This is a genomic window from Nocardia sp. NPDC051929, assembly GCF_044548645.1.
GTDB lineage: Bacteria > Actinomycetota > Actinomycetes > Mycobacteriales > Mycobacteriaceae > Nocardia > Nocardia sichangensis.
In genome coordinates this window covers 112,983-160,999 of record NZ_JBIUCG010000022.1, presented here as the reverse complement: position 1 = coordinate 160,999, position 48,017 = coordinate 112,983, and the positions used below count along the sequence as shown (strand labels likewise).

Sequence of the window (48,017 nt, the reverse complement as noted above, 5' to 3'; positions counted from 1 at the left end):
TTTGTGCCCCGGGGCCCCGCCGCGGGCCACCCCGCCGGGCCGGCCCCGCCCCACAAACCGTTGGTCGGCCCACCCCCCAAACCCCCCCCCCGCCCCCCCCCCCCCCCCGCCGCCCCCCCCCCCGCCCCGGCGTCAGGTCAAGAACTAACTAGTCGGCTCGAACGCCTCCGCGATGATCTCCGCCTGCTCCACCGCGTGCACCTTGCTCGACCCCGAGGACGGGGCCGACATCGCGCGGCGGGAGATGCGGCGCAGTCGGGTGTTGGCGAAGCGGGGTGGGAGGGTTTCGGGGAGGTTGAGGCCGAAGAAGGGCCAGGCGCCCTGGTTGGCCGGTTCTTCCTGGACCCAGGCCAGGTCGGTGGCGTTGGGGTAGCCCTCGAGGGCCTCGTTGAGGCGGCGGACGGGCAGCGGGTAGAGCTGCTCGATCCGGACGATGGCGACGTCTTCGCGCTTCTGCTTGGCCTTTTCGGCGGCGAGTTCGTAGTAGAGCTTGCCGCTGGTCATCAGGACCCGCTTGACCTTGCTGCGGTCGCCGATGCCCTGCTCGTAGCCCGGTTCGTCGAAGACCGAGCGGAACTTGCTCTCGGTGAAGTCCTTGAGGTCGGAGACCACGGCCTTGTTGCGCAGCATCGACTTCGGGGTGAAGACGATCAGCGGGCGGCGGATGCCGTCGAGTGCGTGGCGGCGCAGCAGGTGGAAGTAGTTGGCCGGGGTGGACGGCACCGCGACGGTCATCGAGCCTTCCGCGCACAGTTGCAGGAAGCGTTCGATGCGGCCGGAGGTGTGGTCCGGGCCCTGGCCCTCGTGGCCGTGCGGCAGCAGCAGCACGACGTCGGAGAGCTGGCCCCACTTGGCCTCACCGGAGGAGATGAACTCGTCGATGATCGACTGCGCGCCGTTGACGAAGTCACCGAACTGCGCTTCCCACAACACCAGCGCGTTGGGGTTGCCCAGCGAGTAGCCGTATTCGAAACCGACGGCGGCGTATTCGCTCAGCGCCGAGTCGTGCACGGCGAACCAGCCCGGGTTCTCGCTGCCGATGTTGTGCAGCGGGGTGTACTCCTCGGCGGTCTTGCGGTCGATGATCACCGCGTGGCGCTGGGTGAACGTGCCGCGGCGGGAGTCCTGACCGGTCAGGCGCACCGCGCGACCCTCGTCGATCAGCGTGCCGAAGGCGAGCAGCTCGGCGAAGGCCCAGTCGACCTTGCCCTCGTAGGCCATCTCGCGGCGCTTCTCCAGCACCGGCTTGACGCGCGGGTGCACGTTGAAGCCGTCGGGCACGTTGAGGAACGCGTCGCCGATGCGCTGCAGGATCGACTTGTCCACGGCCGTCACGACGGACGCGGGCACCGGCTGGTCGCCCTCGACCGACTCGCTCGGCTCCGGCGAGTACTTCTCCAGCTCGCGGACCTCGTTGAACACCCGCTCCAGCTGGCCCTGGTAGTCGCGCAGGGCGTCCTCGGCCTCTTTCAGCGAGATGTCGCCGCGGCCGATCAGGCTCTCGGTGTACGCCTTGCGGACCGAGCGCTTGGTGTCGATGACGTCGTACATGTACGGCTGGGTCATCGACGGGTCGTCGCCCTCGTTGTGGCCGCGACGGCGGTAGCAGATCATGTCGATGACGACGTCCTTGCGGAACTTCTGCCGGAAGTCGACCGCAAGGCGGGCCACCCAGTCGCACGCCTCCGGGTCGTCGCCGTTGACGTGGAAGATCGGCGCGCCGATGAACTTCGCGATGTCGGTGGAGTACTCGGTGGAGCGGCTGTTCTCCGGAGCGGTGGTGAAGCCGATCTGGTTGTTCACCACGATGTGGATGGTGCCGCCGACCCGGTAGCCGCGCAGACCCGACAGGTTCAGCGTCTCGGCGACCACGCCCTGACCGGCGAACGCGGCGTCACCGTGCAGCATCAGCGGCACGACCGAGAAGCCCTCCGGGCCGTCGCCCTTGTCCAGCAGGTCCTGCTTGGCGCGCGCCAGGCCCTCGAGGACCGGGTCGACCGCCTCCAGGTGCGAGGGGTTCGCGGTGAGCGAGACCTCGATCTCGTTGTCGCCGAACATCTGCAGGTAGGTGCCCTGCGCGCCGAGGTGGTACTTCACGTCGCCGGAGCCGTGGGTGGCGGCCGGGTTCATGTTGCCCTCGAACTCGGTGAAGATCTTCGAGTAGGGCTTGCCCACGATGTTGGCCAGCACGTTGAGCCTGCCGCGGTGCGGCATGCCGATGATGACCTCGTCGAGGCTGTGCTCGGCGCACTGGTCGATCACCGCGTCCATCATCGGGATGACGGCCTCGGCGCCCTCCAGCGAGAAGCGCTTCTGCCCGACGTACTTGGTCTGCAGGAAGGTCTCGAACGCCTCGGCCGCGTTCAGCCGGTTCAGGATGTACTTCTGCTGCGCGACCGTCGGCTTCGCGTGCTTCTGCTCGACCCGATCCTGGATCCACTGCAACTGCTCGGGCTCGAGGATGTGGGTGTACTCCACGCCGACGTGGCGGACGTAGGCGTCGCGCAGGACGGACAGCACGTCGCGCAGCTTCATCTGGTCCTGGCCGTGGAAGCCCGCCACGTTGAACGTGCGATCCAGGTCCCACAGGGTCAGGCCGTGCTGGGTGACGTCCAGGTCCGGGTGGCTGCGGAACTTGTCCTTCACCAGCCGCAGGGGATCGGTGTCGGCCATCAGGTGGCCGCGGTTGCGGTAGGCGGCGATCATCTCCAGCACGCGGGCGCTCTTGTCGACAGCGCGTTCGCGGATGTCCTTGCGCCAGCGGATCGGCTCGTACGGCACGCCGAGACCGTGGAAGATCTCGTCGTAGAACTCGTCGGCGATCAGCAGCTGGTGGATGGTGCGCAGGAAATCACCGGACTCCGCGCCCTGGATGATGCGGTGGTCGTAGGTGGAGGTGAGCGTCATCAGCTTGCCGACGCCCAGATCGGCGATGCGCTCGTCGCTCATGCCCTGGAACTCGGCGGGGTACTCCATCGCGCCCGCGCCGATGATCGCGCCCTGGCCGTTCATCAGGCGGGGCACCGAGTGCACGGTGCCGATGGTGCCCGGGTTGGTCAGCGAGATGGTGACGCCGGAGAAGTCCTCCGCGGTGAGCTTGCCGTCGCGGGCGCGGCGGACGATGTCCTCGTAGGCGGTGTGGAACTGCCCGAAGGTCATCGCCTCGCAGCCCTTGATGGCCGCGACGACCAGCGATCGGCTGCCGTCCTTGCCGGGCAGGTCGATGGCGAGGCCGAGGTTGGTGTGCGCGGGGGTGACCGCGTTCGGCTTGCCGTCGATCTCGGCGTAGTGCCGGTTCATGTTCGGGAACGCTTTGACCGCCTGCACGATGGCGTAACCGAGCAGGTGGGTGAAGGAGATCTTCCCGCCCCTGGTGCGGGCGAGGTGGTTGTTGATGACCAAGCGGTTGTCGATCATCAACTTGGCCGGGATGGCGCGCACGCTCGTCGCGGTGGGGATGCTCAGCGAGGCGGACATGTTCTTCGCCACCGCGGCGGCGGCGCCGCGCAGCACCTTGGACTCGTCGGCGGCGGTGTCGGCCTGCTTCGGGCCAGAGGTCGGCGCGGCGTTCGAAGTCGGCGCCGGGGTGGTCTGCGGTGTGCGTGTTGTCACAGCGGCGGGCTTGGCAGCGGCCGGTGCGGGCTTGGCGGCAGCCGGTGCGGGCTTGGCGGCGGCCGGGGCGGGTGCTTTCGGGGCCGCGGGGGCGGCGGCAGGCTTGGCGTCGTTGCGCGTGGCGGCGGCGGGCTTGGTGGCCGCCGGAGCCGGTGCGGGAGCGGCAGCTTGCGCGGTCGCGGGGGCGGGCTGGCTGTTGCCGGTGTCGCCACTCGCGTCAGGCGTGTAGTCGGCCAGGAACTCGTGCCAGCTCTCGTCGACCGATGATGGATCTTGTTTGAACTTCTGATACATCTCGTCGACTAGCCACTGGTTCTGTCCGAACTGGGATGTTGAGCTGCTCACAGCAGGTGTTCGCCTCATTTCGTTCTTCGCGCTGCGACGTTTGTGACGTGCCCGGCACGGGGATCAGCGGATTGCGCGCCGATGCGCCCTATCTGAGGATAGGCCCAGCAGCAAATCGGCCGATTCACTGACCACCCGACACCCCCGACCCTATTGGTGATGACCCGGCGTCACCCGAGAATATTCCCTCCGACGCCTGTGCCGCTGCCCAGAGCCGGGCATATGGCCCACCTGCGGCGAGCAACTCCGTATGCTCGCCGAATTCCACGATCCGCCCGTGGTCGACGACCGCGATCCGGTCGGCGCGCGCGGCGGTGCCGAGCCGGTGCGCGACGATCACCGTGGTGCGGTCCCGGCTCAGCGATCTGCTCGCTGCCAGCACCGATGCCTCGGCGTCCGGGTCGAGCGTCGCGGTGGCCTCGTCGAGCAGCAGCAAGTCCGGAGCGACCAGTTCGGCACGGGCCAGCGCGATCAGCTGCCGCTGCCCGGCCGACAGGCCCCGGCCGCGCTCGCCGACGGGTTGTTTCATGCCGAGCGGGAGGCCGGCGATCATCTCCGTCGCGCCCACCGCCGCAGCCGCCGCGGCGATCTCGTCGGGGGTCGCGAATGGTTTCCCGAATGCAATGTTGCTCGCCACGTCGCCGGTGAACAGGTGAGCTTCTTGGGGGACGATGCCCAGCCGCGAGCGGTAGTCGGCGAGGCGATAGTCGCGCACGTCGACGCCGTCCACCCTGATCGCGTCGGGAGCGTGTCCTTCGGCTGCTGCGGCGGGCACTCGCGTGCGCTCGCCGGAATCCGGGCGCAGGTCGTACAGCCGCGCGAGCAACTTGACGACGGTCGACTTGCCCGCGCCGGTCGGGCCGACGAGAGCAAGGCTGGAACCCGCCGGAATGCGCAGCGACACACCGTCCAGCGCGGGAACACGACTTCCCGGGTAGTGGAAACGGACGTCGTCGAACGCCACGTCACCCCGCAGCGCGGGTCCGATGGTCACCGGGTCGGCCGGGTCGGCGGCGATCGAGGAGGGGGTGCGCAGCAGGTCACCGATCCGGCGCAGCCCGACCCTGGCCTGCTGGTAGTTGTCGAACACCTGGGACAGCTGCAGGATCGGCACGAACAGCAGCTCCAGATACAGCACGAACGCGACCAGCGTGCCGGCGCTGGTCGCACCGGTGGCGACCTCGCGCGCACCGAAGAACACCACCGCCGCCAGCGCCACGTCCGCCCATCCGACGACGAACGCGAAGTACAGCGCGATCGCCCGCTGCGCCCGCAACCGGCTGTTGCGGTAGCGCTGCGAGTACTCGGCGAAGCGGCGGGCGGCGCGCGGCTCGTGCCGGTTCGCCTGCACCGCGCGCAAGCCCGTGACGTTCTCCTGGAAGTCGGCGTTGACCGCCGACACGTGCTCGCGCGACACGGTGTAGGCGGCGGAGGACACCCGCCGGAACAGCACCGTCGCTATCGCGAGGGCGGGCACCGTCGCCAGCACGACCAGAGCCAGCGATACGTCGATGACCAGCAGCGCGACCGTGATGCCGACCAGCGTCAGCAGCCCGACTAGACTGGTGGCCACGCCGGTCTGCAGGAAGGTCGACAGCGCGTCGACGTCGGTGGTCATCCGCGTCATGATCCGCCCGGACAGTTCGCGCTCGTAGTAGTCCAGGCCGAGTCGTTGCAGGTGTGCGAAGCTGCGCACCCGCAGGGCGAACAGCACGCGTTCCCCGGTGCGCGCGGTGAGCAGCGTGGTGGCCGCGCCGACCGCCAACCCCGCCGCGGCCAGTACCGCGCCGAGCAGTGTCGCTCGGACGAGTGCTCCGGCGTCGTCGCCGAGCACGCCGCCGTCGATCGCGTAGCGCACCAGCGGCGGGAACGCGATGGCGATCGCCGCGTCCACGGCCAGCAGCGCCATCACGGTCAGCACCAGCCCGCGGACGGGACGCAGCAGGCGGGTGAGCCGGAAACCGGGATCCGGCTCGCGAATGCGTTCGCTGTCCGTGTCCGGCTGCTCGGTGGCAGGTGGCAGCCGCTCGATGGTCCGGCGCAGCTCGGGCGTCTCGCTGATGTCGGCCGCCGCCGCACCGAAGCGACGGCCGGCGGATCCGTCGCCGACTCGCCTGCCCGTGGCCGAACTCGCGTCCGGCTCGGGAGCGGGGTGCCCGGCGGGCGCGGGCAGCCGGATCACGCGATCGGCGTGGGCGAGCGTCGACTCCCGGTGCGCGAGGATGAGCGTGGTCCGTCCGCCCTGGTCGGGCAGCGCGTCGAAGATCGCCGCCTCGGTCACCGCGTCCACCGCGGAAGTGGCGTCGTCGAGCACCAGGATGCGTGGACGGGCCAGCAGCGTCCTGGCCAGCGCGATCCGCTGACGCTGGCCGCCGGAGAGGGTGAGGCCGCGCTCGCCGACCACCGTGTCGTAGCCGTCGGGTAGCTCGGCGATGAATTCGTCCGCCGCGGCCTGGACGGCCGCCTGCCTGATCTCCTCGTCGGTGGCGTCCGGTCGCCCGAGCGCGATATTGGCCGCGATGGTGTCGGAGAACAGGAACGGATCGTCGAAGACGACGCCGATGGCGGCGCGCAGGTCGGCGGCGCGCACGTCGGCGATGTCGACGGCCTCGCCGATTCGGGTCCCGGCTCGCGAAGTCGGGGCTTTGATCGCGTCGACCGCGCCCGCGTGCGGCGCGGTGGGGTCGGTGAACAGCCGGATACGGCCCGCGTCCGGCGCGTAGAAGCGCGGAAGCAGCAGAGCGAGTGTCGACTTGCCCGAGCCCGCCGGACCGATGACCGCCACCGTCTCGCCGGGCCGCACGCGCAGATCCAGTTCGCGCAGCACCGGCCGCTCGGGATCGAAGCCGAAACTCAGCGCATCGAGCTCGATGCCGAGTGGGCCGTCCGGCAGCTCGACCGGGCGTTCGGGATCGGCGATGACCGGGGCGGTGTCGATCACTTGGAAGACCCGCTCGGCCGCCGCCCTGGTGAGCTGCGCCATGACGATCACCGAGGAGAGAATGCGCGCGGTGCCGGTCATGACGGCGACGTAGGCGGCGAACGCGACGAAGGTGCCGATGCCGATGCTGCCGTGCAGCGCGAGCAGTCCGCCGAGCGCGATGACCGCGACCATCCCGAGCTGCGGGATCGCCGCGACGGTCGGCGCGAAGCGCGCGTCGATCCGTGCGGCGCGCATCCGCTCCGCGAACAGCTTGCGGCCGTGCCGCTCCAGCAGGTCGACCATCCGCGCTTCCTGGCCGAAGCCTTTGACCACCCGTACCCCGGTGACCGTCTCCTCGACGTGCTGGGCCAGATCGGCGGCACGCTGCTGCGCGGACCAGGTCGCCGCGTGCAGGCGCGGCCGCATGCGGTAGACCACCAGGCCGACCGCGGGCACCACGAGCAACGCGACGGCGGCCAGCGGCGGGGAGAGCCAGAGCATGACCGCGGCGGCGAGCCCGAATTCCAGCAGGGCCATGCCCGACAGCGGCACCATGGCCAGCAGTCCTTGGACGAGCTGCAGATCGGTGATCGATCGCGACACCACTTGGCCGGTGCGCAGGGTGTCCTGACCGACGCCGTCGAGCCGCTGCAGTGCGCCGAGCAGCTGCACCCGCAGGGTGTGCTGCACGTCCAGCGACAGCCGCCCGGCCAGCCAGCGCCGTCCGAATCCGGCTCCGGACCGGCTCACGGCCACTACCAGGATCAGCCCGGCGACCACGCTGATCGCCGCCGTGTCACCGATCCCGGCCGCGTCGACGGCCCGCTTGGTCAGCAGCGGACCCGCTGTCTCGATGATCGCCCCGCCGAGTACCGCGGCGGCGAGGCCGCCCAGCACCGCGCGGTGCGGTAGGCATTCGGCCCACAGCCTCCGTATCCAGCCCGGACTGCATCCCCCGTCCACGTCGTTCGCCCGTCCCCTTCGTCGTACCGCGTTCGTCATCGACGGTACCGACACCGGCCGACATGTCGTTGTTCCCGGCGGGTCCTCGGATCACAGATCGCGGGTGCGCAGATTCCACCAGCTCGCGGCGCCCAGGCCGATGGTCCACAGCAGCAGGACCACCACGGCGGCCGGAGTAGGGGCGAGAAAGTCGCTGTCGGGATAGGAACCGACCGCCACGGTGCCGACGGTGGCGGAGACGGGCAGCAGGGTGACCACGCCCGGAATGCCGAGACCGCGCGCGGTCAGCCAGATCAAAGGCTCGGCGACGACACTCCAACCGAGCAGCAGCGCCGCCGCCTTGGTCGAGGACCGCAACAGGATGCCCGCGCTCGCGCCGATCAACGACCAGCAGACCGCGGCGAGCAGCCCGCCGCCGAGCACCGCGAAGAACTCCCCGGTGACCGGGACCTTGCCGCGCCCCACGCCGAACAGCGCGCCGGCCGACACCAGTTCCACCGCCAGCGCCGCGGCCAGCGCGCAGCCTCCGATGACCAGGAACTTCGCGGCGGCGAGCCGGTCGCGGTCAGGGCTGAACAGCGTGGTCACGGCCATGCTGCGGTACTGGTACTCCGCGCCGGTCGCCAGCGCGCCGAAGACCGCCGCCGCCAGCACGACGAAGGCGAGGCCGAAGTAGAGCCCGATCGTCGCGGCGCCGGTGGCTGGCTGGCCGCGCGGATCCGGCGGCCCGGCCAGGCTCGCCGACGCGACGCTCGCCAGCAGCGCCACGACGATCGGCGCTGCGGCGAGCGTCCGGCCGCGCGGCATGGTGACGACCTTGCGCACCTCGGAGTTGACGTTCGGCACCAGGTCCGTGGGCAGGATGGCGATCATCGTGGGATCCCGTAGGGCGTCGGCGAGGGTGGCTGGGCGGGCGCGGAGAGGCCCGGGTAGTGCGGCGCAGGCGTGGCGGTGGGTCTGGTCAGCGACGCGAGCACGCGGTCGGGGTGGATCGGGTCGGGCACGATGCTATCGATCCGCACCTGCGCCGCGGTGGCCGCCGTCCTGATCTGCGCTTCGCTCGCCTCGGCGACGGCGAGGCGGCCGTCCGGCCGGATCACCGCGTCCGTGAATCCTTGTGCCGCAAGCGTGGTGGCCAGCGCGATGGGGGTGGACGCGGCGACGACCAGCCGGTCCGGATGCCCGCGCCGCAAGCGCGCCGGAGTGCCCTGGTACACCACCGCGCCCTCGCTCAGCACGACCAGTTGGTCCGCGGCGGGCAGCACCGCGCCGAGACTCTCGCTGGTCAGCAGGACACTGCCGCCGCGCCGGGCGTGCTTGCGCAGAAAGTCGTGCAGCCAGCCGCGTTCGGCGGGGTCGAGTCCGTCCATCGGTTCGTCCAGCACCAGCAGCGGGGGGTCACCGAGCAGCGCGGTGGCCAGGGCCAGCCTGGTCTGCTGCCCGATCGACAGGGCGCCGATCTTCGTCCTGGCGTGTTCGTCCAGTCCGACCAGCTCGAGCACTTCGGTCACCCGGCTGTCGACGACGTTCGCCGCGGCCGCGTAGACCCACAGGTGTTCGCGCGCGGTGCGGGCCGGATGCAGTCCGCGCGGCGCGAGGACGCCGCCGATCACGTTCGCGGAGCCCGCGGTGTTTCCCCGGGAACCGGGCCCGCCGACGGACGCCGTTCCCGAGGTGGGAGCGAGCAGGCCGAGCAGCACCCGCAAGATAGTGGTCTTGCCCGCGCCGCGCGGGCCCACCAGTGCGGCGATGGTGCCGGAGGGCACGGTGAAGCTGACGTCCGTCACGGCGGTCGCCAGCTCGTACTGCTTGGTCAGTCCCCGGACCGCGAACGCGATCGGCCGCGTCCCGCTCATCGCGGAGTGGCCGGAGGTCGCGGCTTCGCCGGGTCGATCGCGGTGAGCGGATCGGCCTCGATGACCAAATGGCGGTCGACCGGCCAGGTGGTGGGCGGCGGCCCGAATGCCTTGCGCGCGTTGGTGATCGTGGCCTTGCCGAGGGCGCGGTTGCCCGCGCCGCCGATCACCGCGCCGATGCCTGCGGGCAGTACCTTGCCCGCCATCAGCGCCGCGCGCTTGGTGATGAACCGGATGATGAACCGCTTCAGCAGCGAATCGTTCATGCTCGACAATCCGGGGATGCGGTTGGCGAAGGCCGAGCCCCAGTTCTTCGCGGAGGTGCCGACGCTCTTCTGCACGATCTGCATGCCGCTCTCACCCAGCACGACCGCCAGCACGAGCGCCCTGCGTTGCTCCTGGTCTTCCGGCGTGATGCCGTGCACCGAGGCCACCGCGAGGGTGAACACCGCCGACGCCTCCATGAAGAAGGTGGTCTCCGCGCTCACCGCGGCGATGGCCGCGACGGTGCCGACGCCGGGGAAGGCTGCGGTCGCGCCGACCGCGCTGCCGCTGCCGGTCACCGCGAGCAGGTACTGCTTCTCCAGTCGGTCGACGATCTGTGCTGGGCTCTCACCAGGGTGGGAGCGGCGAATGCGGTCCACGTACTTGGCGACCGCGGGGGCCTGCAGGCGGGACCCGGTGTCGAGCAGTTCGACCACCGTCTTCTCGAACGCGCCTTTGAGCATCGGCGGCATCCTCCTCTTCCGGTCTGCTGGGTAGAACTGTATGGCACCGGTTGCCGTCAGCTCGTCATGACAACGAAGTACCCAGCCGCATCGGTTCCACCGGCGGCTGCCTCGCTTTCGACCCGGGCGGGTGCGTCCTTACGCGGAAGTGTGGATCGCGGGCACGCGTTCGCCCGATGCCGGAGGGGGAGGTGGGGTTCCGTCGCCGAACGGCCTGCCGCCGAGAGCCTCTCGGCCGTGCGGGGTCAGCCAGTTCGCCAGGTCGGGGCCCTTGGGGATGATCCCGGTCGGGTTGATGTCCCGGTGCACCACGTAGTAATGCCGCTTGATCTGCCCGAAGTCGATCGTGTCGCCGAAGCCCGGGGTCTGGAACAGGTCGCGCGTGTACGCCCACAGCACCGGCATCTCGGCGAGCTTGGTCCGGTTGCACTTGAAGTGCCCGTGGTAGACCGCGTCGAAGCGGGCCAGCGTGGTGAACAGCCGGACGTCGGCCTCGGTGATCGTGTCGCCGACCAGATACCGTTGTGCGGCAAGGCGTTCGGAGAGCCAGTCCAGCCGCGCGAAGAGCCGGTCGTAGGCGGCGTCGTAGGCGTCCTGCGTACCGGCGAACCCGCAGCGGTAGACGCCGTTGTTGACGTCGCGGAAAACGGCGAGGTTCACCTCGTCGATCTCCGCGCGCAGCGGCTCCGGGTACAGCTGCGGCGCGCCGGGCCGGTGGTGCGCGGTCCACTCGGTGGAGAAGTCGAGGGTGATCTGCGCGTAGTCGTTGGTGACCACCTGGCCGGTCGGCACGTCCACGATGGCGGGCACCGTGATGCCACGCGGGTAGTCCGGGAACCTGGCCAGGTAGGCGTCGCGCAGCCGCGGGATGCCGAGCACCGGATCGACACCACCGGGGTCCAGATCGAAGGTCCAGCTCAGCTTGTCGTGCGTGGGTCCGCACAAGCCGAGCGAGAGCACCGGCTCCAGTCCGAGCAGGCGGCGCACGATCAGCGTTCGATTGGCCCACGGGCAGGCTCGCGCCGCGACGAGCCGGTAGCGCCCCGGCTCGACCGGGTAACCGTCGCGGCCGTCGGCCGTGATCCGGGTGGTGATGTAGTTCGTGTCGCGTTTGAACTCGCCGGGCTCGACGTAGGAACCGGTTTTGCTGGCCGACTTGGTCACATCGACAGTCTTCCAGATCGACCTCGTACGCTGACCGGATGAGTGAAACGAAGGCCACCCGTCTGGAACGAGACGTCACCGACGGCGGAGCGGAGGTGGCGACCCTCACGCTCGCCCATCCGCCGCTCAACCTCTTCGACCGGTCGATGCTGGACGCGCTGGTCGAGGACATCGCCGAGCTGTCGGCGCGGCCGCCGCGCGCGGTGCTGCTGCGCGCCGAGGGCAAAGTGGTCTCCGGCGGCGTCGACGTGCACGTCTTCGACGGCCTGACGCCCGAGCAGGGCGCCGAGTTGTGGCGCACCCTGTTCGCGCAGATCATCCATCCGCTGGAGGCGCTGCCGTGCCCGGTGGTGTTCGCCGCGCACGGGTTGACCCTGACCGCCGCCTTCGAGATCGCCCTCGCCTGCGACATCCTGCTCGCGGCGCCGAAGGCGAAGTTCGGGCTGGTGGAGATCGTGGTCGGGCTGACCCCCTCGATGGGCGGCCCGCAGCGTCTCGCCGAGCGCGCGGGCTCGGGGCGGGCCCGCGAGTTCGTGATGACCGGCGACCTCTACGACGCGGCGACCATGGCCGAGTGGGGCGTGGTCAACGCCGTGCACGAAGACCTCGACACCGCGGCGCGCGCGCTGACCCACCGGCTGGCCGATGGCCCGACGAAGGCCAACGCGGCGACCAAGAAGATCATCGAGGCCTGGCGTTCCGGCGGTGTGGCACATGCGGATTCGGTGACGCCGGAGGTGTCCGGCGAGCTGTTCGGCACCGAGGATCTGCGGGGCGGCGTGCGCAGTTTCCTCGAGCAGGGTCCGGGGAAGGCGCGCTACGCGGGCCGGTGACAGCTAGGACACGTTCATCGCCTATTCCAGCGAAGTTGTGACATGCGTCATATAGTCGCAGTGCCTGATAACTCGAGGCACGCGGAGGACGAATGTCGCAGTTGCTCGTCGAATATCCCCTCACCGGCCCGCACGTCTGGGACAACCCGCTAGCTCGGGGCGCCGACGGGGTGCTGCGCTACGGAAACCTCACGCCCGCGCTCACCGAATTACTCGATCTTCAGGTGCACGCGTTCGGGAGCCGCGAAGCCGTGGTGGAAGTCGGCGGCCCGCGCCTGACCTACCGGGAGCTGTGGCACTCCGCTTCCCGCATCGCGGGCGGCTTGCAGGAGCACGGCATCGGATACGGGGACCGAGTCGCCGTCCACCTGCCCACCGGCGCTCGATGGGTGCAGGCATTCCTCGGCGCACTGCTCAGCGGAGCGGTACCGGTACTGGTGCACGACGGGCTCCCGGAGTCGGTGGCCGAGCGCGTGATCGCCGACAGCCGTGCCGATTTCGTGCTCGGCGGCAAGGGCGCCGAGACCGAGCTGCCCGACGGCGCCGCCTTTATCGATGACGGCGCGGCACTGGGCGACCTGGCGCTGCTGTGCTACACGAGCGGAACGTGCACGCCCAAGGGCGTGGAACTGACCAACGAGAACCTGCTGTCGGCCGTGCGTTCGGTGGTCGCGGCGCTGGACCTGCCGACCGACGGCCTGCGCAACCTGGTGCTGTTGCCGTTGGCGCACGCGGGCGGCTGTGTCGATCAGCTGTTGCCGACCTTCGCCGTCGGCGGCACCGTGGTGCTCACCCGGGACACCCGAGGCATGGCCGAAGCCGTCACCGCCGAGCGCGTCGACATGGTCTCCGCGACGCCGCGGATCTTCGCGGGCCTGCTGCCCCGGCTCGCGGAACTGCGCTCCGACGGGTTGCGCACCGAGGGCATCGCGCGGATCAGTAAAGCCGGTCATCGCGCCGCGTCTCCGGCCGCCCTCGCGGCCGAACTGCGCGGCGTGTTCCCCGCCGCCAGGCAGTGGTCGGTGTGGGGCGCGACCGAGACCAGCGGCATCGGCCTCGCGGTGGACGACGCCGAGCGAGCGGACTCGTCCGAAGCCGCCGCGGTACTCGGTTTCCCGTTCGGCGGAACGGAATTGGCGCTGTGGGGCCCGCGGGCGACGGCGGGGCGCGGCGAACTGCTGTGCCGAGGGCCGAATGTCACCCCGCGCTACTGGGACGACCCGACCACGACCGCGGCGCGGTTCACCGGGACCTGGTTCCACACCGGCGATCAGGTGACGATCGACGAAGACGGCTTGGTGCGCAGGGAACCGGTGCCCGTCGAGTGACCCTGTCTCACTCCAGCATTCGCTCGCGCAGCCGCCCGAGCAGGTCGGGCGTCAGTCCGATCGTCGCGAGATAGCCGTCCAGGCCGCCGTGCAACTCGCGCATCGAGGCGGTGGCGATGTCCAGGTATTCCTCCCGCACGCCGAGCAGGTCGATGGAGAGTTCCTCACCGCCGAGCAGCTTCGCCGTCATGAGCGCGCGCAGCGCCGGGACGGCTCCGTTGCTGAGCAGGTAGTCGGCCTGCACGTCGGTCTCTGTGACGCCGACCGCGCGCAGCAGCGTGGCGACGGCCCACCCGGTGCGATCCTTACCCGCCGCGCAGTGCACCAGCACGGCGCCGTCGCCGCGCAGGACGGACTCGGCGAGGGACGCGATGGCGGCATGCGCCTCGGGAAGTGCCGGGAACATCCGGTAGACCTCGAGCATGTGCGTGTAGGCGGTCTGCGCGGTCGCCTCGTGTGGCGGCGCCTCGGCCATGCGCGAGTCGAACGGGGTGATGCTCAGCCGGACGTCCGCGGGCAGCCGGTCGGCGCCGATGTGGTCGATCTCGCGCTGTCCGCGCAGGTCGTGGACGGCGCTGACGCCCAGGTCGCGCAGCGCGGCGTGGCCCGCGTCGTCGAGTCCGCTCAGTTGCGCCGAGCGCAGCAGGACGCCGGGACGGACCTTGGCGCCGTCGTCGGTGCGCAGCCCGCCGGTGTCTCGGAAATTGAACGTGCCGGAGAGGAAGTACTGGTCGGCGGGGGGCGAGAGAGTCACCGATCCAGGCTATCCGCAGCGCGGAACGAACAGGTGTCGGTAGCGGATCGAACCTCCCACGATAAGCTGACCGTTTTGAGAGGTTCCACTGTGGGATTCGCCACAGGATTTGGGCTGCTCGGCACCAGGACCGTACCGTTGTCAACGGTCTGCCGAGTGGCCGAGCACCGCCGAGATCCACCGTCATAGCGCGATTTCCGGGTGACACGGCCTGATCGCATACCGATCGCGGTTGGGTAACAAAACATTCTTTCAGTCTGGAATTACCCATCGAACCCGTTCTCAAACCCCGGAAACGCTCTACCATTGGTGAATGTTGGACCGGGCAGCTCAGGTGTTTCCCGATGTTGTCCGCCCTGTTCAGCGAGTCGCGCCGACGCAGGTGCGTGAGTTCTTTCGCCGAGAGGGAGTCGTCGTTGAGCGCACGTGGAGAAGTGATAACAGAAATCCGGCTACGACCTGCCGTCATCGAGGCGGTCGAAGCGGCGGCGGCCACGGTCGACTACAAAGGCCTCCGTGCGCTGCGCGTGCTGCTGCACGCGGGAGTCAGCGCCTACTGGCCGCTGGTCAAGGCCACGCCGGAGAGGCAGATCAGGTCGTATGAGATGACCCTGCAGGCGCTGCGCGCCCGCTGGGCGGTCAAGGCCGACTGCTTCCCCGATCCGATCGCCACGGAGTTCTACCAGGAGAAGGACGCGGAAGTCACCGCGTTCCTGGAGATGTGTGCCGAGTTGTCCGGAACCCAGTGGCTGGAGCCGGTGGAGGCGATCGCCTGCAATGTCGTGTCGATCGTGCAGGGCACGGTGCTGCGCTGGCTGGCCGACTGCAACGACGAGACCATGCTGGTGGTGCTCGACGAGATGGTCAGCGGGCTGGCCGCCAAGGCCGCGGAGCTCTGACAAATACTGGACGTTTGACCAACTTGGTGGTTGAGTTGTCCGGGTGACCGAGACGTCGCCGATCGCGGGGCTGCATGCGGCCACCGCCGAACTCGACCCGCCGCTGGCCGCCCTCGACCTGTCCACCCTGCGCGCGAACGCGGCCGATCTGGTGCGGCGAGCCGGTGGCACACCGGTGCGGGTGGCCAGCAAATCCGTGCGCTGCCGTGCCGTGCTCGCCGAAGTCCTCGGCGCCGATCTCACCGCGGCGGGCGGCTTCGCGGGCATCATGTCCTATTCCTTGCGCGAGGCGCTCTGGCTCGTGCGCCACGGGGCGCGCGATGTCCTGCTCGGCTATCCGAGCGTGGACCGCGCCGCGCTGGCCGAACTGGCGGCCGACGACATCGCGCTGCGCTCCATCACCCTGATGATCGACGACGCCGCGCAACTCGACCTGATCCGCGCCGCCGTCGGCTCCGATCGCGTGCGGCCACGTGTCTGCCTCGACGTGGACGCCTCCCTGCGGATCGGCCCGCTGCACCTGGGCGTGCGGCGTTCCCCTGTTCGCACGCCGCAGCAAGCGGCCACGCTAGCGGGCGAGGCCCGGCGGCGAGGCTTCGACGTGGCGGGCGTGATGACGTACGAGGCGCAGATCGCGGGGCTCCCGGACGCCAATCTCGCTGTGCGTCTTGTGAAGCGGGCGTCCGCGGCGGAGATCCGCAAGCGCAGGGCCGAGGTGCTCGCCGCGGTCCGGTCGGTGACCGGCGAACTCGAGATCGTCAACAGCGGCGGCAGCGGATCCATCGAGGTCAGCGTCGCCGATCCGGACGTCACAGAGGTGACCGCCGGGTCCGGGCTGTACGTGCCGACGTTGTTCGACGGCTACCGGTCCTTCACGCCGAGACCGTCGCTGTATTTCGCGATGCCCGTGCTGCGGCGTCCCGCCACCGGCATCGCCACCGTCTTCGCGGGCGGGTACATCGCCTCCGGCCCCGCAGGGCGGTCGCGAGTGCCCAAACCGGTGTGGCCGCGCGGGTTGAAGTTGATCGGCACCGAGGGCGCTGGCGAAGTGCAGACCCCGCTGTCCGGCGCCGCGGAACTGCGGATCGGCGACCGGGTGTGGTTCCGGCACGCGAAGGCCGGTGAACTGTGCGAGCGATTCGGCACCGTGCATCTGGTCGACGAGGACGGCTCCCGCGTCAGCGCGCCGACCTATCGAGGCGAGGGCGCCTGCTTCGGCTGACCCGCGCCGGTCAGCCGCAGGAACGCGCCCAGATCGGCGAGTTCGTCGGGGTTCGCGGGCAGGTATTCGGTGAGCAGCGGTGAGCGGATGACGATCGCCTTCCACATGGCCCGGCACAGCGCGTGGATCAGCCCGCGCGACAGCAGCGACGGCATGCCGTAGGGAGCGTCGGCGGGGGAGGAGGTGGTCATGGACAGCAGCACCACCGCCGCCTCCCGGCCGCGGAAGCGATCCGGCGTGCCCACCAGGACGTCCTCGATCTTCGCGCGGGCCAGCAGCGTCCGGATGCGTCCCACCTGAGCGGCGTACGGAGCGACCACGAAGATGTCGTGGGGGTGCAGCCTGCGCGTGGTCGCGCCGCTGGTCCATGACATGCCGAGCAGCGCGCGGACCCGGCGCACCACTTCGCGCGCTTCCGCGGGCGACTCGGTGGCGTTGCCGTAGTGGTCCACCAGGACGGTGTCCACCCCGGGGTCCTCGCCGTGCAGTTTCCGGGCCAGGGTGACCGTCTCGCTGGCGCGCAGGCGGCCGTCGTAGTACAGGCGGGAGACGGGTTCGCACACCGCCGGGTGCATCCGCCAGGTGCGGTCCAGGAAGTAGCCGCGCTCGGTGGGCAAGGTCTGGCGTCCGTCCGCCAGCCAGCCGAGCACCGATTCGCCGACCGGGGCCGGATGCGCGCCGCGCGCGGTGGACGCCACCGGATCGCCGAGCAGCAACAGATTGCGCGCGCACTCCGCGACGGACACCGTCTCGGCCAGCGGGAAGCGGCCCGCGTCGGCGATCACGAGCAGGTCGAGGCCCGCGCGGGGCACCAGATCCTCGTTCGCGAAATCGGCCGGTTCGCCGCCGAGGACGCAGCCGCTGATCGCGTTGTCCAGGAATCGCGGGTAGCGGACGGCGTCGATCACCACCCACTCCGGTGCGACGGTCGCCGCGTCCTTCTTGGCGACCAGTTCCGGCAGCACACCCGCCCGCACCACCGCGTCGAGCAGGTTCTCCACGGTCGCGGGTGTTTGCGCGAGGATGCCGATCCGCCACTTGTTCCGAGTGATCAGCCGCTCCAGCACCCGGGCCGCGGTCGCGGTCTTCCCGGTGCCCGACGGACCCTGCACCGCGACGTAGGAGTGATCCAGAGCGCACAGCGCGGCGGTGATCGCCGCGGCGTAGTCGCCGTGCACCTCGGGCAACCGGACGTCGCCGTGCAGCCGGGGCGGGCGGCGCGCGAGGATGTCGAACACGGCCGTACGCGGCGTTTCCGGCAAGGTCATCAGCAATTGCTGCGCCGCGAGTTCGATCGCCAGTTCGGCGTTCTCATCCCAGTCCGGCAGGCCCGGCGCGATCGCGGAGGGCAGTTCGTCGTAGGGTTCGCAGCCCTCCGGCAGCGATTCCTCCAGCCGGACGGTGTCGTCGAATTCGGCGTCCACCGAGCAGCCGAGCACCGTCGCGGTAGCGGTCGCCCGCTGCCCCGCATCGGTCACCATGCCGGCCGGCATCGGTTGATCGTAGAAGGTGTAGACGGCGGTACCCGGGGTCAGCGCGCTCGGGCCGGGGGCGCCGCTGGAACCGGTGCCGATCCGTCCGGTCAGGGTGAGATAGCGCCGCATCCCCGGGCGGTCGGGGCGGCGATGCCACTTGGTGTCGACGGTGCCCCAGTCGGCGACCAGCACTCCCGGGGCCTGCGCCCATTCCTCCACCGGATGACTGAGCCGGTCGGCGTGCGCCCACCACAGCGGCTGCCGCTCGCGCCGGTGGTAGCCGAGCGTCGCGGCCATCAACGCGGCCGGATGCAGCGGATCGCCCTGCGCGGCGGCGTATTCCGCGAGCGCGGCCTCCAGCGACGACGGCCGGGACGACGGCGGTGCGGGCTCGCCGGCGACCGCTGAGGTGGACCGCGCGTCCGGAGTCCGGGTCCGGGTGGCGATGCGTTGCTCGGCCGCGCGATCGAGCAACCAGTCGCGCAACCGCAGCACCGTGTGGCAATCGTTTTCCGCGGCAGCCGGATCGGTCACACCGGGAAGCAGCCGGCGCAGGCCGCCGAGCCGGTAGGAGGACTCGCCGACGAGCAGCGCGCCGCGGACGATCGGATACAGATCGACCAGAACGCCCTCGCGCAGCAGTTCGTCTACCAGTTCCTCGTTGACCCCGTGCCGTCCGGTGCAGCGCAGCAGTGCCGTCCGCACCGCCGCGGAGTAGTGGTAGACGTGCAGGTCCGGATCGATCCGGCGGCGCTGGGTCAGGTAATCGAGCACCTGCTCGAGCACGCGGCGTTCGGCGGCCGCGGCGCGGCCGGGCTCGCTCGAACCGCTCGGTCCGCGCAACGAGAGGTGCACCGTGTCCGGGCCGCCGACCTCGACGACGAGCGGAGTCCGTCCGCCGCCCGAGACGGTGAGCGAGAGATCGCCGGGGGAGGACGCGGGCAGAGCCCCGAGCACGGTCGCGTCGAGCACCGCGTAGGTCGGCTCGCCCGAAACTTCGCGGCGCAGCTGGGTTTGCGCCTGGCGGCGCAGCGCGGAAACGGTGCGCGGCGGCACGCCGGGCACCGAGCTCTCGGTAGTGGCCAGCCGATCGATGGTGTTCACCCCCGCTTCGCGCAGCCGGGCGCGAGCGGCGGGCGGCATACCGGCCACGAGCAGCAGATCGCGCGCGGCGGAGAGGGCATCGACACAGGTGCGGCAGCGGCCGCAGGCGAGATAACGAGGATCGCCCCACTGCACGGGCAGCAGTTCGCCGAGCTTCTCGTCCACGATGCGCTCCACCCGGCTCCTGCGCGCCCGATACAGCGGAAGCAGCTCGCTCAGCGCTCCGGCGCTGCTCTCCGTGCCGAGATGCAGCCGGACCAGCGGTGCGGTGAGCGCGCCCGAATGGTCGAGTGCCTCGGCGCAGGCGGCCAGTTCGAGCGCGGCGGCCACCCGATCGGCGGTCGTGGACGCGATGCCGTGCACGGTGTAGCGGACCCGATGTTCGGCTCGCACCAGAAAGTCGGCGGAGCAATGGAATCGGCCGTCGAAGAAGGTCGCGCCGTGCACCACGTGCGCGCCGGAGCGCAGCGCGGCGACCGTGTCGGCGTGCGCGGCGGTCAACGCCGCGACATGGCGGCCGGGTTCGCCCGGTTCGTCCGGGGGGCGGTCGATCTCGACCATTGCGCCGCCGAACCGCGCGCGGTAGTCGTCGAGCAGGCGTCGACGGACGTCATCGGTTCCCGGAGCGGGTTCGTACCCCGATACGGCGCTGCCGGGGTCGGCCGGGATGGTGCCGAGTTCGGCGTCGAGGGCGCGCAGCAGGGCGAACTCGCAGTGCGCCGCGCGGACGAGATCGACGGCGGTGCAGACGACACGATCACCGAACACGAACAAACGCGGCCCTCCTGTGTCTTCGCGGGACACCCGCTGCAGGCGTGCGCCGAATTACACACGGACCGCAACACTGTAGCTAGCGCGTCTGACCTCGACGTACCCTGCCCGGCTCAGGAACGCGGCTTACGGCGCTCCGGCCGCTTGCCGCCCTCGCGCTCCCGGCGCTGGCCGCGGCTGAACGTGCGATGCTGCGGCGCACCCTGATCCAATTGCAGCTGAATGAGCACGCCACTGATCCGTGTGCGCCGCAACGCTTCCAGCGTTTCATCCGGCAGCTGCGCGGGCAGTTCCACCAGGCTGTGGTCGGGGCGGATGCTGATGTGCCCGAAGTCGCTGCGGCGCAGGCCGCCTTCGTTGGCGATGGCGCCGACGATGGCGCCGGGCACCACGCGATGCCGCTTGCCCACACTGATCCGGTAGGTCGCCAGCTCGGTTCCGGTGGCACGGTGGTGCGAGGCGCTCTGCCGGTCCTCGTCGAAGCGGCGAGCGGGACGTTCGCGCGGAGTCCGGTCGCGTTGCGGGCGCTCCACCGGCTCCGGCTCGGGCTCCATGAAGAAGTTGTCGCCGTCGTAGGAGCCCACCGCCAGCGCCGCGGCGATGTCGGCCAGCGGGATGTTGTGCTCGCGCTCGTAATCCTCGATCAGCTTGCGGAACAGCGGGAGATTCGACGAGGTGAGGTTCTCGGTGATGGCGTCGCCGAACTTGGCGACGCGCTGGGCGTTGACGTCCTCCACGCTCGGCAGCTGCATCTCGGTGAGCGGGTGGCGGGTGGCCCGCTCGATCGCCTTGAGCAGATGCCGCTCGCGCGGCGCGACGAACAGCAGCGCCTCGCCGCTGCGCCCGGCCCGTCCGGTGCGGCCGATACGGTGCACGTAGGACTCGGTGTCGTGCGGGATGTCGTAGTTGACCACGTGCGAGATGCGGTCCACGTCCAGCCCGCGCGCGGCCACGTCGGTGGCGACCAGGATGTCCAGCGCGCCGGACTTGAGCTGGCCGATGGTGCGCTCGCGCTGGTTCTGCGCGATGTCGCCGTTGATCGCCGCCGCGGAGAACCCTCTCGCGCGCAGCTTCTCGGCGAGTTCCTCGGTGGCCTGCTTGGTGCGGACGAAGATGATCATCGCCTCGAACGACTCGACCTCGAGCACCCGGGTGAGCGCGTCCAGTTTGCGCTGGTGCGACACCAGCACCCAGCGCTGGGTGATGTTGGTGGCCGTCGAGGTCTTCGCCTTGACCGTGATCTCCACCGGATCGTGCAGGTACTGCTTGGAGATCTTGCGGATCGCGGCGGGCATGGTCGCGGAGAACAGCGCCACCTGCTTGTCGGAGGGCGTGTCGGCGAGGATGCGCTCGACGTCCTCCTGGAAGCCCATCTTCAGCATCTCGTCGGCCTCGTCGAGCACCAGATACTGCAGCTGCGACAGGTCGAGCGTGCCCTTCTCCAGGTGATCGATCACCCGGCCCGGCGTGCCGACCACGACGTGCGCGCCGCGGCGCAACCCCGACAGCTGCACGCCGTAGCTCTGCCCGCCGTAGATGGGCAGCACGTGCAGGCCGGGAATGTGCGCGGCGTAGCGGCCGAACGCCTCGGCGACCTGGATCGCGAGTTCACGGGTCGGCGCGAGCACGAGGGCGCGGGGGCTGCGACCGGTGGCCTCGAGCCCCATCAAGATCGGGATGGCGAACGCGGCGGTCTTGCCGGTGCCGGTCTGCGCGAGACCGACGACGTCGGCGCCGGAGAGCAACGGGGGAATCGTCGCGGATTGGATCGGCGAGGGCGATTCGTAACCGACATCGGCGATGGCCGCCAGAATGCGGTCATCGATACCCAGATCGGCGAAGGACGGGCCGTCAATGTCCCTGTCGTCGTCGCCAGGAACGCTGTCGACCTGATTGGTGCTCATTGAGCAGCAGTTTACTGCCTCCTGCTGGTCGTCCCGGCCACCGCCCCAATACGGTGAGATCTATGCAACTGGACAACTCGCCCGCGCATCAGGATGCGACGCCGGATCAGCTGGACGTGGCGGTCGTCCAGTTCGCCCCTTCGACCGCCCCCGCGGAGAACCTGGCCGCGGTGCGCGAACACGTGCGCACGGCGCGCGAACGGGGCGCGCGCGTGGTCGTCGCACCGGAATACTCGATGTTCGCCGTGACCCGGCTCGATGAGCGGGTCGTCGCCGTCGCCGAGCCGCTGACCGGCCCGTTCGTCACCGGCCTCGGCGCGATCGCCCGCGAGTTCGGCGTGTTCCTGGTCGCCGGAACGGTGGAACAGGTCGCGCCAGGCGGCGACCGGATTCGCAACACCCTCGTCGTGCTCGGCCCCGACGGTTCCCTCGTCACCAGGTACCGGAAGGTGCACCTCTACGACGCCTTCGGCCACCTCGAATCCGATGTGGTCGAGCCGGGCGCGATCGAGGCGCCCGCCACCTTCACCGTCGGCGATATCACATTCGGCATGCAGACCTGTTTCGATCTGCGCTTCCCGGAGGGCGTGCGCCGGGTCGCCGCGGCGGGCGCGCAGGTGCTGCTGCTGCCTGCCCAGTGGATCCCGGGACCGGGCAAGGTCGACCAGTGGACCACGCTGGTGCGGGCGCGGGCGATCGAGAACACCGTCTACGTCGCGGCCGCCGACCAGGCCGCTCCCCGGGGCGCGGGCGCGTCCATGATCGTGGACCCGGCCGGCGCGGTGCTCGCCGAACTCGGCGACGAACCGGGCGTGCTGACCGCCGGAATCGACCTGGCGTACCTGAGCAAGGTGCGCACGACCAACCCGAGTCTTGCCTTGCGTCGATTCGCGATCACCGAGCGTGGACCGGAGTAGCGTTCGGAATCGATGGTCTACACCGATCGGACCTCGGCGGGTCACGCGCTGGGTGCGCATCTGGAACACCTACGCGCGTCGGACCCGTTGGTGCTCGGGCTGCCGCGCGGTGGAGTTCCGGTGGCCGCCGCGGTCCGTGCGGTGATCGGCGGTGACCTCGACATCCTGCTGGTCCGCAAGCTGGGTGTGCCGTGGCAGCCCGAGCTGGCGCTGGGCGCCATCGGGGAGGACGGGGTCCGGGTGCTCAATCAGGATGTATTGGCGCACACCGGGATAACGCCCAAGAAGGTCGACTCGATCGAGGCGCGGGAGCGGGCCGAGCTGGAGCGGCGCAGGCAGGTGCTGCGCGGTGCGTCGCGGCCGATCCCGCTGACGGGTCGCACGGTGGTGATCGTCGACGACGGTATGGCGACCGGCGCCACGGTCGTGGCCGCCTGCCGGGTCGCGCGCCTGCACCGGCCCGCGCGCGTCGTCGCCGCCGTCCCCGTCTCCTCGACCGAGGCGATGCGCCGGGTCACCGACGAGGCCGACGAGGCGGTCTGCCCGTGGGTGCCGCGCTCGCTCGGCGGCGTCGGCGGCGCGTACCGCGATTTCCACCAGCTCGAGGACGCGGAGGTCACCGCGCTGCTGTGCTGATCAGATCTCGGTGATGCCCCTGCGGTGGCGCTGCGCCAGGTCCGCGTAGAAGCCCGGGTTGAGCCGCACCCACATCTGCGCCTGGGTGCCTTCGATCGGCCGTTTCACCTCGGCGGGAGAACCGGCGGCGAGCACGCCGTCGGGGATCTCCGCCCCCGGTGGCACCAGCGAGTGGGCGGCGATCATGCTGCCCGCCCCGATCTTGGCCAGGTCCAGCACCGTGGTCCCGTTGCCGACGATGGCCTCGGCGCCGACCGCGGCGCCGTGGAACACCACGCTGTGCGCGATCGTCGCGCCGGGCCCGATCTCCATCGGCACATCCGGCGGCACGTGCAGCACCGCGTTGTCCTGGATGTTGGCGCGTTCCCGGATGACGATCGGCGCCAGATCCGCGCGCAGCACCGCGCCGTACCAGATCGAGGCGCCCGCCTCGACCTGGACGTCGCCGATCAGGGTCGCCGTCGGCGCGACGAACGCGGTCGGGTCGACCTGCGGACGTTTGCCTTCGAATTCGTAGAGTGGCACTCGAACACCGTAAATGGTCCCGTGGCGCCAACCGGAGCGGTGTCGGGCATCCGCCGCGTGGCTCAGCGACGGATCCGATGCGGACAGGGTGGCGCGCCCCCGATCGTCGCGGCCGGTCGGTGTGCCGGGCCGGGGTCGGACTCGCGTCGGGTCTGCGCGCCGCTCAGCGCCCGGCGTAGGCCGTCGAGGTGCGCGCGGCCGCGGCGACGAGCGGTCGCAGCTGGGCGGCCAAACGCTCGGCGGTCACCGCGACGATGTCGACGTCCGTGCCGGTGCGCACCGCGTATCGGCCGTCGGCGACCACGTCGATCCAGCACAGCACGCCGAACGGGCGCGGTTCGCCCACGCCGCGGCGCGCGGAGACGACCATCTGGCCGATGCCTTCGCGCGGCTGCCGGAGCAGCTTGCGGATCCGGGACGGAATAGACGGGCCCGCGACCGGAACGGTGACCAGGTTGCGGCTGTCCTCGCCGACCTGGGACAGGGGAGCGGTCAGGCGCGGCAGCATGCCGGGATTGTTCTCCGGGAGCATCGAGACGATCCGCGGACACAGGGTTTTCGAGCTGCCCGCGAACAATCGCACGTCGCCGCCGCGATCGGGCGTCGCACCGGGGCGTTGCGCGGCGACAACCGCGATGTTCCCGGCGGCGGCGCCGAGGATACGGATCGGCCGCGCCTCGGATTGCCGCCCGGTGTCGATCGCCGGTGGGCGTGGTCCACCGTTCTCGCGCGACGGCGGTTCTGACGCCGCGTCACGTTGACCGAACACCTCGACGCGCAGGTCCGGCTGGGCGAGGATGCGCAGCGCCGCTTCCAGATCCGCGTCCAGCACCTGAGCGCACCAGCGGTCGAGCGCGGGAAGCTGCGCGGTGCGTTCCGCGGTGTCGCGCGCCGAAAGGCGCACGGCGAGTGGATAGGGAATGCGATCCCCATCGGTGCGTGACCAGGCCAGCGCGAACTGATCCGGGGTCAGCGTCCAGTTCACTCGTACTCGGTCCATTCACCGAGCACAGGCGGTGTGGTCGGATCGAGCGACCCGATGAGTTCGCCGCCGTCGTCGGAGGGCTCGAGGAACGTGGGGAGATCATCGAGGTCGAACTCGTCGTCCTCGTCATCGATCGGCGCCAAGCGTGCGCTCGCGGCGTTCGCGGCCACACTCGAACCGCCGCGCGGGGTGTCGACGGCGGCCACCGCACCACCCATCAGGCCACCCATCGCTCCGGCGCCTAGACCGGTGACCGCCGCGTCGGAGCTGTCGTCGTGCTTTCGCCGCTCGTCGCGCTTGCGCTGCTCTTCGGACGGAACCTGGCCGCCGACGCCGGGCACGGCGGGCAGCGTCGTCGGCTCGCTCGTCGCCGAGGCGGGCGCGGTCGCCGGACCCGGCGATCCGGTGGCGGGCGCGGTGCGGAGAACGGAGGCGGCCGCAACCGTCGAGAGCGCCGCCGTGGCGGCGGGTGCGACTCGTGGCGCGGCCGGGGCCGGTGTCTCGTCCGCGACCGCGGCGCCGGTCGTCGGCACGGCGGCAGCGGCGGCGGACGTGGCGGGCGTCTCGTCGGCGGGTGTCGAATCGGTGGACGTCGCCGAGACGCTCTGCTCCACCATGTGGATCGGCTTCGGCGCGTGCGTCCCGAGCGAAGTGGGCTGCGCGTCGGGTGCGACCTGGGTTGTCCCGACGATCTTGCTCGTCGGCGTGGCGGTGGGAGCCGGGGCGGCCGATTGATCCGATTCGTCGGGGAACGCGGGCACGTCGGTGCCGGTGCGCACGAAAACCCCCGCGTAGATGTCGTTCATCGCGCGCACGACGTCCTGACGGGCGTGCTCGCTCGCCTTCTGCCCATCGACATTGCTGGTCGCCCGGGACGGATCGAGCAGTGCCGCCCCCAGATCCGGTGCGCCGGTGGACGGCTCGGTCACCGCGGCGCGCAGCGCCTCCGCCGCGTCGCTCGCCTGTCCGAGGCGCTGCGAGACGACCGCGAACACGTCGGCCAGGTCTTGGCCGCTCTGTTCGAATACGCGCACCACCGCGTCCGCGCTCTTGGCGGCGGAGCCGCGCCAGCCGTCGGCGATGGCCGCGCGGATCTCGGTGTGCGCCTGGAAGACCGCGTCGGCCAGGTGCGCTGCCGCGTCGCTCCACGCCTGCTCGCCGCCCGCGAGGACGGCCGGGTTCAGCAACTGGACCTTCGCGTGGATCTCGTCGTGGGCGAGGTTGTCGAACACTTCGACGTTCGGCGCGTAGGCGGGATCGGTGCGCCGGTGGGTGGCCCGCTGCCCGGCGCGCGGCATCTCACGCATGCGCGGCTCCCGTCACGTCGACCCGTTCGACCGCCTGCGCGAGCGCCTCGTCGGCCTGCTGGTAAACGGCGGCCGCGGCGCGGAAGGTCTGGGCGAGTTCTCGCGCGGCGGCGGCGTATTCGTTCAGTCGGGTGATCGCGCCGTCGGCCTTGCGCTCGAAACCGGCGCGCAGCGCGTCGCCGGAGGCGAATCCGCCGAAGCCGGGCAACGCGGTGGCGGCGCTCAGGATGCGGATCTGCTCGTCGACCCGATCGGCGAGCAACTCGTACTGGCGCGCGCACCGTTCGTGCGCGCCGTCGGCGACCAGGAGGCCGTCGATCCACAGCGAGCCGTCGTCGACCGCTCGGTTCAGCGCGGCGATGTCGACGCCGGGTGCGGTGACTTCCGCGAGCGGCTCTCCGCCGAACCCGTTCTCTTGCGATGGCATCTGCGCCGTCCCCCTTCCTCGTCCGAAGTGCGGTTACGGATGTCGTGCCAACCCCACGACGACACCCTGCATCCAATCCGCGATGTCGGCAGTGACCCGCGCGTGCACCGGCTCGTGCAGCAGGTCGTGCCCGGCGTCGATGTACTCCCGTAAATCTACCGATTCGTGGCGGCTAGTCCAGACCCTGATCGCATCGATCGGCGCGCGCCGGTCGTCCACGCCGTGCACCGCGAGCACCGGAAGACGCTGCGGCAGGGGCGTTCCCGGCGCGCCCGGCGCCCCGCCGCCCAGCGCGCGTTTCGGGACGCCCGACAGCACCAGGCCCGCCAGCGCGTCCGAGGGCAGGGCGGGGCGCAGTGGATAGTTCCGGTCCAGCACCGTCGAACCCGTTGCGGCATCGGCCGACTCCGGCACGGCGGCCCCGAGCATGCCCAGCGCGGTCACCGCGCCGAGCGAGTGGCCCATCAGGATCAGCGGCCGGTCGCCACGAGCCAGCTCGACCAGTCGCACCGCGTCCGCCACCAGCTCGGCGAGCGTGCCGGGCCGTTCCGGATCGCCCTCGCTCAACCCGTGCCCGGCGGTGTCCAGCGCCCATACCTCACCGGCGGGGCGCAGACCGCGCGCGAAGCGGTGGTAGTGGCCGCTGTGCTGGCCGATTCCGGGCAGCAGGACCACGGTGTATCGCGGGTGTTCGATCGGCCACCGCCGATAGTGCATCCGGCCGCGCGCGCCGTCGAAGAATGGCATCCACCGATAGTGCCAAAGATCGTGTCGCGGGTGGGACCGCGCGATTCCGCGCCGGAAACGGTTAAGATCCGCGGCGACTCATACCTACCGGAGCCCGAGGTGCCCGCGTTGCGAACTCTCCGCCGTCGAGGCGCCTTCCTCTTGTCCGCCGTGGCGCTGGCCCTCACCGGAGTGCTCGCGCCGGGCGCGGGCGCCGCGCCATCCATCGCCGCCTGCGACCCCGCGGTGGCGGTCACGGCCGTCGCGGCGCGAGTGCCGGTGCTCGACTGGGCGGAGAACCTGGGCTACGACGCGCAGGGCAATCTGTGGGTATCGCGGCTCTACCGCAATGAGGTGCAGCGTTACGACACCGCCGGCAACCTCACGGCGACTGTTCCGGTGGAGTTCCCCGGCGCGGTGCGGCTCGGTCCCGACGGACTGCTGTACGTGGTCTACGGTGACGCGCCGGTCAGCGTCGTCCGTCCCGGCGGCGTGCTCCGATTCGATCCGGCGGCGGCCGTGCCGAAGCCGGAGGTCTTCGTCTCCGGGTTCACGATGCCCAACGGCGCGGCGTTCGACCCGAGCGGCAACCTGTACGTCGCGACCCTCTCCGGCGTGATCAAGGTCCGTCCCGACGCCTCCCTCGACACCGCGTGGGCGGCGCCGCTGGCCGGACTGGCCGCCAACGGCGCGGTCGTGCACGACGGCGTGCTCTACGTGACCGCCAACGGCGGCCCGCTCGGCCGGATCGTTCGCATCCCGCTCGACGCGCCCGCGTCCCGCAGCACCGTCGCCGACCTGTCCTCGCAACTGGCCGGTCTCCCGGATTTCGCCGACGATCTTCTGGCCGATCCGAGCGGCATCCTCTACGTCACCACCCTCACCGGCCAATTGATCCGCGTCGATCCGACCTCCGGCGCTACCTGCGCCGTGCTCAACGGGCAGCCGCTCACCGCGGTCGCCGCCGTCCCCGGCCGTCCGGACGAATTGACGGCGAGCACGGAATCCGGCGCTCTCCTCCGAATCCAGCTCTCTCGCTGAGGTCGAGCCGCCGTCGTCGGGATCACAGGCTTCGGCGCCGTCGCGGTATCCGCGCGAAGAGGGGAGCGAAGCGGCGTCCATCTCCACATCGATCGGCGGCACGGTGTCGGCGCGCCCGGCAATCCGGCCGCGCGGGTATCGCGCCGCAGGGCCAGGAGGACCGCGTGTCCACGAGCCGGCACCGAACGCGCGGTCCACACACCGCAGCGAGGTGAATATGCTGTCCGGCAGAGGTTTTGATTACGCCTTGCTTGTGCAAGCGGCCGGTGATGCTGTCATCGGCAAGCGGGACCGGCGAGCTCAGATCATAGGTCCCTGCCGTGGGTCGATCGCGCGCTCGGCGCGGTCAGCGATGGCCCGCAGATGGGCGATGAGTTCCGGAGGCTCGTGAACTTCGAAGTCCGCTCCCAGCGCGAGCAGCCGGTGAGCCAACCATTCCGGCGCGTCGTCGCGCCGGGCGTCGATCCGGCAGGTGTCCGGGTCGATCGCGACGACATCGCCGGGGCTTTCACCCAGCCGCCCCGTGACACGGTCGGCGGAGGTGTGGACGGTCACTCGGAGCCGGAAGGACGGTGTGCCCCAGTCGGTGCGGCGGCCCGCGACGTAGGCGGCGGCATCGGCGGCGGGTAGCGCACGCGGCGAGAAGCGGGCGGCGGTGGGCTGCGGACGGTCGATCCGGTCGACGCGGTAGACCCGCCAGCCGGCCCGATCGAGGTCGTAGCCGACCAGATACCAGCGCCGCCGGGCGGGTACGAGGCCGACCGGCTCGGTGTTGCGTCTGGTCTCGCCGCCCGCCTCGTCGCGGTAGGCGAAACGCACCCGCTCCCGGTTGGTCACGGTCGCCGCGAGCGTGGCGAGCACCTCGGGGTCGGCCGTGGGCCCGTCGGCGGTGGGCGGGGTCAGCGCGACGGCGAGTACCCGCACCCTGCGTCGCAACTTCGCGGGCAGCACCTGCTCCACCTTGGCCAGCGCCCGGACCGACGCCTCCTCGATCCCGGCCACCGCGGACCCGGCGGCGGCACGCAACCCGACCGCGATGGCGACGGCCTCGTCGTCCTCGACCAGCAGCGGCGGCATCGCCGTGCCCGCCGCGAGGCGGTATCCGCCCGCAGCGCCGAGCGTCGCGGTCACCGGATAGCCGAGTTCGCGCAGCCGATCGATGTCGCGGCGCACCGTGCGGTCGGTGACACCGAGGCGTTCGGCCAATTCGCTGCCCGGCCATTCCCGTGGCGTCTGGAGCAGCGACAGCAGGCGAAGCAGTCGGGCGGGAGTGTCGTTCACGAATCAGATGATGCCGGAAATCTAGGACATGTTCGGTCCTAGATGCTGCTTAACGTCATCGCTGTACCGCAGCACCGACCGCCGAGGAGGCGTACCGATGACCACCGCCATTCGCCCGTTCCGCATCGAGATTCCGCAGTCCGACCTGGACGACCTGCACGATCGGCTCGCTCGCACCCGTTGGGCCGCCCAGCTGCCGGGCACGGGCTGGGATCGCGGCGTGCCGGTCGACTATCTGCGCGAGCTGGCCGAGTACTGGCGGACCGGATTCGACTGGCGGGCACAGGAAGCGGCGCTGAACGAGTTCCCGCAGTTCAAGACGCGCATCGAGGGGCTGGACGTGCACTTCCTGCATGTGCGTTCGCCGGAACCGGACGCGACGCCGCTGATCCTCACCCATGGCTGGCCGAACTCGTTCGCCGAATTCGCGGGGACCATCGGCCCGCTCGCCGATCCGCGTGCGCACGGACTCGATCCCGCGCAGGCCTTCCACGTCGTGGTGCCCTCGGTGCCGGGCTTCGGCTTCTCCGACGGGCCGCGCGAGCCAGGCATGACACCGGCGAAAGTGGCCGGGATGTGGCTGACCCTGCTGGATCGGCTCGGCTACCGGCGCTTCGGCGCACAGGGTGGCGATCTCGGCGCCTACGTCGCGCCGGAACTCGCCATCGCCGCGCCGGACCGGGTGATCGGCGTGCACCTCGACGGCGGGATCGGGATGCCCACCGAAGCGGACGTGCCCACCATGACGCCGGACGAACGTGCCGAGTGGGACCTCATGCAGCAGTGGATGACCGGCGGCGTGGACCATCACGTCCTGCTGCGCCCCGCCCCGCAGACCTTCGCCCACGCGTGGACCGATTCACCGGTGGGCCTGCTCGCCTGGCTGATGCAGAAGTTCACCGAGTTCGCCCCGCTCGCCGACCGGGTGGAGGACGTGATCAGCCGCGATCAGCTGCTGACCAACGTCAGCCTGTACTGGTTCACCGGCACGGCGGCCTCGTCGTCCTGGCCGATGTACAACGGCCTCGGCGACGGCGGGTTCACCTGGCCGAAGGGACAGAAAGCGGTGCCGACCGGCACGTACGGCGGCGGCTCCGCGCTGATGCGGCGGCTCGCCGAGCGCGACAACACCATCGTGCACTGGCCGGAGGGCAACACGGGCAACCACTTCATCGCGATGGAACGCCCGGACGCGCACGTCGCCGACATCCGCGCGTTCTTCGCCGCCGTCCGATAGGGAGAGGCACCTGCCCGGCACGCGGTCGGTTCGGCGATGCGTGGAGCAGCCGGTGCCCGGTTGCTCGACGGGTGGCGGGAGTCCATGCGGCGGATCGGGCCATCCTGGCCGTTCGATTACCGACGCGACGGCGCGGTCGCATCGAGCGGCCGGGCCTGGGACGGTCGGGGCCGGACACGACGGTCGGCCGACAGCGACGAAACGTTGCTACGGGGTGGGTTCGCCGCCGGAGCCGCTCGGCGCGGGCTGAGCAGGGGCGGGGTTGGGCGCAGGAGCCGAAGGCGGCGGGGGCGGGTTGTCCGGCACCGTGAAAAGTCCCACGGTGGGAGTCATCACACAGTGGGCGAACGGGTAGTCGATGATGCCCCACATCGAAGCGAGCACCGTGCCGGGACCGCTGCGGACCGTCTTGGACAGCGTGGGCTGGCGGTACTCGGTCACGTCGTCGAGCGGGTCGATGCCGCTGGCGCCGGTGTTCACGTTCACCCAGGCGACCACGAGCCCGGAGGCCAGGGGAGCGCCGGAGTGCGAAGGAGTCGCGCTGAACCGCAGCTCGCCGGGCTCCACGTTCAGGTCACGGCCGTTGCCGGTCCCCTCGGTCGTCGCGGCGGCGATGATCGTGGTGATCGGGCCGTTGCTGCCGCAGCCGAAGGTGGGCGCGGCGTAGGAGAACGGGGTGAACACACTGGAGACCTCGCGCAGGTGCGCGGCGTCGATCAAGCCCGCGTAGCGCGTGAGCGCGGCGATGCCCTCCTGTGCGGACGGGTCGGCCCCCGCGATGTCGGTCAGATGCGCCAGGCCGGTGTCCACCGGCGCCTGGGTCTGCTCGGCGGTGGCGGGCGCGGAGAAGGTGAGAACCGCGCCGATGCCGAGGGATGCCGCGGCGGCCGCGGCGCGTGCGATGGTCCTGCCGTTCACTCGTTCTCCTCGATACCGAACCCTGTGGGCCCCCGGCCCACCTGCAGCAACGTACCAGCTCGCGACGGTCGCCGTCCCGGGGAGCGGTGCGGAATCCGACGCCGCGAACGGCGAGGGAGTCCCGCACCTGTGATCCAGTCGACAGGCGAGGATTACCGGGGGGTAGTTTGGACGCGGACGTACGAGACACGCAGGGAGATGCGTATGAAACTATCCTTGTCCCCAGACGACGTCGCCTTCCGCGACGAACTGCGCAAGTTCTATCGGACCGAGATCCCGGCCGACATTCGCGAGCGCGTCCGGGACGGCCGTGAGCTGACCCGAGATGACATCGTCACCGCGCACAAGATCCTCAACGACCACGGCCTCGCGGTGCCCAATTGGCCCGTGGAGTGGGGCGGCAAGGATTGGACGCCGATGCAGCGCCACATCTGGCAGGACGAGATGCAGCTGGCCTCGGTGCCGGAGCCGCTGACGTTCAACGCGCAGATGGTCGGCCCGGTGATCGCCCACTTCGGCTCGCAGGAGCTGAAGGAGCGTTTCCTGCCGCCCACCGCGGCACTGGACATCTGGTGGTGCCAGGGCTTCTCCGAGCCGGACGCGGGCTCCGACCTGGCGTCGCTGCGCACGACGGCGGTTCGCGACGGTGATTCCTACATCGTCAACGGCCAGAAGATCTGGACCACGCTGGCCCAGTACGCGGACTGGATCTTCTGCCTGGTGCGCACCGACCCGAGCGCGGCGAAGAAGCAGGCGGGCATCTCCTTCCTGCTGTTCGACGTGAAGTCGCCCGGTGTCACCATCCGCCCGATCAAGCTGATCGACGGCGGGTACGAAGTGAACGAGGTCTTCTTCGAGAACGTCCGGGTACCCGCCGATCAGCTGGTCGGCGCGGAGAACATGGGCTGGACCTACGCGAAGTTCCTGCTCGGCAACGAGCGCACCGGAATCACCGGCGTCGGCCGCACCAAGGTCAAGATCGGCGTGGCGAAGCAGTACGCGGCGAAGATCAAGTCGGGCAACGGCACGCTGCTGGAGGACCCGGTGTTCGCGGCGCGGATCGCCGAACTGGAGAACGAGCTGCTCGCGCTGGAACTCACCCAGTTGCGGGTGGTCTCCAACTCCTCCGACGGCAAGCCGAATCCGGCCTCTTCGGTGCTGAAGCTGCGCGGTTCGGAACTCCAGCAGGCCGCCACCGAGCTGCTGCTGGACATCGCCGGACCGGACGCCATCCCGGTGGGCGCGGACGACATCGCCTCGCCCGGCTGGGCGCAGCGCAGCGGCCCCTCCTACCTGAACTACCGCAAGACAACCATCTACGGAGGCTCCAGCGAGGTGCAGCGCACCATCATCGCCTCCACGATCCTCGGATTGTGAGGCGCAACCATGGATTTCGATCTCACCGATGAACAGGTCATGCTCCGCGACACGGTCCGTGACCTGCTCGCGCGCAACTACGACGCCGAATCACGTCTGAAGGTGGTGGACTCCGAACTGGGCTGGAGCCGCGACGTGTGGCGTCAGCTCGCCGAACTGGGCGTGCTCGGCCTGAGTTTCACCGAGGAGGACGGCGGCGTCGGCGCCGGTCCGGTGGAGACCATGGTCGTGCTCGAGGAGGTGGGCCGCAGGCTCGCGCCGGAACCGATCCTGGACGCGGTGCTGGTGCCCGGTGGCCTGGTCGCCGCGGCGGGCAGCGCCGAACAGCGGCAGCGGATCCTGCCCGAGGTGGCCTCGGGTGCGAAGCTGCTGGCCTTCGCCCATGCCGAGCCCGGGGTGCGCTGGCCGGCCGCGGAACTGGCGACCACCGCCACGGCGCAGGGCGATTCGTACACGCTGACCGGCGTGAAGAACCCCGTCGCGCACGGCGACAGCGCCGACGAACTCGTGGTCAGCGCCGCGCTGCCCGAGGGTGGCGTCGGTCTGTTCCTGGTTGCGCCGGACGCGACGGGTGTGGTCCGCAAGTCCTACCGCACGGTGGACGGCCAGCGCGGCGCGCAGGTCGAGCTGACCGACGCGCCCGCCGAGCGGCTCGGCGCGGCGGACGCGACCGAGGCCATCGAGTCGGTGCTGACCCACGCGCAGGCGAGCCTGTGCGCGGAGTCGGTCGGCGCGATGGAAGAGGCGCTGCGACTGACCACCGACTACCTCAAGCAGCGCAAGCAGTTCGGTGTCACGCTGTCGAAGTTCCAGACGCTCACACAGCGAGCGGCCAACATGTACGTCTCGCTGGAACTGGCGCGCAGCATGAGCCTGTACGCCACGGCGTCGCTGGCGGACGGGGCCGACGATCCGGTGATCGCGTCGCGCGCACGGCTGCAGGTCGGCCGCGCGGCACGTCACATCGGGCAGGAGGCGATCCAGATGCACGGTGGCATCGGCGTCACCGCGGAGTACCCGGTGAGCCATTACGTGGCCCGGCTGACCGCGATCGAGCGCACTCTCGGTAGCGGCCTCGAGCATCTGCGGGTGCTCAGCTCGCGGGTCGGCGACTACGAGTTGCCCGAACTGTAAGGAGTGCCGCGGTGGTGCGTTTCGCGCACCACCGCGTCATTCGTCGTCTCGCGGCGTCGTCCGCAGTTGGGTGGGCGCTTCGTCCGTCGAGTCGCTCGCCGGCGCTCGCGCGGCCGTCGGCCTCGGCTCCTCGGGGGGCGCCGCCTGCGTGGGGTCGTCGTGCGGATTTCCCGGGGACGGCTCAGCGGTGGTGCTGCTCATGAAGCCCGAAAATGGGGTGGGGTGCCGCTGGTCGGCCGGTGCGATCCGCCAGCTGGGCGACGGCGGGATGACGACCTTGGGGGTCGTCGAGCCGGTGGTGTTCTCGTGGACAACGGGTTCGGCGTACTCGCCTGCCTTGAGCGGCGGGGGCGGCACGTAGGTGTCGTGCTTACCGACGCCACAGGCGCCGATCAGGACGAGCCCGATGGAAACCGCTCCTACGGCGATCGCCGGACCGGCGATCTTGGCCCTGCTGCTTTCCAACGGTGACGCTCCTCGGTGTGTATCGAGTGGACTCACCTTACTCGAGGCCGGTCGGTCCGGCGAGGCGAGTGGTCGCTGGGTATGCGCCGGACGGCGCATTTAAAACAGTTCTGATTCAGATATCGAATTGGTCTCTTCGGCGTGTCGTGGGCACGTGTCGCTATCTTCCGGCGTCCCGGAGTCGTAGCGTGTGTGAGCAAAGTTACGCGTGAGACGCCGGTTTAAGGATGAGAGACACGTTGTGTGAGAACGTGATTGTGGTTCTCTGACCGGCGTCATCGAGGAGTAGATGATGGGAGCTTACTCGACAGCGTCGCGGCGTGGTTCGTCCCGCGCCGCAGAAGATGCCGTGTCGGCAACGGCACAGCATCCCGCGTCGAACCAGCAGGGCCGCTCGCTGTCCACGATCGTGTCGCGGACGCTCGCCTGGCTGATCTTCATCGGCGGACTCGTCGGGGCGGTGCTCGGCATCGCCGGACTGCACGTCGAAATCACCGTCGCCGGACTCATTCTCGCCTGCACCGCGGGACTGGTTCTGCTCAAACTCCGCGCGGGTGGCGGCGAAGCGGACGGACCGTAAACCGGCCGGTCGGCCGCCCGCAGGCCCGGCGACGGGCGTGAGAAACGAAGGCGCGCAAGATCTCAGGCGCCTACCGTGATCTGTATGAGGATCGAGATCACCACCGACGCCGCCGAGTTCCGCTCGGTCGCGGGGGCGTTCCTGCTCCGCGATCCGCTGCGGCACACCGTGCTCACCACGAGCGTCGCCAACCATGTCACGGGCATGGATGCCCCGGCTGAGCCATCGCGATTTCTTACCGTCCACGGCGAGGATGCGGCGGTGGTAGGCGCCGCCATGCGCGTGTCCGGTCGCGACGTGTATCTCGGCGCGCTACCGCCCGACGGCATTCCGGCGGTGGCTCGCGCGCTGGCCGAGGTCGTCCCCGAAAGCGCGGGCGTCGAGGGCGTCGTCGCGGACGCGACCGATTTCGCCCAGCACTGGTGTGGACTGCTGGGGAGAGATTTTCAGCAGTCGTACCGCACCCGGCTGCACCGGCTCGGCGCGCTGCGGATCCCGGACGTAGCCGGAGCGCCACGCCGCGCCCTGGAATCCGATGTCGCCCTGTGCGGGGACTGGCTCGCGGCCATGCGCGCGGAGTCCGGCATGGCGGCCGGACTGGACGAGGCCGCGATCCGGCGCCGCGTCGAAGCGGGCCGGTGGTGGCTGTGGGAACGCGACGGGCAACCGGTCAGTCTTGCCGCGCATCAGATCCCGATCCAGGGCTGGTCGCGGATCGGGCCGGTCTACACCCCGCCGGACGCCCGCGGACACGGGTACGCCAGCGCGGTGACCGCGCACGTCGCGAAGCAGCTGCGAGCCCAGAACCTGGAGGTCTGCCTCTTCGCCGACACCGACAACACCACGGCCAACCGGATCTACCGGGCGATCGGCTTCCACCCGACCCACGAATTCGCGCACTATGTCTTCGAGTAGCCCGCCAGGACGCCCCGCAGGGCGGCGGTGAACCAGGCGAACACCGGCGTCAGGCTCGGCGGCGCGGCCCAGCCGTTGATCACCGCGAGCAACCGCCAGTACCGCTCCACGCGTTCGTCATCGGCCACCGCGAGGCGTTCCAGCATCCACTCGCGCAGCGCGCGATCGTCGGGCCTGCCGAACGTGGCCGCGTAACGCGCGGCGAGGTCGGCGACCACCTCGGCTGCCGCGGGAGAGCCGGGCGTGACACCCGCCGCCATGGCCGCCTCGACCCGGTCGCGCACGGCCTCGGTGAGTGCGTGGTGCAGACCCGTCGCATCGCCCTCGGCGCGTTCGCGCGCCTGGTACTCGGCCATCCGCCGGATCGCCGCCCGAAAGTCCGTGTCGGCGGTAAGTTCCGCCAGTTCCACCCACGCGGCCACCTGCTCGGGTGCGGGATCGTCGGGCAGGTCCGGCAGCGCGGTGCGCAGCAACTCGGTGAGTTCCGGATTGGCGTCGAGTCCGCCGAAGGTCGCCTCAACGAAATCCTCTATCAGTCGATGACGTTCGGCAGCCGACAAGGTGACGAGCTTGTGCATGAGATCCAACTCCTGTGGGGTCGAGCCCTGCCCGGCCACCGCGCGCAGAACCGCTCGTCGCTGACGCAGGATCCGGATCTGGGTGTCGAGTGCGTCGGCGTGCGCCGCGGCGACCTCGGACAGCGCGAGCTCGTGGGTGAGCACGCGCCGGACGGTGGCCAGGTCGAGTCCGAGAGCGCGCAGCGTCCGCACCAGATCCAGTTCCGCCAGCGCGCGGACGTCGTAGAGGCGGTAGCCGGAGGGGCTGATTTCGGTGGGCAGGACGACGCCCTTGTCGGCGTAGAACCGGATCGTCTTGACGCTGAGGCCGGTGCGGTCGGCAACGGCGCCGATGGTGAAGCGGGTGTCGTCCATGTGCCTACCCTCGCGTCTCCCCCTGGGGGAAACTCAATTCAGCGGCGCGGATTTCCACCAATTCATGAACTCGGCTTCGGTGGCGATGAATCCGGCGCTGTACATCAGCATGGCGGCCCGTCCCGGGTCCGCGGAAAAGGCGGTGACCATTCGCGGCCGCAGGTTCCGGCTGTCGCGCAGGGTGTAATTCGTGTAGCTGTGCCCGCCGTTGTTGGTGGCGGTCGCGCGGTCGTTGGCCGGTAACGCCGCTAGCGCGGCCTGCGCGTCGGCCGGGGAGCCATAGAGGTAGAAGTCGAAAGACGCCTTGTTCGGCCCGCCGAAGCAGCTCCACATCACCAGCCAGGGGCCGAAATCCGGATCCTCGTGGTCGCGCGTCGTCGCGGAATCCGGTGCGTGGGCGAAACAGCCCGCCTTGTTGTACCCGGTTCCGGAGTGGACCAGGCGCTGGGCGGAGGTCTCCGGAAGCATGTCCGGGAACGCGGCGCTCAGCTCGGCCGCGCGGGCGCCGATGGCGGCACGGTCCGCGGTGGCCGAGACGCTCGTCGTCGGGCGCTGGGCGGTCGGCGGCGTGGTGGCGTCGGTGTTCCGCGTGGCCACCGTGGTGGTCGATGCGGCGGAGCCGGATGAGGTGTCGTGGAACGATGGCGCGGCGAGCGCAGCGGCCAGGCCCAGCGCCAGCACCAGACCTATCACGGCCTCCAGTCGCGCTCTCCGTCCGGGACGCCGCTGCGGACGAAGGCCCCCGCCCGCGCTCGGGAGCGGTGGTTCCGCGTGCAGCGGAGGATGACTCGGTGCGGGCCACGCCGCGGGCGCGGTCAGCGCTTGCCACGCGGCGGCGGCGAATTCGCCGCACGAGTCGAAGCGATCGGCCGCGTGCTTGGCCATCGCCTTGGCGAGCACGCCGTCCAGCGCCACCGGCAATCCGGGCCGCAGCCTGCTGATCGCGGGCGGCGGTGCGTTGAGATGCCCCTGGATCACCGCGACCGGATTGGTGGCGTCGAACGGCACCGTGCCGGTCAGCAACCGGAACAGCGTGCAGGCCAGCGAATACTGGTCGGCGCGGTGATCCAGCGGCGCACCGGACAATTGCTCCGGCGCGGCGTAGGCGAGGGTGGCGGTGAAGGTGCCGGTCTGGGTGAGCCGTCCGGTGTCGTCCCGGAATCGGGCGATGCCGAAGTCGGAGAGGAAGACCCGTTCCTGGTCTCCCTCGACGCGCTCCAGCAGAATGTTCGCCGGTTTCACGTCGCGGTGCAGCACGCCGCGGCTGTGCGCGAAGTCCAGCGCTTTGGCCGTTTCGGCGATGATCTGCACCGCCCGTGGCGGCGGCAGCGTCCACGCGTCCAGCGCCGCGGCGTCGGTGCCGTCGATGTAGCGCATGCAGATCCACGGCTGGTCGCCCTCGACGCCGCGATCGAACACCGTGACGATGTTCGGGTGATCCAGCCGTGCGACGAGGTCCGCCTCCCGCTCGAAGCGGGTGCGGGACTCGGTGTCGTCGAACAGGTCCGGGTTCAACAGCTTCATCGCCGTCAACCGGGGCAGCCGCGGATGCCGGGCCAGGTACACCGATCCCATCCCGCCGCGGCCGAGCAGGCGTTCGATGGTGTACCCCGCGAAGACTTCGCCGGTGTGGTGCATCGGTCAGTTCAGCGGAGCCGAGCGCCACCAGCGCAGCAGCTCGTCGACGGTGGTGTGGGAGAAGCCGTCGGTGTACATGAGGTACTGGGTCCGATCGGGATCGCCGGTGAACGCGGTGACCATCTTGGCGCCGTCGTCGACGTACTTGTAATTGGTGTAGGACTTTCCGCCGTTGGTGTCGGTGGACTTGGCGGCCGACGAGGGCAGGCCCTTCAGCACCGCCTGCACATCGGCGGGGGCTTTGTAGACGTAGATCCGGTAGTACGGATCCTCGTTGTTGCCGCCCTTGAAGCAGCGCCACTGCGCGGCCCAGTCACCGAAGTCCGGTTCGCCCTTGGACGGCGACGGCGGCGAGCTCGGCGAGGCCAGCCAGCATTCGGCGCCGTTGTATCCGACCTCCTCGGACTTGGAGGCGGGCACCATCCGGGGGAACTCCGCGCTGACCGACTCCGGGGTCGCGTCGACGAGATTCGGCTTCACCGCCGATGTGGTCGTCGTGCCCGCGTTGCTCGAGCCCGAATCGGAGACGGCGCCGATGATGCCGAGCACCACCACGATCAACACGACCACGCCCACCACCAGGCCGATGATCAGGCCGGTGTTCTTCTTGCGCGGCGGCGCGGCCGAGTGGTGCACGTGCGCGCCGTGCGGCGGGGCGAAGGTGGAAAACCCGGCCTGCTGCTGGGGATACGGGTTGGCGGCCGTCGGCTGGGGCGCGGGACCGGTGTGCGGCCGTGAGTTCACCACCGGCGTGGGTGGCGGAGTCGCGGGCGACGCCGAGGCGAGCGCGTTCGGCCCGCTGGTTTGCGGGGTGTGCACCTGGTGTCCCGGACCGCTCACGTAGTGACCTTGCGCGGCCGGATACGGCGATCCCGTGGTGGGGATCTGCGGCCCGGTGGTCGGGCGCGGCCCCGCCGTGGGGTGCTGCGGCCCGGTGGCCGGGCGGGGACCGCCCACCACCGGCATCGACGGCACGCTGGAACCGGTCAGCGCCTGCTTGGCGGCCGCGGCGAATTCCGCGCAACTGCCGTACCTGTCGTCGGGTCGCTTGGCCATCGCCTTGGCCAGCACGCCGTCCAGCGCGAAGGGCAGGCCCGGCCGGACGCCGCTCAGCGCGGGCGGCGTGCCCTGCAGATGCCCTTGGATGACCGCGGCGGGGTTCGTCGCGGAGAACGGGCCGGTGCCGGTGAACAACCAGAACAGCGAGCAGGCCAGCGAATACTGATCGGAACGGTGGTCGAGCGACGCGCCGGTGAGCTGCTCGGGCGAGGCGTAGGCCAGCGTTGCCGTGAAGGTGCCGGTCTGGGTGAGGTGGCCGGTGTCGTCGCGCAGCCGCGCGATGCCGAAGTCGGTGAGATACACCCGCTCACCGCGACCGGCGCCGGAGCGGGCCAGCAGGATGTTGGCTGGTTTCACGTCGCGGTGCAGCACCCCGTTGCCGTGCGCGTAGTCCAGCGCGTCGGCGGTCTCCTTGATGATCTGCACCGCGCGTACGGGCGGCAGCGACTTCGGCTCCACCGATGCGGCGTCGATGCCGTCGACGTACTGCATCGAAATCCACAGCTGCTCGTCCTCGAGCCCGCGGTCGTAAACCGTGACGATGTTCGGGTGATCGAGCTGGGCGACCAGATCCGCCTCCCGTTCGAACCGCGCCCGCACCTCCTTGTCGAAGAACATCTCCCGATTCAGCAGCTTCAGCGCGGTCATCCGCGGCAGCCGCGGATGTTTCGCCAGATATACCGAGCCCATGCCACCGCGGCCCAGTTGCCGCTCGATGACATAGCCGGCGAAAACGTCACCGCTGGCCAGCATGACTGCTCCACTTCCCGCCGCCCGCCGGGACCCACCGGCGAACAGGCGTACAGCAAAAGAACGCGTGGCCGGAGATGGGCCCGACCACGGAAAACATCGAAACCATAGCAGTAGTCGCGCCTCACCTATCGCTCGTCGAGCGTGGTGCGGCGCGGGCGATCGACATGCGTCGGACCGCCCGGCGGAGGCCGAGCGTCCGGAGGTTGCTGGTGCGGTCGCACCGCCGAGCCCGGGCGCATGGGCAAGTTCGGCAACTCGATCAGGCCGGGATGCGCCGGGCGGCGCGGCGGCAGGAAACTCGGGGACGGTCGAGGGGTTTCCCGCGGCCTCGGTCGGTGCTGCGGCGCGGACGCGTGGTACGTCGGCGCGGTCGGATACCCGTCGGGATGAATGCCGTGCGGCGCCGTCCGATGCCCGGCCCGCTGTTCGGCCAGCGCGGATTTCGCGGCGGCGGCGAACTCGGCGCAACTGTTGAAACGATCCTCTGGCCGCTTGGCCATCGCACGAGCCAGCACCGGATCCAGCGCGGGCGGCAAACCGGGACGTGCGCGGCTGAGCACCGGGATCGGTGCGTACAGATGGCTGTTCACCACCGCCGCCGGGTTGGCGCCGGGATACGGCGGCGCCCCCGTGAGCATCCAGAACAGCGTGCACGCCAGCGAATACTGATCGGCGCGGTCGTCCAGCGGCCTGCCGATCAGCTGTTCCGGGGCGCCGAAGGCGAGTGTCGCGGTGATCGTGCCGGACGAGCCGATCGTGCTCTCCGCGCCGCGGATGCCCGCGATCCCGAAATCGGTGAGCAGCACCCGTTCCGGTTGACCTATCGGCGCCTTGGCCAGCAGGATGTTGGCCGGTTTCACATCGCGGTGCAGCACCTGGTTCGCGTGCGCGAAATCCAGCGCCGCGGCGGTGTCGGCCGCGATCTGCACCGCGCGCCACGGAGCGAGCACGTCGACGTCCGCGCAGGAGGCGTCCGCGCCGGGCACGTACTGCATCGAGATCCACAGCTGCCGGTCCTCGGCGCCTCGATCGAACACCGTGACGATGTTCGGGTGATCGAGCCGTGCCACCAGATCGGCCTCGCGTTCGAAGCGGCGGCGGATGTCGGTGTCGGCGTACAGTTCGCGTTTGAGCAGCTTCAACGCCGTCAGGCGGGGCAGCCGAGGATGCTGGGCCAGGTACACCGTGCCCATGCCGCCATGGCCGAGGACGCGTTTGATGACGTAGCCCGCGAAGATCTCGCCGGTCTGCAACACCTGTACACCCCCTTGTCGAGTCGAGCGCGCGGACACTACCCATGTATCTCGATGAGCCATCGGGATGCAACACCTCGCGGCGCAACCTCGATTGTCGTCGGTAGCAGCCAGTACTGTGACCCGCATGCGCATTGGAGCACACGTCCGGCTCGACAGCGACCCGATCGGCTTCGGGGAGAAACTCGGCGCCGACGTCATCCAGATGTTCGTGGTCGATCCGCAGAGCTGGGACAAACCCACCCCGCATCCGCGGACCGAGGAGATTCTCGCCAGCCCGATCGAGGTCGTGGTCCACTCCTCCTATCAGATCAACGTCGCCAGCCTGAACAACCGCCTGCGCATGCCCTCGCGCAACGCGGTGGCCCAGCAGGCGAAGGCGGCCGCCGAACTCGGCGCGTTCGGTCTGGTGGTGCACGGCGGGCATGTGCGTTCCGACGCCGAGTTGGAGACCGGAATCGACAACTGGCGCAAACTGTTCGAGCGTCAGCAGGACAAAGGCGGCTTCGCGGTGCCGATCCTGATCGAGAACACCGCGGGCGGCAATCACGCCATGGCCAGGCATTTCGATTCCATCGCCCGGCTGTGGGACGCGGTCGGCGAGTACGGCGCCGGATTCTGCCTGGACACCTGCCACGCCTGGGCGGGCGGCGAGGAGCTGATCGGCGTCGTCGACCGGATCAAGGCGATCACCGGCCGGATCGACCTGGTCCACTTGAACTCCTCGCGCGACGAATTCGACTCCGGCGCCGACCGGCACGCCAACTTCGCCGACGGCACCATCGACCCGCAATTGCTCGCCGAGGTGTGCCGCACGGCGGACGCGCCGGTCGTGCTGGAGACTCCAGCGGACGGCCTGGCGGAGGACTTGGCGTACTTGCGCGAGCACTGTGTCTGATTTGCAGCGCCTGCGGCGCTCGTAAGACTCGCACCCGGCGGGGCTGGGTCAGCTCGGTCGTCCCGACGATGTTTGGGCAGCGCCCGGCAGAACGGAATGGAGCTGGGCGGTGTCCGGTTCGGGCTCGCGCTCGGTGGGCCGAAGTGGTGGTGCTTGCGCGCCGTTTGCGATCAGTGCGACGAAAACCCTGGTCAGGGGGGTCGTTTGGGTGGTCTGCTCTCCGGAGCAGTAACCGATCTCGACAGCGAAGGTGATCTCATGACGGTCGCACCCGCCACCCCATCCACAGCCTCGGTGACCAGGCTCGGCGCTCGTATCGGCGCGCGGATCGACAACGTCCGGCTCGGCGGAGACCTGGATCCGGCCACCATCGACGTGATCCGTCGCGCGCTGCTGGAGCACAAGGTCATCTTCTTCCGCGGTCAGGACCACCTCACCGAGGACGGGCAGTACGAGTTCGCCCAGCTGCTCGGCTCGCCGACCACCCCGCACCCGACGGTCACCTCGCATGGTGTGAAGAGCCTGGCGATCGATTCCGAGCACGGCCGCGCCAACAGCTGGCACACCGACGTCACCTTCGTCGACCGCGTCCCGAAGGCGTCCATCCTGCGCGCGGTGCGCCTGCCGTCCTACGGCGGCGCGACCACCTGGGCGTCCACCGTCGCGGCCTACGAGTCGCTGCCGGAGCCGCTCAAGCGGCTCGCCGAATCCCTGCGCGCCGTGCACACCAACGTCTACGACTACGCCCGCGCCGAGGAGACGCCGCGTCCCAACACGGCCGCCTACCGCGCCGAGTTCGAGTCCACCTACTACGAGACCGAGCACCCGGTGGTGCGCGTGCACCCCGAGACCGGGGAGCGGGCGTTGCTGCTCGGCCATTTCGTCAAGCATTTCGTCGGGTTGTCCAGCACGGAGTCGCACGCGCTGTTCCGGCTGTTCCAGGACCGGGTGACCCGCCTGGAGAACACCGCCCGCTGGAACTGGGAGCCGGGCGACGTCGCCATCTGGGACAACCGCGCCACCCAGCACTACGCCATCGACGACTACGACGACCAGCCACGCAAACTGACCCGCATCACCCTGGCCGGCGATGTCCCGGTCGGCGTCGACGGCTCGACGAGCACCATCATCGCGGGCAACGCCGAGCACTACTCGATCGTCGAGGACACCCAGCTGCTCGCGTCCTGAACGCGGACCCCGCATGGTTGCCGGGCCTCCGGCTGTTGAGGGGCCATGCGGTGTCTTCGGGTCGCTGTGAGCCCTCGCCGAGGAGCCCGGCCTGCCATATATGCAGGTCGGGCTACGAAATGCCGTAAGTGACCTGACTGCGAACCGCGGCTTCGGTCGACTGGCCAGGCGGTCTTAGGAGTACACGAGTATTGCCCCGGCGCCCTAGGTACACCTAGGTCGCCTCAACAACTTGGAGACGACTGAACCGAACCGACCCAGCCCCGCCGGGTGCGAGTCTTACGAGCGCCGTTCGCGGCCCGTCTCGCGGCCGAGTGACCGAAGTGCATGCGACGCAGTCGCGAGTCTCGGTCGCTCGGGCGCGAGACTTCTCGGGGCCGTGAACACGCAGCGCCGCAGGCGCTGCAAATCGAACACAGCCGAGCGACCGAAGCGCATGCGACGCAGTCGCGAGTCTCGGTCGCTCGGCCGCGAGACTCCCCGGGGCCGCGAACACGCAGCGCCGCAGGCGCTGCAAATCGAACACAGCCCATACTGGTTGCCATGAGTATTCGGCCGCTGGACGGGGTGCGCGTCCTGGAGCTCGGCAATTACATCGCCGCGCCGACCGCCGGGCGCATCCTCGGCGACTTCGGTGCCGAGGTGATCAAGGTGGAACGCCCGAAAGCGGGCGACGAGCTGCGCAACTGGCGGCTCTACGGCGGCGACACCTCGATGCTCTACCGGACGATCAACCGGAACAAGAAGTCGATCACGCTGGATCTGCGCACCGAGGCGGGGCGCGGGATCGTCCTCGACCTGATCCGGCGCTGTGACGTGCTGCTGGAGAATTTCCGGCCCGGCATGCTGGAGAAGTGGGGTCTCGGGCCGGAGGTGCTGAACGAGGCGAATCCGGATCTGGTGATCACCCGGATCTCCGCTTACGGGCAGACCGGCCCGCTGTCGGAGCGTCCCGGTTTCGCGGCGGTGGCCGAGGCGATCGGCGGACTGCGCGAATTGGTGGGCGATCCGGACCGCCCACCCGTGCGCACCGGCGTCTCGATCGGCGACTCCATCGCGGGTATCTACGCCGCGTTCGGCACCGTGATGGCGCTGTTCCAGCGCGAGCGCCGCGCCGAGTCGGACACGCCGGTCCCGTTGCGGGAGCGCGTGATCGACGTGGCCTTGAACGAGGCGATCCTGTCGGTGATGGAATCGCTGGTGCCGGACTATCTCGCCTACGGCATCCAGCGCGAACGCGTCGGCGGCCGGATGGAGGGCATCGCGCCGAGCAACGCCTACCCGTGCGCGGACGGCACCAGCATCATCATCGGCGGCAACGGCGACGCCATCTTCCAGCGCTACATGGCGGTCATCGATCGGCCGGACCTGGCCGCCGATCCGGACCTGCAGGACAACGCGGGCCGTTGGCGCAATCGCGAGCGGCTGGACGCGGCGATCGGGGAGTGGACGGTTCGACACACCCGCGACGAGGCGCTGAAGCTGCTGGACGCCGCCGCTATTCCGTGTGGCCCGATCTACACCGCGGCCGACATCGTGGCCGACGAGCAGTACCGGGCGCGCAACATGATCCAGTCCTTCACCGTGGACGTCGGCGCGCCGGAGCCCAAGGCTGTCGGCTTCCCCGGCATCGTCCCGGTGATCGGCGAACAGTCCTTGCCCATCCGCAGCGTCGGACCCGACTTGGGTGAGCACACCCGAGAGGTGCTGTCCGGCCTGCTCGGCATGAGCGAAGCCGAGATCGATGCGTTGGAGGCGCGATGAGCACGCGGCCACACGACCGGAGGCGTCCGAAGGGGCGCGACGCGAGGGAACCGCGCACGCCGGGCACCAGCAGGCCCACCGTGCAGCCGAATCCGACCGGGGCGGGCGAGAAGCCATGGGGCGGCGTGATGTGCGGCCACCACCGGGCGCGGGAGCAGCGATGATCGCGCCTTTGTTGCGCGATGTCACGTTGCGCGACGGACTGCAGCTGACCGGCAAGCTGTTGCCGGTGCAGCGCAAGGTGGACATCGTGCGCCGCCTGCTCGCGCTGGGGGTGCCTGCGCTGGAGATCGGCTCGATGGCGCGCCCGGACCTGGTCGCGCCGATGGCGAACACCATGGAGCTGGTCGCCGCGTTGACGCCGGAGGAACTGCGCCGCTGCTGGGTATGGGTGGCGACGCCGCGCCATGTGGAGAAGGCCGCCGCGGCGGGAGTGCGGAATTTCCAGTACTGCTTCTCGGTCTCCGACGCGCACAATCGGGCGAACATCGGACGCGACACCGAGGCCAGCGTCGCCGCCATGCCGGACGCGGTGCGCCTGGCCCGTGAGGTGGACGGGTCGATCCAGCTCTGCTTGGCGACGGCGTTCACCTGCCCGTTCGACGGCCCGGTCGACCCGGAACGGGTACTGGCCATCGCCCGCGACCCGCGCACCGAGGGCGCGGACGACATCGTCCTGGCCGACACGCTCGGACAGGCCCACCCCGGTGAGGTGTCCGCGCTGGTCGCGGCGGTGCGGAACCGGACGCCTCCCCGGCGCGTCGTCTTCCACGGTCACGACACCTGGGGCATGGGCGTGGCCAACACCCTCGCCGCGGTCGCGGCCGGCGCGGACATGGTCGACGGCGCGCTCGGCGGCCTCGGCGGCTGCCCCTTCGCGCCGGGTGCCAGCGGAAACACCGCCTCCGAGGACATCCTGTTCGCCACCAGGCCGGACTGGTTCACCCCAACCGCCCTGGCCGCCCTGGTCAACCTGTCGGAGGACCTGCTGTCCGAACTCGGCGAACCCAACCGCTCCCGCACCCTCGAAGGCGCCCGATCCAAAGCGTCCGCCTTCGAGTGGGTCGTAGGTGAGGCCTGAAACACAGGGTGTTCCCTGATGGCGTGCGGCGGCGATGCCGGTAAGACTGGACGGCATGACTTCGCAAGCCTTGGGCGCCGACACCGCCGACCTGGCGGCATCGACCGATGTCGCGGCCCACGCTATCGAACTGACCAAGGTCTACGGATCGGGCGACACCCAGGTCAGGGCATTGGACGGGGTGTCGGCCGAGTTCGCGAAGGGCGAGTTCACCGCGATCATGGGTCCCTCCGGGTCGGGCAAGTCGACGCTCATGCACTGTCTGGCCGGACTGGACAGTGCCAGCTCGGGCGCCGTCCGCATCGGTGACACCGACCTGACCTCGCTGTCCGACAAGCAGATGACGCGCTTGCGCCGCGACCGCATCGGTTTCGTCTTCCAGGCGTTCAACCTGGTGCCGACGTTGACGGCGCTGGAGAACATCACATTGCCGCTGGACATCGCGGGGCGAACACCCGATCGCGAATGGCTGGAGACGGTGGTGCGGCGGCTCGGGTTGGTCGGTCGGCTGACCCACCGCCCCAGCGAGTTGTCCGGCGGACAGCAGCAGCGGGTGGCCTGCGCCCGCGCGCTCGTGGGTAAGCCGGACATAATCTTCGGCGACGAACCGACCGGCAACCTGGACTCGCGCTCCTCGGAGGAGGTGTTGTCGATCCTGCGCGCGGCGGTGGACGAGTTCGGGCAGACGGTCGTCATCGTCACCCACGAACCGCACGCGGCCGGGTTCGCCGACCGGGTGGTGTTCCTCGCCGACGGACGCATCGTCGACGAAATGCGCGATCCGACCGCCGACACCGTGCTCGACCGGATGAAAGCGTTGGAGCAGGCGTGACCGGGCGTTCGCGGAAGATTCGGGGGCGGGCGTAATGGCTGGAAGTCCGATGCGCAAGGTCGCGCTGCGCAATCTCGCCGCGCACAAGGTGCGGCTCGCGCTGACCCTCTTGTCAGTGGTGCTCGGCACCGCGTTCATCGCGGGTTCGTTCGTGTTCACCGACACCCTGCAGAGCACTTTCGACGGAATCTTCGCCAACGAGGCGAAGGGCGTCGACGTTCGGGTCAGCCCGAAAGAACGTCAGGCGCAAGGCGTTCCGAACAATGT

General features: G+C 70.1%; 40 protein-coding genes (1 of these 40 only partly in view). 19 read left to right on the top strand and 21 right to left on the bottom strand.

What is annotated here, in order from left to right; genetic code table 11:
- Nucleotides 1-144: 144 nt before the first annotated feature.
- The 6 genes from ACIHAX_RS28295 to ACIHAX_RS28270 form a co-directional block, all read right to left on the bottom strand.
- Nucleotides 145-3,975, bottom strand: coding sequence for a multifunctional oxoglutarate decarboxylase/oxoglutarate dehydrogenase thiamine pyrophosphate-binding subunit/dihydrolipoyllysine-residue succinyltransferase subunit (locus ACIHAX_RS28295; protein WP_355077297.1), 3,831 nt, complete (start codon nt 3,973-3,975; stop codon nt 145-147).
- A gap of 106 nt (nt 3,976-4,081) precedes the next feature.
- Nucleotides 4,082-7,882 carry an ABC transporter ATP-binding protein gene (locus ACIHAX_RS28290; RefSeq protein ID WP_397280473.1) on the bottom strand — a complete coding sequence of 1,267 codons (3,801 nt, stop codon included), beginning with the start codon at nt 7,880-7,882 and terminating at the stop codon, nt 4,082-4,084.
- A gap of 51 nt (nt 7,883-7,933) precedes the next feature.
- Complete coding sequence (locus ACIHAX_RS28285; RefSeq protein ID WP_397280471.1) at nt 7,934-8,716, bottom strand: ABC transporter permease; 783 nt, start codon at nt 8,714-8,716, stop codon at nt 7,934-7,936.
- The gene (locus ACIHAX_RS28280; RefSeq protein ID WP_364432656.1) at nt 8,713-9,699 is read right to left on the bottom strand and encodes an ATP-binding cassette domain-containing protein; all 987 of its coding nucleotides are present in this window, start codon (nt 9,697-9,699) and stop codon (nt 8,713-8,715) included. The genes ACIHAX_RS28285 and ACIHAX_RS28280 overlap by 4 nt, the downstream gene beginning before the upstream one ends.
- Nucleotides 9,696-10,427: a hypothetical protein gene (locus ACIHAX_RS28275; protein ID WP_355077290.1), complete on the bottom strand. Its 732-nt coding sequence runs from the start codon at nt 10,425-10,427 to the stop codon at nt 9,696-9,698. The genes ACIHAX_RS28280 and ACIHAX_RS28275 overlap by 4 nt, the downstream gene beginning before the upstream one ends.
- Nucleotides 10,428-10,565: 138 nt before the next feature.
- Nucleotides 10,566-11,591, bottom strand: a complete 1,026-nt coding sequence (locus tag ACIHAX_RS28270; protein ID WP_355077288.1) for a glutathione S-transferase C-terminal domain-containing protein — start codon at nt 11,589-11,591, stop codon at nt 10,566-10,568.
- 38 nt (nt 11,592-11,629) lie between these two features.
- On the opposite strand from ACIHAX_RS28270, the gene ACIHAX_RS28265 reads away from it, so the two are divergent.
- Both ACIHAX_RS28265 and ACIHAX_RS28260 read left to right on the top strand, forming a co-directional pair.
- Nucleotides 11,630-12,424 carry an enoyl-CoA hydratase/isomerase family protein gene (locus ACIHAX_RS28265; RefSeq protein ID WP_364432651.1) on the top strand — a complete coding sequence of 265 codons (795 nt, stop codon included), beginning with the start codon at nt 11,630-11,632 and terminating at the stop codon, nt 12,422-12,424.
- Nucleotides 12,425-12,516: 92 nt separating this feature from the next.
- Complete coding sequence (locus ACIHAX_RS28260) at nt 12,517-13,752, top strand: class I adenylate-forming enzyme family protein (RefSeq protein ID WP_397280468.1); 1,236 nt, start codon at nt 12,517-12,519, stop codon at nt 13,750-13,752.
- A 7-nt stretch (nt 13,753-13,759) separates the two neighbouring features.
- Here ACIHAX_RS28260 and ACIHAX_RS28255 read toward each other — a convergent pair whose 3' ends face one another.
- Complete coding sequence (locus tag ACIHAX_RS28255; RefSeq protein WP_355077283.1) at nt 13,760-14,506, bottom strand: tyrosine-protein phosphatase; 747 nt, start codon at nt 14,504-14,506, stop codon at nt 13,760-13,762.
- 416 nt (nt 14,507-14,922) lie between these two features.
- Between ACIHAX_RS28255 and ACIHAX_RS28250 the strand changes: the two genes are divergently transcribed.
- The gene (locus tag ACIHAX_RS28250) at nt 14,923-15,405 is read left to right on the top strand and encodes a TetR family transcriptional regulator (RefSeq protein WP_355077281.1); all 483 of its coding nucleotides are present in this window, start codon (nt 14,923-14,925) and stop codon (nt 15,403-15,405) included.
- Nucleotides 15,406-15,448: 43 nt separating this feature from the next.
- Nucleotides 15,449-16,627, top strand: coding sequence for an amino acid deaminase/aldolase (locus ACIHAX_RS28245; protein WP_397280466.1), 1,179 nt, complete (start codon nt 15,449-15,451; stop codon nt 16,625-16,627).
- On the opposite strand, the gene ACIHAX_RS28240 is transcribed toward ACIHAX_RS28245, so the two are convergent.
- Together ACIHAX_RS28240 and ACIHAX_RS28235 are read right to left on the bottom strand one after the other, a co-directional pair.
- A complete protein-coding gene (locus ACIHAX_RS28240; protein ID WP_397280464.1) occupies nt 16,597-19,974 on the bottom strand; it encodes an AAA domain-containing protein in 3,378 nt (1,125 codons plus the stop codon). The genes ACIHAX_RS28245 and ACIHAX_RS28240 overlap by 31 nt on opposite strands.
- 116 nt (nt 19,975-20,090) lie before the next feature.
- Nucleotides 20,091-21,881, bottom strand: coding sequence for a DEAD/DEAH box helicase (locus ACIHAX_RS28235; protein WP_355077277.1), 1,791 nt, complete (start codon nt 21,879-21,881; stop codon nt 20,091-20,093).
- 62 nt (nt 21,882-21,943) lie between these two features.
- Between ACIHAX_RS28235 and ACIHAX_RS28230 the strand changes: the two genes are divergently transcribed.
- Entirely contained in the window at nt 21,944-22,798 is an 855-nt protein-coding gene (locus tag ACIHAX_RS28230; RefSeq protein WP_397280461.1) for a carbon-nitrogen hydrolase family protein, read from the top strand.
- 12 nt (nt 22,799-22,810) lie between these two features.
- Nucleotides 22,811-23,434, top strand: coding sequence for a phosphoribosyltransferase family protein (locus tag ACIHAX_RS28225; RefSeq protein ID WP_355077273.1), 624 nt, complete (start codon nt 22,811-22,813; stop codon nt 23,432-23,434).
- On the opposite strand, the gene ACIHAX_RS28220 is transcribed toward ACIHAX_RS28225, so the two are convergent.
- The 5 genes from ACIHAX_RS28220 to ACIHAX_RS28200 form a co-directional block, all read right to left on the bottom strand.
- On the bottom strand, nt 23,435-23,959 hold the full coding sequence (locus ACIHAX_RS28220; protein ID WP_397280459.1) for a gamma carbonic anhydrase family protein: 525 nt from the start codon (nt 23,957-23,959) through the stop codon (nt 23,435-23,437). It abuts the gene before it with no gap.
- Between the two features lie 163 nt (nt 23,960-24,122).
- Nucleotides 24,123-24,959: an ESX secretion-associated protein EspG gene (locus ACIHAX_RS28215; protein ID WP_355077269.1), complete on the bottom strand. Its 837-nt coding sequence runs from the start codon at nt 24,957-24,959 to the stop codon at nt 24,123-24,125.
- Nucleotides 24,941-26,251 carry a WXG100 family type VII secretion target gene (locus ACIHAX_RS28210; RefSeq protein WP_397280457.1) on the bottom strand — a complete coding sequence of 437 codons (1,311 nt, stop codon included), beginning with the start codon at nt 26,249-26,251 and terminating at the stop codon, nt 24,941-24,943. Before ACIHAX_RS28210 ends, ACIHAX_RS28215 begins: the two co-directional genes overlap by 19 nt.
- Nucleotides 26,244-26,678, bottom strand: a complete 435-nt coding sequence (locus ACIHAX_RS28205) for a hypothetical protein (protein ID WP_356967244.1) — start codon at nt 26,676-26,678, stop codon at nt 26,244-26,246. The genes ACIHAX_RS28210 and ACIHAX_RS28205 overlap by 8 nt, the downstream gene beginning before the upstream one ends.
- Nucleotides 26,679-26,711: 33 nt before the next feature.
- Entirely contained in the window at nt 26,712-27,425 is a 714-nt protein-coding gene (locus ACIHAX_RS28200) for an alpha/beta fold hydrolase (protein WP_364432630.1), read from the bottom strand.
- A 108-nt stretch (nt 27,426-27,533) separates the two neighbouring features.
- Here ACIHAX_RS28200 and ACIHAX_RS28195 point away from each other — a divergent pair, with 108 nt between their 5' ends.
- A complete protein-coding gene (locus ACIHAX_RS28195) occupies nt 27,534-28,445 on the top strand; it encodes an SMP-30/gluconolactonase/LRE family protein (protein ID WP_397280455.1) in 912 nt (303 codons plus the stop codon).
- 300 nt (nt 28,446-28,745) lie between these two features.
- Here the strand turns inward: ACIHAX_RS28195 and ACIHAX_RS28190 are convergent, their stop codons facing one another.
- Nucleotides 28,746-29,726, bottom strand: a complete 981-nt coding sequence (locus tag ACIHAX_RS28190; RefSeq protein WP_364432624.1) for a YafY family protein — start codon at nt 29,724-29,726, stop codon at nt 28,746-28,748.
- 97 nt (nt 29,727-29,823) lie between these two features.
- Between ACIHAX_RS28190 and ACIHAX_RS28185 the strand changes: the two genes are divergently transcribed.
- A complete protein-coding gene (locus tag ACIHAX_RS28185; protein ID WP_356967251.1) occupies nt 29,824-30,963 on the top strand; it encodes an epoxide hydrolase family protein in 1,140 nt (379 codons plus the stop codon).
- 207 nt (nt 30,964-31,170) lie between these two features.
- Here ACIHAX_RS28185 and ACIHAX_RS28180 read toward each other — a convergent pair whose 3' ends face one another.
- Nucleotides 31,171-31,881 carry a hypothetical protein gene (locus tag ACIHAX_RS28180; RefSeq protein WP_355077256.1) on the bottom strand — a complete coding sequence of 237 codons (711 nt, stop codon included), beginning with the start codon at nt 31,879-31,881 and terminating at the stop codon, nt 31,171-31,173.
- Nucleotides 31,882-32,085: 204 nt separating this feature from the next.
- Here ACIHAX_RS28180 and ACIHAX_RS28175 point away from each other — a divergent pair, with 204 nt between their 5' ends.
- A complete protein-coding gene (locus ACIHAX_RS28175) occupies nt 32,086-33,258 on the top strand; it encodes an acyl-CoA dehydrogenase family protein (protein WP_355077254.1) in 1,173 nt (390 codons plus the stop codon).
- Nucleotides 33,259-33,267: 9 nt separating this feature from the next.
- Nucleotides 33,268-34,392 carry an acyl-CoA dehydrogenase family protein gene (locus ACIHAX_RS28170; RefSeq protein WP_355077252.1) on the top strand — a complete coding sequence of 375 codons (1,125 nt, stop codon included), beginning with the start codon at nt 33,268-33,270 and terminating at the stop codon, nt 34,390-34,392.
- Nucleotides 34,393-34,428: 36 nt separating this feature from the next.
- Here the strand turns inward: ACIHAX_RS28170 and ACIHAX_RS28165 are convergent, their stop codons facing one another.
- The gene (locus ACIHAX_RS28165; RefSeq protein WP_355077250.1) at nt 34,429-34,857 is read right to left on the bottom strand and encodes a hypothetical protein; all 429 of its coding nucleotides are present in this window, start codon (nt 34,855-34,857) and stop codon (nt 34,429-34,431) included.
- 349 nt (nt 34,858-35,206) lie between these two features.
- Here ACIHAX_RS28165 and ACIHAX_RS28160 point away from each other — a divergent pair, with 349 nt between their 5' ends.
- Together ACIHAX_RS28160 and ACIHAX_RS28155 are read left to right on the top strand one after the other, a co-directional pair.
- Entirely contained in the window at nt 35,207-35,437 is a 231-nt protein-coding gene (locus ACIHAX_RS28160; protein WP_355077249.1) for a hypothetical protein, read from the top strand.
- A gap of 84 nt (nt 35,438-35,521) precedes the next feature.
- Complete coding sequence (locus ACIHAX_RS28155; RefSeq protein WP_355077247.1) at nt 35,522-36,352, top strand: GNAT family N-acetyltransferase; 831 nt, start codon at nt 35,522-35,524, stop codon at nt 36,350-36,352.
- On the opposite strand, the gene ACIHAX_RS28150 is transcribed toward ACIHAX_RS28155, so the two are convergent.
- The 4 genes from ACIHAX_RS28150 to ACIHAX_RS28135 form a co-directional block, all read right to left on the bottom strand.
- Nucleotides 36,337-37,284, bottom strand: coding sequence for a MerR family transcriptional regulator (locus ACIHAX_RS28150; RefSeq protein ID WP_397280451.1), 948 nt, complete (start codon nt 37,282-37,284; stop codon nt 36,337-36,339). The genes ACIHAX_RS28155 and ACIHAX_RS28150 overlap by 16 nt on opposite strands.
- Nucleotides 37,285-37,317: 33 nt before the next feature.
- Nucleotides 37,318-38,922 (bottom strand): serine/threonine-protein kinase, encoded by a 1,605-nt coding sequence (locus ACIHAX_RS28145; RefSeq protein WP_397280449.1) that lies wholly within the window; start codon nt 38,920-38,922, stop codon nt 37,318-37,320.
- Between the two features lie 3 nt (nt 38,923-38,925).
- Nucleotides 38,926-40,734: a protein kinase gene (locus tag ACIHAX_RS28140; RefSeq protein WP_397280447.1), complete on the bottom strand. Its 1,809-nt coding sequence runs from the start codon at nt 40,732-40,734 to the stop codon at nt 38,926-38,928.
- Nucleotides 40,735-40,859: 125 nt separating this feature from the next.
- Nucleotides 40,860-41,990, bottom strand: coding sequence for a protein kinase (locus ACIHAX_RS28135; RefSeq protein WP_397280445.1), 1,131 nt, complete (start codon nt 41,988-41,990; stop codon nt 40,860-40,862).
- A 124-nt stretch (nt 41,991-42,114) separates the two neighbouring features.
- Here ACIHAX_RS28135 and ACIHAX_RS28130 point away from each other — a divergent pair, with 124 nt between their 5' ends.
- The 7 genes from ACIHAX_RS28130 to ACIHAX_RS28100 all read left to right on the top strand — a co-directional run.
- Nucleotides 42,115-42,885 (top strand): deoxyribonuclease IV, encoded by a 771-nt coding sequence (locus tag ACIHAX_RS28130; RefSeq protein WP_355077239.1) that lies wholly within the window; start codon nt 42,115-42,117, stop codon nt 42,883-42,885.
- A 258-nt stretch (nt 42,886-43,143) separates the two neighbouring features.
- Nucleotides 43,144-44,073, top strand: a complete 930-nt coding sequence (locus ACIHAX_RS28125) for a TauD/TfdA dioxygenase family protein (protein ID WP_397280443.1) — start codon at nt 43,144-43,146, stop codon at nt 44,071-44,073.
- 543 nt (nt 44,074-44,616) lie between these two features.
- Nucleotides 44,617-45,837 (top strand): CaiB/BaiF CoA transferase family protein, encoded by a 1,221-nt coding sequence (locus ACIHAX_RS28120; protein ID WP_379254864.1) that lies wholly within the window; start codon nt 44,617-44,619, stop codon nt 45,835-45,837.
- Nucleotides 45,834-46,001, top strand: coding sequence for a hypothetical protein (locus ACIHAX_RS28115; protein WP_397280441.1), 168 nt, complete (start codon nt 45,834-45,836; stop codon nt 45,999-46,001). Before ACIHAX_RS28120 ends, ACIHAX_RS28115 begins: the two co-directional genes overlap by 4 nt.
- Nucleotides 45,998-46,918 (top strand): hydroxymethylglutaryl-CoA lyase, encoded by a 921-nt coding sequence (locus ACIHAX_RS28110; RefSeq protein WP_397280439.1) that lies wholly within the window; start codon nt 45,998-46,000, stop codon nt 46,916-46,918. Before ACIHAX_RS28115 ends, ACIHAX_RS28110 begins: the two co-directional genes overlap by 4 nt.
- Nucleotides 46,919-46,973: 55 nt before the next feature.
- Entirely contained in the window at nt 46,974-47,750 is a 777-nt protein-coding gene (locus tag ACIHAX_RS28105; protein WP_355077231.1) for an ABC transporter ATP-binding protein, read from the top strand.
- Between the two features lie 34 nt (nt 47,751-47,784).
- A protein-coding gene (locus ACIHAX_RS28100) for an ABC transporter permease (protein ID WP_397280437.1) crosses the window boundary here: on the top strand, nt 47,785-48,017 show its 5' portion. The gene runs 2,296 nt beyond the window's last position; 233 of the gene's 2,529 nt are visible here — the first part of the coding sequence; the start codon lies at nt 47,785-47,787; its stop codon lies off the right edge, out of view.

Coding starts and splice junctions, on each gene's coding strand:
- ACIHAX_RS28295 (WP_355077297.1), bottom strand. CDS start 3,975: ATGAGGCGAACACCTGCTGTGAGCAGCTCAACATCCCAGTTCGGACAG.
- ACIHAX_RS28290 (WP_397280473.1), bottom strand. CDS start 7,882: ATGACGAACGCGGTACGACGAAGGGGACGGGCGAACGACGTGGACGGG.
- ACIHAX_RS28285 (WP_397280471.1), bottom strand. CDS start 8,716: ATGATCGCCATCCTGCCCACGGACCTGGTGCCGAACGTCAACTCCGAG.
- ACIHAX_RS28280 (WP_364432656.1), bottom strand. CDS start 9,699: ATGAGCGGGACGCGGCCGATCGCGTTCGCGGTCCGGGGACTGACCAAG.
- ACIHAX_RS28275 (WP_355077290.1), bottom strand. CDS start 10,427: ATGCTCAAAGGCGCGTTCGAGAAGACGGTGGTCGAACTGCTCGACACC.
- ACIHAX_RS28265 (WP_364432651.1), top strand. CDS start 11,630: ATGAGTGAAACGAAGGCCACCCGTCTGGAACGAGACGTCACCGACGGC.
- ACIHAX_RS28260 (WP_397280468.1), top strand. CDS start 12,517: ATGTCGCAGTTGCTCGTCGAATATCCCCTCACCGGCCCGCACGTCTGG.
- ACIHAX_RS28235 (WP_355077277.1), bottom strand. CDS start 21,881: ATGAGCACCAATCAGGTCGACAGCGTTCCTGGCGACGACGACAGGGAC.
- ACIHAX_RS28230 (WP_397280461.1), top strand. CDS start 21,944: ATGCAACTGGACAACTCGCCCGCGCATCAGGATGCGACGCCGGATCAG.
- ACIHAX_RS28225 (WP_355077273.1), top strand. CDS start 22,811: ATGGTCTACACCGATCGGACCTCGGCGGGTCACGCGCTGGGTGCGCAT.
- ACIHAX_RS28215 (WP_355077269.1), bottom strand. CDS start 24,959: ATGGACCGAGTACGAGTGAACTGGACGCTGACCCCGGATCAGTTCGCG.
- ACIHAX_RS28210 (WP_397280457.1), bottom strand. CDS start 26,251: ATGCGTGAGATGCCGCGCGCCGGGCAGCGGGCCACCCACCGGCGCACC.
- ACIHAX_RS28205 (WP_356967244.1), bottom strand. CDS start 26,678: ATGCCATCGCAAGAGAACGGGTTCGGCGGAGAGCCGCTCGCGGAAGTC.
- ACIHAX_RS28200 (WP_364432630.1), bottom strand. CDS start 27,425: ATGCCATTCTTCGACGGCGCGCGCGGCCGGATGCACTATCGGCGGTGG.
- ACIHAX_RS28185 (WP_356967251.1), top strand. CDS start 29,824: ATGACCACCGCCATTCGCCCGTTCCGCATCGAGATTCCGCAGTCCGAC.
- ACIHAX_RS28175 (WP_355077254.1), top strand. CDS start 32,086: ATGAAACTATCCTTGTCCCCAGACGACGTCGCCTTCCGCGACGAACTG.
- ACIHAX_RS28170 (WP_355077252.1), top strand. CDS start 33,268: ATGGATTTCGATCTCACCGATGAACAGGTCATGCTCCGCGACACGGTC.
- ACIHAX_RS28155 (WP_355077247.1), top strand. CDS start 35,522: ATGAGGATCGAGATCACCACCGACGCCGCCGAGTTCCGCTCGGTCGCG.
- ACIHAX_RS28150 (WP_397280451.1), bottom strand. CDS start 37,284: ATGGACGACACCCGCTTCACCATCGGCGCCGTTGCCGACCGCACCGGC.
- ACIHAX_RS28145 (WP_397280449.1), bottom strand. CDS start 38,922: ATGCACCACACCGGCGAAGTCTTCGCGGGGTACACCATCGAACGCCTG.
- ACIHAX_RS28140 (WP_397280447.1), bottom strand. CDS start 40,734: ATGCTGGCCAGCGGTGACGTTTTCGCCGGCTATGTCATCGAGCGGCAA.
- ACIHAX_RS28130 (WP_355077239.1), top strand. CDS start 42,115: ATGCGCATTGGAGCACACGTCCGGCTCGACAGCGACCCGATCGGCTTC.
- ACIHAX_RS28125 (WP_397280443.1), top strand. CDS start 43,144: ATGACGGTCGCACCCGCCACCCCATCCACAGCCTCGGTGACCAGGCTC.
- ACIHAX_RS28120 (WP_379254864.1), top strand. CDS start 44,617: ATGAGTATTCGGCCGCTGGACGGGGTGCGCGTCCTGGAGCTCGGCAAT.
- ACIHAX_RS28115 (WP_397280441.1), top strand. CDS start 45,834: ATGAGCACGCGGCCACACGACCGGAGGCGTCCGAAGGGGCGCGACGCG.
- ACIHAX_RS28110 (WP_397280439.1), top strand. CDS start 45,998: ATGATCGCGCCTTTGTTGCGCGATGTCACGTTGCGCGACGGACTGCAG.
- ACIHAX_RS28105 (WP_355077231.1), top strand. CDS start 46,974: ATGACTTCGCAAGCCTTGGGCGCCGACACCGCCGACCTGGCGGCATCG.